Below are 57101 nucleotides of genomic sequence, written 5' to 3'. Positions count from 1 at the left end.
CAAACCCTGCAACCGCTGGGCATCAATGTGTATGAGCTGACCGAGTCCTGCGCGTTCGTGATGAAGCGCCCGGCGGCGACGCTGGACGACACCTATAACGACCTGCGCAACCTCGGCAAAATCTTCGACGTGCAGGATCGCGCCAATGCGCTGATCGCCCGGATGCAGGCGCAAGTCGCCGACGTGCGCAAAGGCCTGCCCGCCGACAAGCCGCGAGTGTTCCTCTACGACAGCGGCGAAGACCGCGCCATGACGTCCGGCCGTCTCGGCATGCCGCAAGCGCTGATTGATGCCGCCGGCGGGCGCAACATTCTCGATGACGTCGAAGCGAGCTGGACGCGGGTCAACTGGGAGACCGTGGTCGAGCACAATCCGCAGGTCATCGTGATCGTCGACTACAGCGAAATCACCGCCGATCAAAAGATCGCATTCCTGCTGAAGAACAAGGCCCTGCAATCGGTGGACGCGATCAAGAACCAGCGCTTTATCGTCATTCCGTATGTGCAGGCCACACCGGGAATCGACAACGTGCTGGCTGTTGAAACACTGGCCAAAGGTTTCCACGGCGAATGATCAACCGTCGCTACGCCCTGTTGCTGATGGCCTTCGGCGCCCTGTTGCTGGTGTCGTGTGTGGTGTCGCTCGGCTTCGGCCCGGCGCGGGTGCCGGTGGACGTGGTGTGGCGGATTATCCTGCACAAGACGCTCGGTTTCGGCGAGCTGAACTGGAGCGCCGGGCAGGAACATATCGTCTGGCTGATCCGCGTGCCGCGCATGTTGCTCGGGGCGCTGGTCGGTGCCGGCCTCGCACTGATCGGCGCGGTGCTGCAAGCGGTGACGCGCAACCCTCTGGCCGATCCGCATCTGCTCGGTGTGACATCCGGAGCGACGTTGGGCGCAGTGATTGTGGTGCTGCACGTCGGTGAAATCATCGGCCTGCTGACCTTGCCGATTGCGGCGTTCATTGGCGCGTTGCTGAGCATGCTCGTGGTGGTGGCGATTGCCAGTCGCCATGGCCGGCTCGACAGCGATCGCTTGCTGCTGTGCGGTGTGGCGGTGTCGTTCGTGATGATGGCGATCGCCAATCTGCTGCTGTTCATGGGCGATCACCGCGCCAGTTCAGCGGTGATGTTCTGGATGCTCGGCGGACTCGGGCTGGCGCGCTGGGAGTTGCTCGCGGTGCCCGCGGCCAGCGTATTGCTCGGATTGTTTTTGCTGCTGGGCATGGCGCGGCCATTGAACGCGTTGATGGCGGGCGAGCAGACCGCCGTGACCCTCGGCCTGAATGCTCGCTCGGTACGCTTGCGGGTGTTTGTCATCGCCTCGTTGATGACCGGGGTGCTGGTGTCGATCAGCGGCTCCATCGGGTTTGTCGGGCTGATGGTGCCGCACATTGCGCGGCGTCTGGTCGGCGCCGAACATCGGCGCTTGCTGCCGGTGTGCATGTTGCTCGGCAGTGTGTTTCTGATCTGGGTCGATGTGGCCGCGCGCACAATGATCGCCCCCGAAGACCTGCCCATCGGCGTCGCGACCGCTGCCATTGGCGGGCTGTTCTTCATCGGTCTGATGCGCCGTCGCTGACTCTCCACCTTTCAAAACTGTGGGAGCGGACTTGCTCGCGAAGGCGTCGTGCCAGTCACCTTATGCATTGACTGACAGACCGCTTTCGCGAGCAAGCCGCTCCCACATTTGATTTTTGTTTACCACCAGATCGCGCCCCAATCTGGCGCGGCCGCCTGCACCAACGCTCCACGAGCGTTCCTTCATGGTGCACCCAACCCACGCGCAAGCGCTCTAAACCGACATTTTCCTGCCCATCCCCGACCGGGCACAGCCCTTGCAAAACACCCTTCAGTCGTCCGCATCTGCCAACCATAAAAAACTTTAACGTTCATGGAGATCGCACAATGAAGCGTCGCAGTTTGATCAAGGCTTTCACACTCACGGCATCCATTGCCGCGATGGGCATGACCTGGACTGTCCAGGCCGCCGAGACCATCAAGGTCGGGATTCTGCATTCGTTGTCCGGCACCATGGCGATCTCCGAAACATCGCTCAAAGACATGGCGCTGATGACCATCGACGAGATCAACGCCAAGGGCGGCGTCAATGGCAAGATGCTCGAGCCCGTTGTCGTCGACCCGGCGTCGAACTGGCCGTTGTTCGCCGAAAAGGGCCGGCAGTTGCTGACCCAGGACAAGGTTGCCGTGGTGTTCGGCTGCTGGACCTCGGTGTCGCGTAAATCGGTGCTGCCGGTGTTCGAAGAACTCAACGGTCTGCTGTTCTACCCGGTGCAATACGAAGGCGAAGAGATGTCGCCGAACGTGTTCTACACCGGCGCTGCGCCCAACCAGCAAGCGATCCCGGCGGTTGAATACCTGATGAGCGAAGAAGGCGGCAGCGCCAAGCGTTTCTTCCTGCTTGGCACCGACTACGTCTACCCGCGCACCACCAACAAGATCCTGCGTTCGTTCCTGCATTCCAAAGGCGTGGCCGACAAGGACATCGAAGAGGTCTACACGCCGTTCGGTCATAGCGACTATCAAACCATCGTTGCCAACATCAAAAAATTCTCGGCCGGTGGCAAGACTGCGGTGATTTCCACGGTCAACGGCGACTCCAACGTGCCGTTCTATAAAGAGCTGGCCAACCAGGGCCTGAAAGCCACCGACGTACCGGTGGTGGCTTTCTCGGTGGGCGAAGAAGAGTTGCGCGGCATCGACACCAAACCGTTGGTGGGCAACCTCGCGGCATGGAACTACTTCGAGTCGGTGGAGAACCCGGTGAACAAGAAGTTCGTCGCGGACTGGAAAGCCTACGCGAAGAAACACAACCTGCCGGGCGCCGACAAAGCGGTGACCAATGACCCGATGGAAGCCACCTACGTCGGCATCCACATGTGGGCTCAGGCCGTGGAGAAAGCCAAGTCCACCGACGTCGACAAAGTCCGCGAAGCCCTCGCCGGCCAGACTTTTGCCGCACCGTCGGGCTACACCCTGACCATGGACAAGACCAATCACCACCTGCACAAACCGGTGATGATCGGCGAGATCCAGAGCGACGGTCAGTTCAACGTGGTCTGGCAGACCGAAGGCCCGATCCGTGCGCAGCCGTGGAGCCCGTTTATCGAGGGCAACGACAAGAAGCCGGATTATGCGGTGAAGAGCAACTGAGCCACTGGGTGTCAGGGCCCGAGTACAAAACCCGGACCTGATGCAATTCCCTGTGGGAGCGGGCTTGCTCGCGAAGACGGCGGCACATCCAACATCAATGTGACTGACCCATCGTATTCGCGAGCAAGCCCGCTCCCACATTGTCCGCGTAAGGCCAATGACATGCTGACTGCCCTTTACCGTCTATTGCTCGCCATCGCGCTCCTGCTGCCGATGGCCGCCCATGCCGGCGACGCCGAAGACTTCGTCGCCGCCAACCCCATGCAACAGGCCAAACTGCTGCAAGAATGGGCCGCGCAGCCCGAACCGGCCCGTATCGAGCTGATCAACGCCCTGCAACAAGGCGAACTGACCGTCGACGGCCAAGCCAAAACCCTGCGCCTGAACAACCGCCTGCGGGGGCTGATCGACACCGCTCTGGCCAGCCACCAATTGCTCGCCGCCGACGCCAAAATCCGTCTGGCTGGCGCGCAGCAATTGCAGAAAAGCGCTAAACCCGCGCAGCTCAAATTCCTCGACCAGCAACTGGCTGGCGAAACAGATGAAAGCGTCCACGCCGCCCTGAGTCTGGCCCTGGCCAATCTGCAACTGGTCGACACTGACCCGGCCGTGCGGCTGGCCGCCGTGCGCTTGCTCGGTAAAACCGGCGATCCGCTGGCTCGCACTCGTCTTGAAGGCTTGCTTGAACCCGGTGTCGAAACCGATGCCGGCGTGCGCACTGCCGCCCAAACCAGCCTCGCTCAGGTGAAACGCAAACTGTTGATCGGCGAAATACTCGGCCAGGCGTTCAGCGGCATGTCACTCGGCTCGATCCTGCTGCTCGCGGCACTGGGCCTGGCGATTACCTTCGGTCTGCTGGGCGTGATCAACATGGCCCACGGCGAAATGCTGATGCTGGGCGCCTACTCGACCTACGTGGTGCAACTGATGTTCCAGCGCTACGCCCCACAGGCCATCGAGTTCTATCCGCTGATCGCCCTGCCGGTGGCGTTCTTCGTCACCGCCGCCATCGGCATGGCGCTGGAGCGCACGGTGATTCGCCACTTGTATGGCCGACCGCTGGAAACCCTGCTCGCCACCTGGGGCATCAGCCTGATGCTGATTCAGCTTGTGCGTTTACTGTTCGGCGCACAAAACGTTGAAGTGGCCAACCCGGCATGGCTGTCTGGTGGCATTCAGGTGCTGCCGAATCTGGTGCTGCCGTACAACCGCATCGTCATCATCGCCTTCGCGCTGTTTGTGGTGGTGCTGACTTGGCTGCTGCTGAACAAGACGCGCCTGGGCCTCAACGTGCGCGCGGTCACCCAGAACCGCAACATGGCCGCCTGCTGCGGCGTGCCGACCGGACGCGTCGACATGCTCGCTTTCGGTCTCGGTTCCGGTATCGCCGGCCTCGGCGGTGTGGCGCTGAGCCAGATTGGCAACGTCGGCCCGGACCTCGGCCAAAGCTACATCATCGACTCATTTCTGGTGGTGGTGCTCGGCGGCGTCGGCCAATTGGCCGGTAGCGTGCTGGCGGCGTTCGGCCTCGGTATCACCAACAAGATTCTCGAACCGCAGATCGGTGCGGTGCTCGGCAAGATCCTGATCCTCGCGCTGATCATTCTGTTCATTCAGAAACGTCCGCAAGGCCTCTTCGCACTCAAAGGACGGGTGATCGACTGATGAACCAGCCTCTATTAGTCACGGCCACGCAAAAGGCTGGCCCGAAAATCACGATTGCCGTTGGCGCGGTGATCCTCGCGCTACTGATCGCAATGCCTTTGCTGTCGCTGTTGTCGCCGGAAAACGCGCTGCATGTCTCGGCGTACACCCTGACGCTGGTCGGCAAAATCCTCTGCTACGCCATCGTCGCGCTGGCGCTGGATCTGGTCTGGGGTTACGCCGGTCTGCTGTCCCTCGGCCACGGCTTGTTCTTCGCCCTCGGCGGTTATGCGATGGGCATGTACCTGATGCGTCAGGCCGCCGGTGATGATTTGCCAGCGTTCATGACCTTCCTGTCGTGGACCGAATTGCCGTGGTACTGGGCCGGCACCAGCAGCTTTGTCTGGGCCCTGTGCCTGGTGGTGCTGGCGCCGGGGTTGCTGGCACTGGTGTTCGGCTTCTTCGCCTTCCGTTCGCGGATCAAGGGCGTGTATTTCTCGATCATGACCCAGGCCCTGACCTTCGCCGGCATGCTCCTGTTTTTCCGTAACGAGACCGGGTTTGGCGGCAACAACGGCTTCACCAATTTCCGCACGATTCTCGGTTTCGGCATCACGGAACCGGGCACACGTGCGGTGCTGTTTCTGGCGACGGTGTTGCTGCTGGTGGCGAGTCTGTTTATCGGCTGGCGTCTGGCGCAAAGCAAGTTCGGCCGAGTGCTGACGGCGCTGCGCGATGCGGAAAACCGTCTGATGTTCTGCGGTTACGACCCGCGTGGCTTCAAGCTGTTTGTCTGGGTGTTGAGCGCGGTGTTGTGTGGCTTGGCCGGTGCGCTCTACGTGCCACAGGTGGGGATCATCAACCCAAGCGAAATGTCGCCGACCAACTCCATCGAAGCGGCGGTCTGGGTCGCCCTCGGCGGGCGCGGCACGTTGATCGGGCCGTTGCTTGGCGCCGGCGTGGTCAACGGCATGAAGAGCTGGTTCACCGTGGCGTTCCCCGAGTACTGGCTGTTCTTCCTCGGTGCGCTGTTCATCATCGTGACCCTGTATTTGCCCAAAGGCGTGATTGGTCTGCTGAAGAAACGAGGTGAACAATGAGAGTCACGGCAAGTGCTGAATTCATGCTCGAACCGGCCTTTTTTCCCGTGGAGCCCAACAAGGATGAGGGCACCAGCCGCGACTCGATCGGCCTTGGCCAGCGCGTTGGCCCAGGGCTCGACACGCGTCACGGGACGATCCTGACCCTGGAAGAGATCAGCGTCAGCTTCGATGGCTTCCGGGCGCTGAACAACCTCAACCTGTACATCGGCGTCGGCGAATTACGCTGCATTATCGGCCCCAACGGCGCGGGCAAGACCACGCTGATGGACGTGATCACCGGCAAGACGCGCCCCAGCCACGGCAAGGCCTGGTTCGGCGAAACCCTGGACCTGACGCAGATGAGCGAAGTGCAGATCGCCCAGGCCGGCATCGGCCGCAAGTTCCAGAAGCCGACGGTGTTCGAAGCGCTGAGCGTGTTCGAAAACCTCGAACTGGCGCAAAAAACCGACAAGTCGGTGTGGGCCAGTTTGCGTGCGCGCCTCAGTGGCGAGCAGAAGGATCGCATCAGCGAAGTGCTGGAGACCATTCGCCTGACCGCCTCGGTCAATCGCCCTGCGGGCTTGCTCTCTCATGGCCAGAAGCAGTTTCTGGAAATCGGCATGTTGCTGATGCAGGACCCGCAATTGCTGCTGCTCGACGAACCGGTCGCGGGCATGACCGACGCTGAAACCGAATTCACCGCCGAGCTGTTCAAGTCGCTGGCAGGCAAGCATTCGCTGATGGTGGTGGAACACGACATGGGCTTTGTCGGCTCGATTGCCGATCACGTCACGGTGTTGCACCAGGGCAGCGTGCTGGCCGAAGGGTCGCTTGAGCAGGTGCAGGAAAACGAGCGAGTGATCGAGGTCTACCTGGGCCGCTGAACTGCAAACACCCGCTCCCACAAGGGGATTTGAGGAGACTCTGAACATGCTGCAAGTCGACAAGCTGCACCAGTACTACGGCGGTAGCCACATCCTGCGCGGCCTGAGCTTTGACGTGAAGGTCGGGGAAGTCACCTGCCTGCTCGGGCGCAACGGCGTGGGCAAGACCACCCTGCTCAAATGCCTGATGGGTCTGTTGCCGGCCAAGGAAGGCGCAGTGAATTGGGAAGGCAAACCGATCACCACGTTCAAGCCGCATCAGCGGGTGCACGCCGGGATCGCTTATGTGCCGCAGGGCCGGGAAATCTTCGGCCGCCTGACGGTGGAAGAAAACCTGCTGATGGGGCTGTCGCGATTTCCCGGCAGCGAAGCCAAAGAGGTGCCAGGTTTCATCTACGAATTGTTCCCGGTGCTGCTACAAATGAAGCAGCGGCGCGGCGGCGACTTGTCCGGTGGTCAGCAACAACAGTTGGCCATTGGTCGAGCCCTGGCCAGCCGCCCGCGTTTGCTGATCCTCGACGAGCCCACCGAAGGTATTCAGCCGTCGGTGATCAAGGAGATTGGCGCGGTGATCAAAAAGCTCGCCGCCCGAGGCGACATGGCGATTCTGCTGGTGGAGCAGTTCTACGATTTCGCCGCTGAACTGGCCGATCAGTACCTGGTGATGTCCCGGGGCGAAATTGTCCAGCAGGGACGCGGAGAAAACATGGAAGCCGAGGGTGTGCGCGGACTGGTTACGATCTAACCTGTAGCGTCCTGACGATAATCAGAAAACATGAATTTACCTTTAACGACTGCCCTGTTTACCCCGAGCTGGCATGCCGAGCTGGAGTTGGCGTACGCCCGCTTCGGCGACTGCACGCGCCCGGTTCAGCGCCGGCACCTCGGCCCGCTGCGGGTGCAGAAGCATCTGTATGCAGAAGGCCCCGAGGTCTGCCAGCACATCATCGTCCATCCGCCGGGTGGCATTGCCGGCGGTGATCGGCTGGACATCAGCGCCCGCGTCGAACCACACGCCTGGGCGCAGATCACCAGCCCCGGCGCGGCCAAGTGGTATCGCGCCGCGGGCCCGGCCTTTCAAAAGCTCGACTTGAAAGTCGCTGCCGGAGCAACGCTGGAATGGCTGCCACAGGAAACCATCGTCTACAGCGCAGCACAGGCCGAGCTGACCACCTCGATTGAGCTTGAGGGGGATGCGCGGCTGTTCTACTGGGACGTGGTGGCGCTGGGTCGTCCGGCCAGCGGCGAGCGTTTCGACCTCGGGCATTTTCAATCGCACCTGGATATTCGTCGCGACGGTCGATTGCTCTGGCATGAGCGCCAGCGCATTGTCGGCGATGACGGTTTGCTCGATTCGCCGATAGGGCTGGACGGCCAACCGGTGTTTGCCACGTTGCTGGTGACCGGTGAGATTGATGCCGAACGGCTGGAACACTGCCGCTCGCTGGGCCATGACGTGCGCGGGGATCTGACGCAGTTGCCGGGATTGCTGGTTGCCCGTTGCCTGGCGAGCGAGGCACTGCTGGCCCGCGCCTGGCTGATCGACTTGTGGCGCTTGCTGCGCCCCGCCCTGCTAGGCCGCGACGCCCTGCCCCCAAGAATCTGGAACACCTGAAATGCATGACAACTTTTCAATCTGCCCTGATGGATATCCACAATGGACCTGACCCCACGCGAAAAAGACAAGCTGTTGATCTTCACCGCCGGCCTCGTCGCCGAGCGGCGTTTGGCGCGCGGTGTGAAGCTCAACTACCCCGAAGCCATGGCCTACATCTGCGCCGCGCTGCTCGAAGGCGCCCGTGACGGCCAGACCGTGGCCGAGCTGATGCACTACGGCACCACCCTGCTGACCCGCGAACAAGTGATGGAAGGCATCCCGGAGATGATCCCCGAGATCCAGGTCGAAGCGACGTTCCCCGACGGCACCAAACTGGTCACTGTTCACCAACCGATCGTCTGAGGCCGGGCCATGACTTACAGCATTCGCGATGCGCTGCATGCCGACCTGCCGGCGATCCGCGACATTTACAACGACGCGGTGCTCAACACCGCGGCGATCTGGAACGACGCGCCCGTCGACCTCGGCAACCGTCAGGCATGGTTCAGCGCCCGTCAGGCCCAGGCTTATCCGATTCTGGTGATCGTCGACGCCGACAACGCGGTGCTCGGCTACGCTTCTTTTGGTGACTGGCGGCCATTCGACGGTTTTCGTCATACCGTCGAGCACTCGGTTTATGTGCGCAGCGACCAACGCGGCAACGGCCTCGGCCCGCAACTGATGAGCGTGCTGATCGAGCGGGCCCGGGCCTGTGGCAAACACGTCATGGTCGCCGCCATCGAAACTGGCAACGCTGCCTCGATTGCTCTGCATGAACGCGCCGGTTTCATCACCACAGGCCAGATGCCGCAAGTCGGCACCAAGTTCGGTCGCTGGCTCGACCTGACTTTCATGCAGCTCACCCTCAACCCTGGCGCGCAGCCGCCTGACGCCAACAAGGAGTGACATCGATGAACGCCGCCCAACTGCGCCGCGTCAATGCTGAAAGCTTTGCCCACTATCGTCAGGGCCTGATCGATCTGCTGCTCGATGCAGTGGGTTATGGCGCCAGTGTCGGATTCATGGCCGACCTCGATGCGGCTCAGGCTCGCGCCTATTTCGATGAGGTTCAGGACAACATCAACAAAGGCAGCGTGTTGCTCTGGGTGGTGGTCAAGGACGAGCAAGTGCAGGCCAGCGTGCAACTGGGACTGTGCCAGAAGGCCAACGGCCTCAATCGCGCCGAAGTGCAGAAGCTGCTCGTGCGCGAACACGCCCGTCGGCGTGGCCTTGGCCAGCAATTGATGAGCGCCCTGGAGCTTGAAGCCCCAAGACACAAACGCGGCATGCTTTACCTCGACACCGAAGCCGGCTCTCCAGCCGAAGACTTCTACAGGGCGCTTGGCTACATCCGCGCAGGTGAAATCCCCGACTACGCCTGTGACCCGCACGGCACCTACCGGCCAACCGCCCTCTACTACAAGATTCTGCAAGGAGCCCAGTGATGATTCCCGGTGAATACCAGATCCAGCCCGGCGACATCGAACTCAACGTCGGCCGCCGCACGGTCAGCCTGAAAGTCGCCAACAGCGGCGACCGGCCGATTCAGGTCGGCTCGCACTATCACTTTTTCGAAACCAATGACGCCCTGACCTTTGATCGAGCGGCCAGCCGTGGCATGCGCCTGAATATTCCGGCCGGCACGGCGGTGCGCTTCGAGCCGGGACAGAGTCGCGAGGTTGAGCTGGTGGATTACGCCGGGCATCGCCGGGTGTTCGGTTTTGCCGGACGGGTGATGGGTGATCTCTAAGTAATGCGGTGTCTGCTCTGGCCCCTTCGCGAGCAAGCCCGCTCCCACATTTGGACCGCGTTCCCTTGTGGGAGCGGGCTCGCTCGCGAATCTGTGAGCGCAGCGAACAGTCTCAAACTCAACTGAATTTCAAGGCGAACGAATGAAGATCTCCCGTCAAGCCTACGCCGACATGTTCGGCCCCACCGTCGGCGACAAGGTGCGCCTGGCCGACACCGAGCTGTGGATCGAGGTCGAAAAAGACTTCACCACCTACGGCGAAGAAGTGAAATTCGGCGGCGGCAAAGTCATCCGCGACGGCCAGGGACAGAGCCAGTTGCTGGCCGCCGAGGTGGTCGACACCGTGATCACCAACGCACTGATCGTTGATCACTGGGGCATCGTCAAAGCCGACGTCGGCCTCAAGGACGGCCGCATCGCCGCCATCGGCAAGGCCGGCAACCAGGACGTGCAACCCAACGTGACCATGGCCATTGGCGCCGGCACCGAAGTGATCGCTGGCGAAGGCATGATCCTCACCGCCGGCGGCATTGACACGCACATCCACTTCATCTGCCCGCAGCAGATCGAAGAGGCGCTGATGAGCGGCGTCACCACCATGATCGGCGGCGGCACGGGACCGGCCACCGGCACCAACGCGACGACCTGCACTTCCGGCCCGTGGCATCTGGCGCGCATGCTCCAGGCCGCCGACGCCTTCGCGATGAACATCGGACTCACCGGCAAGGGCAACGCCAGCCTGCCGGAGCCGTTGATCGAACAGGTCAAGGCCGGCGCCATTGGCCTCAAGCTGCACGAAGACTGGGGCACCACCCCGGCGAGCATCGACAACTGCCTGAGCGTTGCCGATCAATACGATGTGCAGGTGGCGATCCACACCGACACCCTCAACGAATCCGGCTTCGTCGAAACCACCCTCGGCGCGTTCAAGGGCCGCACCATCCACACCTATCACACCGAGGGTGCCGGTGGCGGCCACGCGCCGGACATCATCAAGGCCTGCGGGTTTGCCAACGTGCTGCCGAGTTCGACCAACCCGACCCGGCCGTTCACCCGCAACACCATCGACGAACACCTGGACATGCTGATGGTCTGCCACCACCTCGACCCGAGCATCGCCGAAGACGTCGCGTTCGCTGAAAGCCGCATCCGCCGCGAGACGATTGCCGCCGAAGACATCCTCCACGACCTCGGCGCCTTCTCGATGATCAGCTCCGACAGCCAGGCCATGGGCCGTGTTGGCGAAGTCATCACCCGCACCTGGCAAACCGCCGACAAGATGAAAAAGCAGCGCGGCCCGTTGCCGCAGGATGGCGAAGGCAACGACAACTTCCGCGCCAAACGCTACATCGCCAAATACACCATCAACCCGGCGATCACCCATGGCATCAGCCATGAAGTCGGTTCGATCGAAGTCGGCAAGTGGGCCGATCTGGTGCTTTGGCGTCCGGCGTTTTTTGGTGTCAAACCGACGCTGATTCTCAAGGGCGGCGCGATTGCTGCCAGCCTGATGGGCGATGCCAACGCCTCGATCCCGACCCCGCAACCGGTGCACTACCGCCCGATGTTTGCCAGTTATGGTGGCTCGCTGCACGCCACCAGCCTGACCTTCATCAGCCAGGCCGCGCAGGAGGCCGGTTTGCCCCAAGCATTGGGTTTGAAGAAGAAGATCGCCGTGGTCAAAGGTTGCCGCGAGGTGCAGAAAACCGACCTGATCCACAACGATTACCTGCCGAACATCGATGTCGATCCGCAGACGTATCAAGTCAAGGCTGACGGTGTGCTGCTGTGGTGTGAACCGGCGGAAACGCTGCCGATGGCTCAACGCTACTTTCTGTTTTAGAGCCCGCGTCCCGAGTACGGACACTCGTGTCCGTACTCGAGATCCCTGCATAGGTGACGGTGTCCCGATTTACGGCGGGACTGATGACTCACCCACAGATCAGCCACGCTCTTGAATCCGCCCCGCTCAGTGTTGTATCGGCAATGAGATTACAAACATTCCATCATGGAGCCGGAAACAACAAAGCGACCATCTCGCGAGAGTAGTGATAATTCAACCTTAGTTCCTTACCCGCCGGAATATCCGTGGTTGCAAAAACAGTACTCAGCTCTAATCCTCTGCGAACCACCTCTCCCCCGGATCGGTCTTCGGCGTCAACGCGAAAAGCAACGGTTTCAACGTTATACCCTCCCGGCGATTGTCGCAGTGGCCGGCCGGCCGCGTTAAATACGAAGTTGGTGTTGATTCTGGAAACAATATTGTCGCCCACCACAACGATTGAAAATTCCCGTGGCCTGCCATCCTCTATAAAAGTGCCGGTAGTTGCGTACATGGCAAATGTTTGTTCGGCCAGTGACAGGCGAGCGGCAGGTACAAGATCTCCACCATATACCCCAATGATTTCCCCTTTGCTGATGCGCCGGTTCGCCACCACCATCGATTGTCCGATCAGAGCCTTTTCGCCGGGAACGATAATGTCTGCTTCAGTAAAGGTCCGTAACTGCAGTTTTTCCTCATACAACCTGGCAACCTGTTCAAAACCACCCGCCTTCAGGTAGGGCAGAACCTGCTCCGAGGTGTATCTGTTTCCACTGGCCATGGACGCTTCTGGCTCAATGCTTCTGACATACATCGGTTTGCCATCAATTCCCCTGATCGGATATTTACCATTGTTGGCACGGTTGTATGAGCCCAGCTTGTTGTTCTCGCCCGAATAACGCACGTAGTGGCGCATGCTGCTGAGTTCTTCAGGGGTATAAGGCTTGATCGGCATCGACTCCGACGCCAGTTCAAAAACATCATCGGGAGAATCCGATCGCGTCGGCAATGATTCCAGCGCCAATTCGAACTCTTCATCGGAATGCCCGGCCTTCATTCCGCCCTTGCGACCTCGACGATGCCAGGTACCCGCCGCATCGGGAGTGGCAATGATCCCGCTGCTGAGCAGCTCGGACGGTTTTTGAGGGTCGCGTACCCGCAGCAGGTAATGCTGCCCGTCTCCCGCGTCAGGTGACCGGGCGGCGAAGTATTTGGCGCCGTTGAATTCCACTTCGTGCGCGGCCGACAGTTTCAGTTGCACGGTTTTGTCAGATGCGAATATCCGAGGGCTGGCGGATCGGCTGGCACCCGATCCGAATTCACTCAGCTCGGCCCATTGCCCACTGACAGGATCACGCTCCAGCGCAGGCCCCGACGCAAACCGTTCGCTTTCCAGTCGTGCCCGGTACAGACCGGTTTGCGGATCCGTTGCGACAGGCACGATATCTCCGCCCGACACTTCGGCATAACCACGTCCCTTGACTGACCGTAAACCGTGCGCGTCGGCCTCCGGCAGTTGGACCGACGCCCTGAGCGCGTAATCTGGCAAAGTGTTTCGAGTCACCGCCCGAGCGAAGTCGGGAGGGGGGGTGACCGCGCTGATCGTGACCGTGGATGCTGGCAAAGATGTATCAGGCGTCACGCCGGCGGCGGTGCCGTCACCGCGCAGATTTCGCGCTGGCGCGATGTCAGGAGAAAGGAAATCGAAGCGGTGTAGCGTATCGCGAGGCGGCGAGACAGCGCCCGACGGTGGCGTGGGCCCTGTGTGCCCATCGACAGAGGCAGGGCCTTTGGAAGGCGGTTTTCGTACCATGAATTATTCGTCCTTGAATAGGTTTTATCAGTGACCGACATCGGTAACCGAGTAGCGTGCTGCATGATTGCTTGTTGACTGTGTAACTGCCGCGCCCGGTATCAGACAAGTACATATCCTTATGTACGACGCTATATAAACAACACAACCAAAACATCTTATAAAACGGAAAGCATGCACTTAAGATCATCTGCAACTCTTTCATGCACGATAAAAATACCAGATACCTCGCAGATAAAAACAACTAAAAATCATCAAGAAACCGCTCACAAAGAGCAGCCAATCATTCACAATTTCGAAGTTTAAATTTATGAATCAATACCAAACAGTACTATCAGTACAATAGAAACTTTCCGATACGTATCAACGGTACTGTGGCAGGGGCTACAAAGAGGTTAATATCCCGAAACAATCCAGAAGGGAACCTGCCATGCGCCTATCCGAATTCATCAGGCAACACGTTGATCGTATCGTCGATGAATGGGAGGAGTTCGCAGGCACCATTACGCCCGCCGCCGATTATCTGGACTCGACCGCGTTGCGTGATCACGCCAAGGCCATCCTGCTGGCCGCCGCACGGGACATGAACAAACCGCAGAGCCCCGACGAGCAAGCGGCCAAAGCCAAGGGTGAAGGCCTGGAAGTAACCCCCAGCCTCAATCAGGCCGGCTCCAGCCATGGCGAACTGCGCCACACCGTCGGTTTTGATCTGGTGCAGATGACCTCGGAGTTTCGCCACTTGCGCGCCTGCGTGATCCGCCGCTGGGTCGAAAGTCTGGGGACGCCGGAGATGGTGTACTTCCAGGACATGATCCGTTTCAACGAAGCCATCGACCAAGCGTTGGCCGAGTCGACTGCGGCATACGCCGAGCAGGTCGAGCGTTCGCGGGACATTTTTCTCGCCATCCTGGGGCACGATTTGCGCGTGCCGCTGCAAGCGGTGAGCATGTCCAGCGAATTGCTCTTGCGCAAAACCAGTCTGGAGGGAGATGCGCTGACCTGTGCCCTGAACATCAAGCGTGGCGCCCGGCACATGGCGTCGATGGTCAGCGACTTACTCGAACTGGTGCGCTGTCGTCTGGGAAAGAGCCTGCCGATCGAGTCAGTGCCAATGGACATGGCCGACGCTGCAAGGGCAGCGATTGCCGAGGCCCGCGCCGGCAATCCGCAGTGCCATCCAACGTTGAAAATCAGCGGCGACACTCACGGAACGTGGGACGCGGGGCGGATCGATCAGTTGCTGCAAAATCTGATCGGCAATGCCTTGCAGCATGGTTCGAATCAACGCGACGTAGCGATCGACCTCAGGGGCGAAGGCGACAGCGTGCTTGTGTCAGTGCATAACCACGGTACGCCGATTCCCGAAGAGGCGATTGGCACGATTTTCGACCCGTTGGTGCGCAGCGCCGACGAGCAACTCGGTCAGCCGTCAACCAGCCTGGGGTTGGGTTTGTTCATCGTCAAGGAAGTGGTCAGCGCCCATGGCGGGACGATTGAAGTCAGCTCGAACGAGGCTGACGGGACGCGCTTCAGCGTGGTGTTGCCCAGAAACGTTTAGTCAGGATTAGCGCGTTATCGTTCTTCGCGAGCAAGCCCGCTCCCACAGAAGTCCGCATTTCACTGCGCACCGAAGTCCGCATGCCAATTGTGGGAGCGGGCTTGCTCGCGAAGGGCCATGCCCAAACAACCGATCGACATCAGACAAGCTATTCGACCACCAAGCGCCCCAACCGCTGCTTGAGCATGCGGTTCTCGGCCCGCAGTTGGCGAACCTCCTCAAGCAGATCGAGCGCCAGCGCCACCCCTTCCCACTCCAGCTCCAGATCGCGCCGCAACTTGGCGGCGCGTTTGGCCAGGGCCAGTTCGTAGTCGGTGAAACGCCAGTCCCGGGGCTGTGCGCCCTGAGGTTCGAGGATGCCGTGTTCGACGATTTCGATCACGTAGACGTCCGATAAATCGGCTGCCTCACAGAATTCTGCCATGTCCAGTTGAACGATCAGGGGGCTGCTCATGTTGGGCTACTCCGTCGCTGGGTTCAGAAGTTCTCTCGCGGATTGAAGGCGGCTTTCTTCGCCAGTTCCTGCCACAACGCGATGACCTCATCGTCTGCGGTTTTCGGCATGACGGCCTTGAGCTGCACGAACAGGTAACCGCGCTCGCCCGCCTTGTTTTTCAGACCATGACCCTTGGCCCGCATGCGCTGACCGTTCTGGCTGCCGGCCGGCACTTTGAGGTTGATCTTGCCGGTCAGGGTCGGCACGGCCACTTCAGCCCCCAGCACCAGCTCCCACGGCGCCAGTGGCAGCGTGATGATCAGGTTGTCGCCTTCGACATCGAACTTGGGGTGCGGCGCAAAACGAATCGTCAGGTACAGATCGCCATTCGCCCCGCCACCGATGCCCGGTGCGCCCTGGCCTTTGAGGCGGATGCGCTCGCCGTCGGCCACGCCTGCCGGGATCTTCACGTTCAGGCTCTTGGTGGTGTTGCTGACGTGCTGGCCGTTAGCGTTGTATTGCGGCACCTGGAAGGTGACTTTCTTGGATTCGTTCGAAAGCGTCTCTTCAAGGAAAACCGGCAGTTCCATTTCCACGTCTTGCCCTCGGCGTCCCGTACTGCGTTGTTGCCGACCTTCGCCGCCACCGAAACCGGGGCCGCGATTGCCGAAGATCGAACTGAAGAAGTCCGAGAAGTCGCCGGTGTCCTGACCGCCGCCAAAGCCGCCACGGCTCTGCCAGCCCGGTGGCCCCTGGAACGGTTGTCCGTGCTGGCCATAGCGGCGCAGTTCGTCGTATTCGGCGCGTTTGTCCGCGCTTTTCAGCGCTTCATAGGCTTCCGAGGCATCCTTGAACTTGGCCTCGGCGTCTTTTTCCTTGCTGACATCGGGGTGGTATTTGCGCGCCAGCTTGCGATAGGCCGCCTTGATGGCCTTGTCGTCTGCTGTCGGCTCCACGCCGAGTATCTTGTAATAGTCTTTGAAGTCCATTGAAGGAGTCACCATCCGTTATCGATTTCGCGCCGATGCCAGCATGCGCCTATTTGCGCGTGCCGGGTTGACCGATCTCAAACTTGTGACCGGGTGGCGCAACAGAAGTTTATCGGCAGTGGGCGGCGGTTCTTGCGACCGCCGGTATGTCTGCCTGCCCATGCCAGCAAGTTTGGGGCAAAGCTGAGACTTTCAACCCAGCGTGCTCGTGAAATAGCTGATGACCGGCCTTCGAATCTGCCGCGCACTGACATACACTGCGCGGCCGTTTTTTGACCGGAACCCGAAAGACATGAACAACGCCTCTCCAGCCCGTGCCTGCGGCATCGACTTCGGCACGTCCAACTCCACCGTCGGCTGGCTGCGCCCCGGCATGGAAACGATGATCGCGCTGGAAGACGACAAGATCACCCTGCCGTCAGTGGTCTTCTTCAACATTGAGGAGCGCCGTCCGGTGTACGGTCGCCTGGCGCTGCACGAGTACCTGGAAGGCTACGAAGGCCGGCTGATGCGCTCGCTCAAGAGCCTGCTCGGCTCCAAGTTGATCAAGCACGACACCAGCGTCCTGGGCACCGCGATGCCGTTCAAGGACTTGCTCGGTCTGTTCATCGGTCAGCTCAAGAGCCGTGCCGAAACCGCCGCCGGTCGGGAATTCGAGCAAGTGGTGCTGGGCCGTCCGGTGTTTTTCGTCGATGACGATCCGCTGGCCGACCAGGAAGCCGAAGACACGTTGGTAGAAGTCGCGCGCAAGATCGGCTTCAAGGACGTGTCATTCCAGTACGAACCCATTGCCGCGGCCTTCGACTACGAGTCGACCATCGAGAAAGAAGAGCTGGTACTGATCGTCGACATCGGCGGTGGTACGTCCGACTTCTCGCTGGTGCGTCTGTCGCCCGAGCGTCGCGGTGTGGATAACCGTCACGACGACATCCTCGCCACGGGTGGCGTGCACATCGGCGGTACCGACTTCGACAAACAACTGAGCCTGCAAGGCCTGATGCCGCTGTTCGGCTACGGCAGCCGTATGAAGAGCGGCGCCTACATGCCGACCAGCCACCACATGAACCTGGCGACCTGGCACACGATCAACTCGGTGTACTCGCAAAAATCCAGCCTGGCGCTGGGCAGCATGCGCTACGACATCGAAGACACCGGCGGCATCGATCGCCTGTTCAAACTGATCGAACAACGCGCCGGGCACTGGCTGGCGATGGAAGTGGAAGAGACCAAGATTCAGCTCACGCATACCGACAGCCGGCATGTGCCGCTGGATCGCATCGAAGCCGGGCTGAGCGTGGAACTGACCCGTGCCCTGTTCGAATCAGCCATCGACGCGCAACTGGAACGGGTTCGCGGCAGCGTCACGCAACTGTTGAACGACGCCAATGTATCGGTAGGTCAGGTGGATACGGTGTTCTTCACCGGTGGTTCCAGCGGCATTCCGGCGCTGCGCAACAGCGTCTCGGCGATGCTGCCGAATGCGCGACATGTCGAAGGCAATATCTTTGGCAGCATCGGCAGCGGTCTGGCGATTGAAGCCATGAAGCGTTATGGCGCCATGGCCTGATCCGAAATCGGCGGTGCGCCCTTCGCGAGCAAGCCCGCTCCCACACTGGATTGCATTCTAGCTGAAGGAATGCGGTCAAATGTGGGAGCGGGCCTGCTCGCGAAGAGGCCCGCTCAAACACTACAAAATCTGAATCAAACCATCCCGCCCAGCTTCAACTCACTCTTGAGATACGCGTAGTAAATCGGCCCCGCCACCACCCCCGGCAGGCCGAACGCGGCCTCGAACACCAGCATCGCCAGCAGCAACTCCCACGACTTGGCACTGATCTGCCCGCCGACAATGCGCGCGTTGAGAAAGTATTCGAGCTTGTGGATAAAAATCAGGTAGCCCAGCGCCGCCAGCGCCACCCAGATCGACAGCGACAGACCGACAATGGTAATCAGGGTGTTCGACATCAGGTTGCCGATCACCGGCAGCAGGCCGAGCAGGAAGGTCAGCACGATCAGGGTTTTGGTCAGCGGCAGTTTGATGCCGAACATCGGCAGGATCACCGCCAGGAAGATGCCGGTGAAGAAGGTGTTGAGCAGGGAAATCTTGATCTGCGCGAAGACGATGTTGCGAAACGCCTGCACCAGCAGGTGCAAGCGGTCGAACAGTGCGGCGGCCAGCGGCTTGCGCTTGGTCACGTCCGGTATGCGCTGCAGCGCGATGATTGCGCCAAGCACCATGCCGATCAGCAGCGTGACGAACATGTGCGCTGCGTCCTTGCCCACCAGTTGCAGATCGGCCAGGTGTTTGCCGGCCCATTCGCCGATCGCCACGCGAAATTCCGCCGCACTGCCCGGCAGGTAGGCGTCGATGAACGGCGGCAACTGACCGCGCGCGCGATCAATCACGCCCATGAATTTGTCGAGCGACGCCCCGGGATTTTCCGCTTCGTGCAGCAGGAAACTGATGGCGCCGGCGAAGAGCAGCGCCAGCACACTGACCACCAGCGTACCGAGCAACGCCACCGCCAGCCAACGTGCGCGGCGGCCTTCAATCAGCCGTTGCAGTTGCGGGGTGAGCATGTTGACCAATTCGAACACCAACAATCCGGCCAACAGACTGGGCAGCAAGCGCAGCGGCAACACCAGCAGCAAACCGCCGAAAATGATGATGCAACTGACCCAGAACACAACATGACGCTGAGAAAACGTTGGCATACAGCCTCAAAACGAACGGCGTAAAAGGATGGGCAGTCTGCCAGCGATCCGGGGGGAGCACTAGGAATATGCAGGGGCGAAGGGTGTGGGTGCGCTCAATGGCCCCATCGCGAGCAGGCTAGCTCCCACTGGGGTACGCATTTCAATGGGGGAGCGAGCCTGCTCGCGAAGAGGCCGGCCCGTTCGCCGCATATCCCTGCTGATTACTTTTTCTTCAGGCAATCACTCATGAAAGTCTTGCGTGCATCGCCGGTCAACGCCTTGGTTTTCGCATCAGCGTTGCAGGTTTTCATTTTCTGCTGCTGGGGCGTCATCGCCTTGCCATCGTTGGCTGCTGGCGCGGCTTTGAGGCAGGTGCTCATGAACGTTTTGCGCGCATAGCCTTTCAGGCTCTTGGCGGTCGCATCGGCATTGCAGGTGGTCATTTTGTTCTGTTGCGCGGTGGCGGCAAAACCCTGGAAGCACAGCAGCAGACCGATCATCAACAAAGGGACACGCAACATCTTCATGGAGTTTTCTCCTTGTCGCCGCACCGATGGATGCGGCCTACGCAGAAGTGTAGCCAAATCTTGTTACACCTTCCTGCCTTCCAGGTGGCTGCGCCGGTACTGCTCCGGCGTACATCCGGCCTGACGGGCGAACATGGCGATAAACGCCGAGCCACTGCTGTAACCCAGGTCGAAGGCGATTTCCTGCACGCTGCGCGACGTTTCCAGTGCATCGATCGCGGCGAGATAGCGCAGGCGCTGGCGCCACTCACCGAAACTCATCCCCAGTTCGCGCACGAACTGCCGAGCCAGCGTGCGTTCGCTGACATGCACTTGCGCCGCCCACTGTGCCAACGGCTGGTTGTTGCCCGGATAGGCCTGCAACGCGTCGAGGATCGATAGCAAACCGGGACTACTGGCATACGGCAGGTAACACTCATGCACCGGCGCCTGTTGCAGTTGATCGACCAGCACCTGGGCCAGACGCTGATCGGCATCGTGTTCGGGGATCTTCACGTCGCGGGCGGCGAAGTCCTTGAGGATCGCCTTGAGAATGTCGCTGATCGCCAGCGTGCAAGCCCGCGCCGGCAACTCGGCACAGACCTTGGGCGCGAGACACACCGCCCGATAATTGACCGGTTGATGGCTGTAGAAACTGTGCTCGACCTGCGGCGGCACCCACACCGCGTATTGCGGCGGCGACATGAAACGGCTGCCGTCGACGTCCATGTGCAGCACGCCATGAGCCGCATACTCCAGCGTGCCCCACGGATGGCGGTGCGGCGCGGCGAATTCGTGGGCGTTGAAGTCGGCGTAACGGAAGTACACCGTCGACGGCAGTTCGCTGAAATCCAGCAGATCGATGTGTTTGCTGTTCATGCTGTCCGGTTTCAGAGGCAGGTTGTCCGGTTCGAAGTATAGGGCTGTATCCAGACAGAGGATAATCACGCTTCATTAACGTTCTGGTTTCAACGCATGCAATACGCTTTTCCCCTGCTGGCGATTTTTATCTGGGCCGGCAACACCGTGATCAACAAGCTCGCCGTCGGCGCGATCTTCCCGGCCGAAATCGGTTTCTACCGCTGGCTGCTCGCCGGCTTGCTGTTCACCCCGTTCATGCTCAAACCGGTGATTGCCCACTGGTCGAAGATCCGCCCGAACCTGGGCAAAATCTTTGTGCTCGGGGTGCTCGGCATGGCGGTGTACCAAAGCCTCGCCTATTTCGCAGCGACCCTGACCACAGCGACCAACATGGGCATCATCCTGTCGCTGATGCCCTTGATGTCGCTGGCCATGGCGATCATCAGCCTGGGCCAGCGCCTGACCGCCGGTGCATTGGTCGGTGCCGTGCTGTCGTTTGCCGGTGTGCTGGTGGTGGTGTCGTCCGGCAGCCTCGGCGCGCTGCTGCAACACGGGGTGAATCTGGGGGACGCGATGATGCTGATCGCCACCCTGGCGTACGCGGTTTACAGCACGTTGCTGAAGAAATGGCAGCTGCGTTTGCCGCCGCTGGTGTTGCTGTATTTGCAGGTGCTGGTGGCGATTGTGGTGTTGTTTCCGCTGTTTGCTGTTTCGCCGAAAACCGGCCTGACCCTGCAGAACATTCCGTTGGTGTTGTACGCGTGTCTGTTGGCTTCGATGCTGGCGCCATTGGCGTGGATGCAGGCGGTGCAGCGCCTGGGGCCGAGCCGCACCACACTGTTCTTTAACCTGCTGCCGTTGATCACGGCGCTGATTGCGGCGCTGGTGCTAAAGGAGCAATTGGCGATGTATCACTTGGTCGGCGGGTTGTTGACCTTGGGAGGGGTGATTCTTTCCGAGCGCTGGACCACCGTGCTGGGCCATAAACGCCGCGTTGCCTGATCCGGCCTCTTCGCGAGCAAGCCCACTGCCCCATTTGGCCTGCATTTTCCTGTGGGGGCGGGCTTGCTCGCGAAGAACGCTCACTTGGGCTGACCGCTAGACCCCGGCAGCCTTGAGCCGCGCCGCATGCTCGACAAACAGCCGCACCGGATCAGCCCCCTTCCCGACCAGCCCCAGCGACTGGTTGACGATGTCGAAATGATCCAGAGGAAAGTCATCGCCAATCACCGTGCCCAGATGCGAGCTGTAACGCCCGACCATGCCGTCACACTGCCCCGCTTCACGTTCGAACGTCGTGGCAAACAGCCGACAGCTGCGATGGGTGCCGTCAAACAGATTACCGCCGCGATCGGTCTTGCCCGGCTGTAACGTCCCCGACCACGAGTAATAACGCACGCCATTGACCACTTCCGGCCCGTGCCCGCCCCAGGTGTCGGGCAGCCCCTGTGGATAACGCTGATTGAACAGCGCCACGCCTGCTGTCGTCAGCGAGTGATGCGAGGCATGGATATCCACCGGCAGTTTCGGCCCGTGATAACCGGTGTCGAGTAACGCCATCATCCAGCCGATAGCGCGTAGCAACGCATCAAGAACGCGCCCTTTGGCACTGTCCGCGGGGTAGTGCTTGAGCAGGTAATCGGCCAGCTCCGAACCGTGATTGGGCCCGGCGACCGAGGTCACCGAAGCCACCAGATCCGGACGTTTGGCCGCCGCATAACGCGCCGTCAGCGAGCCTTGGCTGTGACCGAACAGGTTGACCTTGGCCGCGCCGGTCTCGCGCAAAATCTCCTCGATGCGCCGCAGCAACTGCTCACCGCGCACCTCGGTCGAGTTGAGCGGCGACACCTGCACGGCAATCACCGTCGCACCACCACGGCGCAACGCCTTGATGATCCCGAACCAATACGGATAAAACACCAGCCGGATAAACCCGAGCATGCCCGGCACCAGCACCAGTGGATAACGCGTCGACATGGGCAAACATCCTTGTGGTCGGTGAGTGGATGCAAGGCGTGCAAAACGCCCGCCAAGCATCCGCCCTGAACATGACAACTCGATGAGCAGCCTGCCCCCCCCGCCACCATCAGCCCCACCGGTAAGCATTTGGATGACGGGCGTCAAGACCGCAAAAAATCCCATAAAACTTTTTGCGTCGCTCAAGACTCACAACCTGGGTAGGCGATCACGACTGTAGAACGTGGCGCCAATCGGATTAGCCTCCAGGAGACTGAAATGAGCGACCTGCATTTGTCTGATGTTCAAACCCTGCGCGAGCGCGCACGGCAACACGTTGAAAACGGTGCCGTCACCGAAAGCTACAGCGCCAACCGTGAAGAGGTGCTGCGCTTGCTCAACGAATCGCTGGCCACCGAACTGGTCTGCGTCTTGCGCTACAAGCGCCACTACTTCATGGCCAACGGTTTGAAAGCCAGCGTGGCCGCCGACGAATTCCTCGAACACGCCATTCAGGAAGCGCAGCACGCTGACCGCCTGGCTGAACGCATTGTGCAATTGGGCGGCGAGCCTGAGTTCAACCCCGACCTGTTGTCCAAGATGTCCCACGCCCAGTACGTGGCCGGCAACACCTTGAAGGAAATGGTCTACGAAGACCTCGTGGCCGAACGGATCGCTATCGACAGCTACCGCGAGATCATTCAGTACATCGGTGATAAAGACCCGACCACCCGGCGTATCTTCGAAGATATTCTGGCTCAGGAAGAAGAACATGCCGATGACATGGCGGACATTCTGAACGACCTCTAAACCTTCGAAATTGCCATCGCGGGCAAACCCGCGATGGCGTCCTGACAGGCGCTGTAGATTTACTTGCTTGGCTTGACGGTCACCGGCGCCTTGCCCGCCTTCATCTGCTCAAGCAGCGGCGCACACTGATTCGGCTCTGCGCCACTGGGCGCCACCAACGCCAGCAGCCCTGCCGCCGGTGCAGCAATCACCCCCAACGCCACCATCCCCGCCCCGCGCAGCAACAGCGGCACCGCTTTGACCCCGGCATCGGGCTTGATGAACTTGCCACGCACATACAGCGGCGAGCGCAGCGAGATCAGACGCCAGCCCTTGGATTCGGGGGTCACCGTCAGGTCCAGTTGCTCGGTGGCCATGTTCGCTGTGCCGTCGACGTAAATGATCGCGTTCTCGGTATCAAAGACAAACAGTCGCGTGGTCGCCAAACCGGTCTTGATGTCGAAGTCCGCCGCCGCGCAGTTGATCTTCACTTCCTTGTCGCCAAAGATCTTGCCGACCACGTAGTTGCCGACGTTGAGACCGGCCAGCTCCATCAACTCACGACTGATCGCGCCGTCGTTGATCAGCATCTTCAGGCTGCCGTTGGCGCCGCCCAGCAACTTGGCAACCGAGTTGCCGCGACCACTGATATCGGCATCGCCATTGAGCTCACCAAAACTGGTCTTCATGGGCTCAAACGTCGGGAACAGTTCCTTGAGTTTGAACTTGCGCGCAGTCAATCTGGCCCGGCCTTCCAAAGGTTCGGTGCGCCCGTTGAGGCGGATCTGTGCGTCGAGATTGCCGCCCGCGACGCCGAAGCGCAGCGGTTCCAGGCTGAGCTCACCGTCATCGAGTTTCAGATGGGTATAGAGGTCGGTGAGCGGCAGTTTTTCACTGTGGACGATGCGCTTGCCGGTGAATTCAACATCCGCGTCCATCGCCCGCCAGCGGTCGGTCTTGAATGCCTCGACCGGCAGCACTTTATCGGCCGGTTGCTTGCTCTCGCCGCCCCGGGCCTTTTGCTTGTCATTGGCGTCAGCACCGATCAACGGCGCGAGGTCAGCGAACAGCAATTGATTGGATACCAGCGCGCCGCTGAGTTTTGGCCGTGGCTGGCTGGCGATGTAGGTCAGGTCGCCATGGATGTCGCTGCCGCCGATCTTGCCGTTGAATTGCTCATAGGTGAATGTCGCGCCCGCCGCGTCATGCAGCTTGGCGATCAGATGGCCGTCGGTTGCATACGGGGGCGTATCCGGCAGGGTCACGCCGGTCAGCGGGTAGAGGTTGCCGAGGCTGGCACCGGCCAGTTTCAGGCGCAGGTCGAGGGCGCCGAGGTTGAGCGGGTCGGTCAGGGTGCCGGCCAATTCAATGCGGGTGTCGCCGATTTTCGCCTGGGCTTGCAGCGGGAACGGTTTGCTCGCGTCCTGCAACGCCAACAACCCGCCGATCTTGCCTTGGCCGGTGAGGTTCTGGCCGTGATATTGGCCTTTGACCTTCAACGCGAACGCGTAGTCTTGTGGCGCGCCGCCCTTGTCCTGTGCGGTTTTGGCGGCTTTATCACCGACGATTTCGCTGAACGGAATCGGCTTGCCCAGCGGATCGATCAGCACATCCAGCTTGGTCTTGAGGGTTTGATCATCAAGCGTCACATGACCCTTGTCGAAACCGATGGCGCCGATATCGACCACCCAGTTCGACGGTTCGGCATTCGGGTCCTTGGGATCAAACGTGAACGTCCAGTTGGCCCGGCCATCGGCCAGGCGTTGCAGCTCAGCGTTGGGCTCGGTCAGGTCGATGCGCGGGATGACCACACGTTGCGCCAACAACGCCAGAGGCGAGATGCGCAGCTCAACGCGCTTGAGCGTGACCATCTGCGGCGTCTTCGACCAGCCCGGATTGCCCAGGCTCAAGTCCTCGGCGACCACATGCGGCCAGGGTATCCAGGCACGCCAGCCCCCTTCATCCGGTTCACGCTGCCAGATCACCGCCAGGTTGCCGTTAATGGCAAATGGTCGATGCAGTTCTTGCGAGACTTTGGCATTGAGCGGCGGTTTGATCCGGTTCCAGTCGAAGAACACGATGATCAGGACCAGCACGGCCAAGAGCAGCACAAGGGTGGCGAAGGTCCAACTGAAGATTTTTCCGGTGCGCGTCATGCACAAAGCTCCTGATGACGACCGCACGCCCACATCACGGCGAACGGCTGAAACGGCGGGCCAAAGCGGCCCTCATGAATTCTGTGACTGGCAAAAGGCCCGCAGGTTTAATCGAAAGCCGGATCTGGGCGGAAAAAGCCACGCAAATCTGACCGATTGGTCGAACAGCGTTACCGCCCCCCGCACTTTTGTGAGGCGCGAGTGGGTCGAAAATACCCACCAAGGTGCAAAACCGTCACCCTGAAAGGCCCGTTCTAGAGCCTCCCGTCAGAACAATCAATTCTGTTGATTATTACCATTGCGTTTATGAACTTTTATATCGACTTATCGAGAGTAGCATTGCCCTCGTACCCACTTTATCGCCCTCCCAAGGAGCAACCCATCATGAAACGCCAATTACTGCTCAGCCTTACCCTGTCGATGCTAGCCAGCACTGCTTTCGCCCTGCCCGCTGCCGAACAGGCGACTCCACAAGTCAAAACCAGCTACTCCGTGTTCAGCCAGACCGTTGCTGCTGACGGTTCCGACCGCACGCCACAAGGCCAGACCCTGGCTGAAGATGGCTACGACAAAACTCCACAAGGCCAGGCGCTCGCCGAAAACGGTCGCAACCGCCTCGAACAAAAAGGCCTGGTTGAAGACGGTTACGACAAAACCCCACAAGGCCAGGCGCTCGCCGAAGGTGGTGGTGACCGTGTGATCGAACGCAACGCCGCTTTAAGCTAAGCCCGTGGTGGCCTGGAAAAAAAGCCCAATTCCCCGATTGGGCTTTTGACTTTTCAGCCACAGCGTTAAAGAAGTCGCGATTTCCCTCCGTTGCATCCCCGCTGCCGTTCGACGCCGATAAAGCCGATTTGCTAGAGTGCGGCGCTTGTCCTGCCAAAGAACACGTCCTGCGATGCTGCCCCGCGCCGAACAGAAACAACAGACCCGCAACGCCCTGATGGACGCTGCCCGCCACTTGATGGAAAGCGGCCGAGGATTCGGCAGCCTGAGCCTGCGCGAAGTGACGAAAACCGCCGGAATCGTGCCCACCGGTTTCTATCGGCATTTTGCCGATATGGACGAATTGGGCTTGGTGCTGGTGAGTGAAGTCGGCCAGACCTTCCGCGAGACCATCCGCTTGGTGCGCCACAACGAATTCGTCATGGGCGGCATTATCGATGCGTCGGTGCGCATCTTTCTTGATGTGGTCAGCGCCAACCGTTCGCAATTTCTGTTTCTGGCCCGTGAGCAGTACGGCGGCTCGCAACCGGTGCGACAGGCGATTGGCCGCTTGCGCGAAAACATCAGCGCAGACCTGGCGGCTGACCTTGGGCTGATGCCCAAGCTTCAGCACCTGGACGCAGCCGGCCTGAGCGTGATGGCCGACCTGATCGTCAAATCCGTTTTCGCCACCCTGCCGGACATCATCGACCCGCCCGCCGAAGCCTTGCCGGAGCATCTGACGCCTCAGGCGAAGATCACCCAGCAATTGCGCTTCATCTTTATCGGTCTCAAGCACTGGCAAGGGCTGGGCAGTACCGAATAACCCTCCTCCCTCCAAATAGTCATACATCTCCTGTGGGAGGGGGCTTGCTCCCGAATGCAGTGTGCCCGTCGAAACATGCCTGCCTGACACACCGCTTTCGGGAGCAAGCCCCCTCCCACAATTGGATCAGCGTCTCGGCCTCCATTTGGTGCATGTAAAAATCTTCATGCACCAAAACCTCTCAAATTCCCGCAACATCTTGAAACATCCACTACGCTCCGACAGGGATTTCCTACATCTCGTCCGATTGGCAAGCCCCTTGCTCTAGCCTGAGTATTGTCCACTGCTGGAAGCTTTCCGATGCTGGTGATTCATCGCAGAATCGACCCTCAACCCCTCTGGGCCGCCGAGTTGCACCTGACCTTCGAAGCACGGAGCAAAAGCCGTTTGCGCTGTTTCAGTGCCGAAGGTGAAGACGTCGGGTTGTTTTTGGAGCGCGGTCAGGCACCGCTGTATGACGGCGAATGCCTACAGGCTGAAGACGGACGCATCGTTCGAGTTTGCGCCCGCCCCGAACAACTGCTGCACGTCACCTGCGCCAATGCCTTTGAACTGACCCGCGCCGCTTACCACTTGGGCAATCGCCACGTTGCCCTGCAAGTCGGCGAGGGCTGGCTGCGTTTGCTCGATGATTACGTGCTCAAGGCGATGCTCGAGCAACTCGGCGCGCAGGTCGAAGCCATCGAAGCGCCGTTCCAGCCGGAGCACGGTGCCTACGGCGGCGGCCATCACCATTCGCGCCACGGCGACGAAGACTTCAACTACGCGCCCAAACTCCACCAGTTCGGCGTGCGTCTGTGAATCCGGCCTGGGCGCTGTTGCGCCTGGCCAGTCCGCAATTGCCGATTGGCGGCTACAGCTATTCGCAAGGCCTGGAAATGGCGGTGGATAACGGCCGGGTCAACAACCCGGACAGCGCTCGCCGCTGGATCAGTGATCAGTTGCTGCTCAACCTCGCCCGATTCGAAGCGCCGCTGCTGCTCGCCCATTGTCAGGCCGCGGCGGATGAAAACTGGGGCGAACTGCTGCAGATCTGCGAAACCCACCGCGCCAGCCGTGAGACCCGCGAGTTGCATCTGGAGAGCCGGCAGATGGGTTACTCGTTGCAGCAACTGCTCAACGGCTTGCCGGAACTGGACGCACCCGCACGCGATTTTCTTGAGCAGTGCACCGAACCGCATCTGGCCCTCGGCTGGGCGCTGGCCGCCCGTGCCTGGGGCATCAGCCCGCAGGACGCCCTCGCCGCGTGGCTGTGGAGCTGGCTGGAAAACCAGCTGGCCGTTCTGATGAAAACCCTGCCGCTGGGCCAGCAAGCCGCCCAGCGCCTGACCAGCGAACTGCTGCCGCTGCTGCAACAGGCACAGCAGGACGCCACCCGAATCAACCCCGAACACATCGGCAGCGCCGCGTTCGGTCTGTCCTTGGCGTGCATGGCCCATGAGCGCCAGTACAGCCGCCTGTTCCGTTCCTAGGGCCCGTTATTTTGGAGAAGCATATGAACACACAACCTCTGCGCGTCGGTATCGGCGGCCCGGTCGGTTCCGGCAAAACCGCATTGACCCTGGCCCTGTGTCTGGCACTGCGCGAGCGCTACAACCTCGCCGTGGTCACCAATGACATCTATACCCGCGAAGACGCCGATTTTCTGGTGCGCAATGAAGCCCTGGCACCGGAGCGGATCATCGGCGTGGAAACCGGTGGCTGCCCGCACACGGCGATCCGCGAGGACGCCTCGATCAACCTCGAAGCGGTCGATCAACTGAACCGACGCTTCCCGGGGCTGGATCTGATTCTGGTGGAGTCCGGCGGCGACAATCTTTCGGCGACGTTCAGCCCGGAACTGTCCGACCTGACGATCTACGTGATCGATGTTTCGGCCGGCGACAAGCTGCCGCGCAAGGGCGGGCCGGGTATTTGCAAGTCCGACCTGCTGGTGATCAACAAGATCGATCTCGCCCCGCTGGTCGGCGCCTCGCTGGACATGATGGACAGCGACACAAAACGCATGCGCAACGGCAAGCCGTTTGTGTTCAGCAACCAGAAAACCGGTCAGGGCCTGGAAGCGATCATCGCCTTCATCGAACGCCAGGGCCTGCTGACCGCAGCCTGATTCACTTATCAACAAGGAAGCTTATCCATGACATTCAAACGTATTCTGGGCGCCCTGGCGCTGCTGCTGACCCCCGCGCTGGCCTTTGCTCACCCAGGGCATGGCGACAGTGGCTTGATCGCGGGTATCAGCCATCCGATGGGCGGCCTCGATCATTTGCTGGCGATGATTGCCGTCGGTTTGTGGGCGGCTCAGCAGCAAGGCGCGGCGCGTTGGGCGCTGCCGTGCACCTTCGTCGGCACCATGTTGATCGGCGGCATGCTCGGTTTTGAAGGGCTGGAGTTGCCGGCACTGGAAAGCGGGATTGCGGCGTCGGTGCTGGCGCTGGGCCTGGCGGTTGCGCTGGCGGTGCGTCCGCCATTGGTGATGGCGGTGGCGGCGACGGCGTTGTTTGCGCTGTTCCATGGTGTCGCGCATGGCCTGGAGTTGCCGGACATGTCGAGTCCCTGGGCGTATGCGACGGGATTTGTGGCGGCGACCGCTGCGCTGCATGCCGCTGGTTATGCGGTGGTTCGTTTTCTGCCTCAGGCTGCTGCGCCGCTGGTGCGCCTGGCGGGTGCTGCTTCGGCGGTGACGGGTGCGTGGTTGCTGGCCGGTTGATTTCTATCGCCTGAGCAGGCCCCTTCGCGAGCAAGCCCACAGGTTTTGTGTTTACCCTAAATCCATGGTGGGAGCGGGCTTGCTCGCGAAGACGGCCGATCAGACACCGCATCGCTCCCCCCATGCTGTCTGCTACCATGTCGCGCAATCGCCCCAGCCGTGACGACGTCCGCCCATGCCCCTCGCTTCCCGCTCCAAGTCCCTGCCTGAATTGACCGCCCTGTTCAGCGACGTGCAACAGCATTTCGTCAACGTGATCGTGCCCCTCTGGCAAGGCCCGGGCTGGAACGCCGACATGGCGCTGCCTTACGAGGCGCTGGACGCCGCGCATCAGCCGCTGCCACCGCAACGCTATCGGGCGATGGCCTGCGCGCGACAGCTATATCTGTTTTCCAGCCTGATCGGGGTTGTGGATAACGCCGAAGATCGCGCGGCCGCGCTGTTTCGCTCGCTGCAACGACACTTCCACGATGGCGAACATGGCGGCTGGTTCTACAGCATTGATCCACAGGGCAAACCGCTGGATCAGCGCAAGGATCTCTATACCCACGCCTTTATCCTGTTCGCCTGCGCACATTACTGGGACAAGTCCCGTGAGCCGCTGGTGGAGTCGACGCTCAATGCCGCACTGGAAATCATCGGCCGCCGTTTTGCGACCGGTGACGGCTTGTACGAAGCGTGCCTTGAGCGCGACTGGATCACCCTGCAAACCGGCCCGTTGCAGAACCCGCTGATGCACTTGGCCGAAGCCTTTCTCGCGACCTTGTCAGTGCGTGAAGACGCGGCAACGCAACAAGCGCTCGTTGAGTTATGCACAGCCATGCACAAGCGGTTCATCGATCCACAACATGGCGTGTTGATGGAGAAACCGCTCGGGGCTGTGGATAACTGGTACGAGCCGGGGCACCAGTTCGAGTGGTACTTCCTGCTGCAATCCTCGGCGCTGTTGCGCGGCTCGAAACTGCATTCGGCGCTGGACAAGGCGTTCGCGTTTACCGAGCAATTCGGTGTGCAGCAGCCGTGCGGCGCCGTGCGGGCGATGCTTGATCTGGAACTGGACGGACGCCCGAAAGATTCGACTCAACGGATCTGGGCGCAGGCCGAATATCTGCGGGCGCTGACCTTACGCCCCGACAGCGAGGCTGTGGTGCTGCATCAATTGCAAGCATTGCAACAGCGCTTTCTGCATGCCGGTGGCTGGCATGAGTGCCGCGATGAACAAGGTGACGTCAGCCGCAAGGACATGCCTTCGACCACGCCCTATCACCTTGCGACCTGCTACAGCGGACTGGCGGCCTATCTTCGTTGATGGGCTGCCTGTGACCTGTGCCAAGCGTGCTCGCTCGGCACAGGCTGCTGGCTCTAAACCTTGTTGCGCTCGATGGCAAAACCCGCCCAGGTCTGGCTCACCGGCATCAGCTCAAGGCTGTTGATGTTGATGTGCGCCGGCGCATTCATGACCCAGAAAATCGTCTCGGCGATGTCCTGCGGCTGGATCGGCTCGGCACCGGCGTAGGTCGCGTTGTAACGCTCCTGATCGCCGGCAAAACGCACCAGCGAAAACTCGCTTTCACACAGCCCCGGCTCAATGTTGCTGACCCGCACACCCGTGCCCTGCAAGTCGCAACGCAGGTTCAGCGAGAACTGCTTAACGAACGCCTTGGTCGCGCCGTACACATGGCTGCCCGGATACGGATAGTTGCCGGCGATAGAACCAAGATTGACGATGCCAGCGCCACGACCGTGGGCGATCAGGCGCGGCAGCAGCAAACGCGTGGCGTACATCAGGCCTTTGACGTTGGTGTCGACCATCGTGTCCCAGTCATCCAGATCGCATTTCGGCGCAGGGTCGACGCCCAGCGCCAGACCGGCGTTGTTGATCAGGCCACGCAGCTTGGCGAACGATGGCGGCAGGTTGGCAATCGCCGCCTCCATCGCCTTGCGATCACGCACATCGAGCACCAGGCCATGCACTTCGGTTTGCCTGGACAGTTCGGCGCACAGGGCATTGAGGCGTTCTTCACGACGGCCGGTCAGCACCAGTTTCCAGCCAGCCTCGGCAAAACGGCGGGCACAGGCTTCACCAAAACCGGACGTCGCGCCAGTGATAAACAGGGTGTTGGACATCGTGTTCTCCTTGCTTCGGCCGCCAAGGCAGCCCTTGAAATAGAAAATCAGGTGGCAGCATGCCCGGCCTCGCAATCACGAGCAACACTCGCGAACTGTGCAAAAAACAACCAGCAGCGCCAACGCTATAGCGAACGTGGCTTGTAGCCATGTGCACGCACCTTATCCACAGGCCCTTCCACAGTTTCCGGGGGCAAGTGGAAACGCGTAAAGCCTCGCCACACAAGGCTTTGCGGGACGAATAGAAAGTTTTTTGCTTGACCCTGAAGCGGCAGATGTGCGGGACATGGCATTTTGCACGACCGAGCAGTCACCGCGATGATTGCGCGAAGCCAGTCATTACGCCGCTTAGCGGAGTCTTTCCAGAGTTTAATCACAGACTTATCCACAGCCTGACCAACCTCGGGTCGACGGCAATACACGCCCCATAAAAAGGTTGACAACGGCGTCTGTCACTCACGCAAAAAAGCCTGATCAAAAAACAATCACACGCCTGAAAGCCACGGTTTCAAAGGCTCGCAGCCAGCTACTACCACGTTATTCACAGCCGGCTCCACAGCAAACGGGGACAAGTCAAAACTGTGGAAAAACAGCCAATTGCAGCGTCTATATGTCGCGCTTTGGCAGGTTGGGGAATTTGTTTTCCACAATTCTGGAACTTGCGCATATCAACTGCGGGAGCGAGCTTGCGCCCACAAGGGGCTGTGGTGGTTCGAGGAATGAAAAAGCCCCGGGACTTGCGTCGCCGGGGCTGTGTGTATCTGGGGATAACTCAGTGCCCGCCCAGATAGGCGTTACGCACCTCCTCGTTCACCAGCAACTCTTTCCCCGTACCCGTGAGGCGAATCTCGCCGTTGACCATCACATACGCCCGATCCGACAGCTTCAGCGCATGGTTGGCGTTCTGCTCGACGAGGAAAATGGTCATGCCGGTTTTCGCCAGCTCGCGCAGAGTGGCGAAAATCTGCTTCACCACAATCGGCGCCAGGCCCAGGCTCGGCTCATCGAGCAGCAACAACTTCGGCCGGCTCATCAACGCGCGGGCGATGGCGAGCATCTGCTGTTCGCCGCCAGACATGGTCATCGCTCGCTGATTGCGCCGTTCTTCAAGCCGTGGAAACAGCGTGAACATGCGCTGCATATCCTCTTTGGCGTGTTTGTCGCCAATCGGGATGGTGCCCATCAACAGGTTTTCCTCGACGGTCATGTCGGGGAACACCCGTCGTCCTTCTGGCGACTGCGCGATGCCGTTGGAGGCGATGTAGTGCGAAGACTTGTGGGTAATGTCGACGCCTTGATAGAGGATCTGCCCGCTCGCCGCTCGCGGCTGGCCGAAGATCGACATCAGCAACGTCGACTTGCCCGCGCCGTTGGAGCCAATCAGGCTGACGGTTTCGCCTTCATTGATCTGCAGCGAAACACCCTTGAGTGCCTGGATCGGACCGTAGAACACGTCGAGGTCTTTGAGTTCGAGGATCGGTTGAGTCATACCAGCTCCTCTTCGTCGGCGCCCAGATAGGCGGCAATCACTTTTGGATCATTACGGATGGCTTCGGGCCCGCCCTCGGCGATAACGATACCGTGGTCCAGCACCACAATGTGGTCGGAAATGCTCATGACCATGCCCATGTCGTGTTCGATCAGCACCACGGTCAGATCGTGCTCGTCGCGCAGCAGCCGGATCATCGCGCTCAGCGCTTCGGTTTCCTGAGGGTTGAGGCCGGCGGCCGGTTCGTCGAGACAGATGATCTGCGGCCGTGTGCACATGGCCCGGGCGATCTCCAGTCGGCGTTGCTGGCCGTAGGAGAGCTCACCGGCCAGACGGTTGGCGCAGTCCACCAGATCGACCACTTCCAGCCAATAGAACGCACAATCGAGCGCGTCGCTTTCGGATTTGCGATAGCCCTTGGTGTTGAGGATGCCGGCCAGCATGTTGCGGTTGACCCACATGTGCTGGGCCACCAGCAGGTTTTCCAGTACCGACATTTCCTTGAACAGGCGAATGTTCTGGAACGTGCGGGCCAGGCCTGCGCGGTTCACCAGATGGGTGCCACCGAACATCTTGTAGTACAGACGGCTGAGGAAGCTTTTCGGCGAAACGAAATCGGTCGGTTTGAACGACTCGCCCAGCAATTGAATGACGTTGGTCTTCTGGCCGCGCACATTGAGTTCGATCTTGCCACCGGAGGCTTTGTAGAACCCGGTCAGGCAGTTGAACACCGTGGTCTTGCCGGCGCCATTGGGGCCGATCAGCGCGAAGATCGAATTGCGTTTGACCTTCAGGCTGACATCGCTCAACGCCTTGATGCCACCAAAATGCATCATCAGTTTTTCAACAGAGAGTACGACTTCACTCATGGCGCAGTCCTCTCGTAGTGAATGGCACCTTTGCGTGGAGTGACCCCGGAACGGCTGATGCGGATCAGCCCTCGTGGTCGCCAGATCATCATCAACACCATCAGGATGCCGAACAGCAGCACGCGATATTCGGCGAAGCCGCGCAGCAGTTCCGGGGCCACCGTGAGCACGAACGCCGCAATCACCACACCGATGGTCGAGCCCATGCCGCCGAGCACGACAATGGCCAGGATCAGCGCCGACTCGAAGAAGGTAAACGAGGTCGGGTTGACGAAACCTTGGTAGGTCGCGAAAAACACACCGGCCAGACCGGCCGTCGACGCACCGATGGTGAACGCCGACAGTTTGACCAGTACGTGGTTCAGGCCCATCGCACGGCAAGCGATTTCATCTTCACGCAAAGCTTCCCAGGCGCGGCCGACCGGCATCTTCACCAGACGATGCTTGATGTACAGCACGGCCAGCACCACCAGGAACAACACCGCGTAAATGAAGTAATACTTCACGTCAGAGTTGTAGGCGATGCCGAAGAACTCGTGAAACGGTATCCCACCCTCCTTCGCCCGTTTGCCGAACTCCAGACCGAAAAAGGTCGGCAGCGGTGCCGACATGCCATTCGGGCCGCCCGTCAGGGACAACCAGTTGTTGAGGATCAGACGAATGATTTCACCGAAGCCCAGGGTCACGATTGCCAGATAGTCGCCATGCAGGCGCAAGACCGGGAAACCGAGGATACAGCCGGCAAGGCCAGCCGTGATCGCCGCCAGCGGCAGCACGGTCCAGAAGCCCAGACCGAGATACTGGTAACCCAGCGCCAGCCCGTAGGCACCGATGGCGTAGAACGCCACGTAACCCAGATCGAGCAAACCGGCCAGGCCCACCACGATGTTCAGGCCCAAGCCCAGCAACACGTAAATCAACCCGAGGATGACCACGCCAAGCAGGTAGGAGTTAGAGAAGAACGGCACGGCCACGGCCAGCAGAATCAGTAACGGGATGATCCAGCGCAGGCTTGATTTGTGATCGGCTGGCAGCACATGCACGCCGGAACTGGTGCTCTCGAATCCGTCGAGAATCTTCAGCCCCTTGGGCGTTTGCAGGAACAGGCTGAGGGCAAATCGGCCAACCATGACGATGGCGATAATCCACGCCACACGGGTCGATTCGAGGTTGAAACTGTAGCCGTCGAGTACGACGCCGACAATCGGGCCAAACACGACCAAGGCAATGAGGCCGGCAAGAATCGACTCAACCAGGCTTTTTTTGATATCGATGTTTTTTTGAGTGGTTGAAGACATCGCTTACACCTTCGACACAAGAGGACGGCCCAACAGGCCCTGCGGCCGGAAGACCAGAACAAGTACGAGCAGCGAGAAGCTGAACACGTCTTTGTAGTCGGAGTTGACCAGGCCGGAGAACAGCGACTCGGAGATCCCGAGGATGATCCCGCCGAGCATCGCACCGGGCAATGAACCGATCCCGCCAAGCACCGCGGCGGTGAACGCCTTGATGCCGATGATGAAACCGGCATAGAAGTCGAACGTGCCGTAGTTCATGGTGATCAGTACGCCCGCCAGCGCCGCCATGGCCGCACCGATGATGAACACGTAGGAAATCACCCGGTCGGTGTTGATCCCCAGGATCGAAGCCATCTTGCGGTCTTGTTGGGTCGCGCGGCACATACGACCGAGTTTGGTGTACTTGATCACGTAGGTCAGCAGGCCCATGCCCACGAACGCCGCGACCAGAATGAAGATCTTGGTGTAAGTCAGTTGCACGAAGCCGGTGCCGATGTCGACACGCAAGGCACCGGTCAGCAGGGTCGGCACGCCTTGTTGCTTCGCGCCTTGGGCGATCTGTGCATAGTTTTGCAGGATCAGGGAAATACCGATGGCGCTGATCAGCGGTGCCAGTCGGGTGGAGTTACGCAGGGGTTTGTAGGCTACACGCTCGATGACCCAGCCATAGACCGCCGTGACGACGATGGTGAAGATCAGCGTGCCGAGCATCAGCAGTGGGAAGGATTCGATACCGAAGTAAGCCAGCAGAGCCAGACTGATTGCCGCCAGGTAAGCGGAAATCATGTAAACCTCGCCGTGGGCGAAGTTGATCATGCCAATGATGCCGTAGACCATTGTGTAGCCGATGGCGATCAGGCCATAGACCGACCCGAGGGTCAGGCCGTTGACCAGTTGCTGCAGGAAAATACCATCCATAACGCAATCTCACGCAGTGAGAACCTGCACACCTGAGGCGTGCGGCTCTTCTAGGGAAAATACAGATTTACGTCGGAGCAATGTCAGAGCGCGATTTACCTATCGCCACCGCCTCCTGTGGGAGCGGGCTTGCCCGCTCCCACAGGGGTTTATGGCGTTCAGGTGATCGCGTCAGCCCTTACTTCTGTTTTTCCAGCTGGTGGTATTTGCCGTCCTTGTCCCATTCGTAAACCACGTAGTCGGAGACTTTCAGGTCGCCCTTGGCGTCCCAGGATTTCTCGCCCATGACGGTCTTGACCGGGTTTTTCTTCAGCCATACAGCCGCTTTTTCGCCGTCGTTGGACTTGGCGCCGTTGAAGGCTGCAGCCAGGGCTTGTACAGAGGCGTAAGCGTAGAGGGTGTAGCCTTCAGGCTCGGTGCCGGCCTTGCGGAACGCATCGACGACCGCCTTGCTGTCTGGCAGCAGACGCGGGTCGGCGCCGAAAGTCATCAGGACGCCATCGACGAATTGCGGGCCACCGGCGGTGGTCACCAGTTCGTCGGTCACAATGCCGTCGTCGGACATGAACTTGACGTCTTTCAAGCCCTGTTCACGCAGTTGGCGAACCAGAGGACCGGCTTCCGGGTGCAGACCACCGAAATAGACGACGTCGGCGCCAGCGCCACGGATTTTGGTCACGATGGTGCTGAAGTCTTTTTCGCCCCGGGTCAGGCCCTCGTAAAGAACCGGAGTCACGCCGCGCTTGATCAGCTGAGCCTTGGTGGCGTCAGCCAGACCTTGGCCGTAGGTGTCCTTGTCGTGCAGAACAACAACTTTTTTGCCCTTGAGCACGTCGACAATGTAGTCGCCGGCGACGATGCCCTGCTGGTCGTCACGTCCGCACATACGGAACATGGCGCTCAGGCCGCGCTCGGTCACTTGCGGGTTGGTGGAGCCCGGGGTGATCGCAATAATGCCGGCTTCGTCGTAGATTTCCGACGCTGGAATGGTCGAAGAGGAGCAGAAGTGACCGACCACGCCGGCGACTTTCTGGTTGGTGAGGTCCTTGGCGACCGTCACAGCCTGCTTCGGTTCGCAGGCGTCATCGCCCTTGACCAGAACGATTTTCTCCCCGTTGACGCCACCGGCCGCGTTGACCGCATCGGCTGCCGCCTGGGCGCCCTTCATGTACTGCTCGCCAAATGCCGCGTTGGCGCCCGTCATTGGACCCGCTACGCCGATTTTGATGTCAGCCTGAGCAAACGCAGAAACACCCAACGCAGTAGCCACTGCGAGGGCCAGAAAGCCTTTCTTGTAAAACGTCTGGGACATGAGGTGGTGCTCCAAGGTTTTTTTTAGTTGGCACTGCGACTTCATTTCACTGAATGCTCAGAGCAAGGGCCGTGCCATCGGTTTTTTATTCTTCAAAAAGTCGCTGCTTTCTTGTTATTTCGACTGTTTCGTTCCCATTTTCATTGGGCGTGCAACCGTCTAAACCGCGGAAGGTGAAACCTTTTAAAATTTCAGGCGCAACCCGCGTGCGCCATCATTGCAACCGCGGCACCAAACGACGTGCAACCAGCCTGTAACCGCTCGCGTCACCGAACTGCACACTGCTGGTGCGGGACTGCTACAACCCGCACCATTACAGGCTAGTCGCTACGCGCAAAAGCGCCGCGTTACGCAACATCTTTCAACATTCAAATGACAATGCGCAGGCACTGGCCCGCGTGATACAGCGAGAATCCGGCCTCGTACAGGCAACTACGCAACCCCGCGCCAGACAGGGGCTGCATCGGTGCAAAGGGAATCGGCAGGGCTTGAGGATTACCGTTACACAGATAGTCGGCGAAGGCTTTGCCGACCACCGTGCCCGTGGTCACACCCCGGCCGTTGTAACCGGTGACTGCCACCAGTCCCGGTGCCGGCTCGAACAGACGCATCAAGTGATCGGGCGTAAAAGCGATGCGCCCGGTCCAGGTGCACTCCCACTCGACCGGCTTCAGATTGGGGAAGTAATGCTGCTGCACCCGGTCGGCCCAGGCCTTGAGGAACCAGGTCGGTTTCTGATTGCCATTACCGAGACTGCCAAGCAATAACCGCCCGTCTTTGTCGCGGCGGATGCTGCTGAGCACTTGCCGGGTATCCCACGAGCCCTGCCCGCCCGGAAGGATCTGCTGTGCGGCGTCTTCGCTCAAAGGCACCGAGGCAACCTGATAGTAAAAACCGGGAAAGAAATTGCGCTTGAGCTCGGTCCAGTCGCCTTCGGTGTAGGCGTTGGAGGCAATGACAACCTGCTCGGCCAGCACCGAACCCTGTTCGGTCTGTACCGACCATTTCGGGCCCACACGCTCGAGACGAGTGACCGGGGAGTGATCGAACATCTGCCCGCCGAGCCCCATCACCGCATTCGCCAGCCCGGTGACATAGGCCATCGGATTAAGCGTCCCCGCGCGACGGTCGAGCAACGCAGCAGCAATTTTCTGTGTGCCGGTGGCTTGCTCGCAAGCCTTGCCGGTCAGCAATTCGACGGGGGCACCACGGCGTTTCCATTGTTGCTCACGACTGCGCAGATCCGCCTCCCCCTTGGCGTTGTGTGCCATGTGCAGGGTGCCTTCGCGGCGCAACTGGCAATCGATGTTGTACTTATCCACAAGGCTGAACACCAGCGCCGGCGCCGCACCGAGCATGCGGTTTAGCTGGCTGCCAACGGCTTCGCCGAACCCGGCTTCGATCTCGTCCGGCGGGATCCACATACCGGCGTTGACCAATCCGACGTTGCGACCGGAACCGCCGTGACCGGCGCGATGGGCTTCCAGCACGCAAACGCTCTTGCCTTTCTCCAACAGATGCAGCGCCGCCGACAACCCGGTAAACCCGGCACCGATCACGCAGACATCGACGTTGACCTCACCCTTGAGCGCGGTGTTATCGGGCCTTTGCGGCGTGAGTTTTTCCCACAGACATTCTTCGCGTAACGGCATTGCCAGACTCCAACAGAAACCTAACAAACACACTGTTCAACAATGTGGGAGCGGGCTTGCTCGCGAAAGCGGTATATCAGACAACGTCTAAGTCGACTGACCCGACACCTTCGCGAGCAAGCCCGCTCCCACAAGGGGTTATCCATCTGACTGAAGGTATCAGTCGAAGGTGATGCCCTGCGCCAACGGCAATTCCAGCGAGTAGTTCACGGTATTAGTCTGACGACGCATGTAGGCGCGCCACGCATCCGAGCCCGACTCACGACCACCGCCGGTCTCTTTCTCGCCACCAAACGCGCCGCCGATTTCCGCGCCGCTGGGGCCGATGTTGACGTTGGCGATGCCGCAGTCACTGCCGACTGCCGACATGAACTGCTCGGCCTCACGCACGTCCGTGGTGAAAATGCACGACGACAGACCTTGTGGCACCGCGTTGTTCAAACGCAGCGCTTCCTGGAAATCGCTGTAGCCAACCACATACAAGATCGGCGCGAAGGTTTCGCTGCACACCACATCACTCTGCTCCGGCATTTCAACGATGGCCGGCGAAACGTAGTAGGCGTTGGGGAATTGATCCTCCAGTTGACGCTTGCCGCCAAACACGCGACCGCCCTCGCTCAATGCCTGCTCCAGCGCATCCTGCATGTTCTCGAAACTGTGCTTGTCGATCAGCGGGCCCACCAGATTGCCTTCCAGCGGATGACCGATGCGCACTTTGGCGTAAGCCGCCTTGAGGCGGGTGACGATTTCTTCTTTGACCGATTCGTGGGCGATCAAGCGACGCAGCGTGGTGCAACGCTGACCGGCAGTGCCGACCGCGCTGAACAGAATCGCGCGCACCGCCATGTCCAGATCAGCGCTTGGGCCGAGGATCATCGCGTTGTTGCCGCCCAGCTCAAGGATGCTGCGGGCGAATCGTGCAGCGACTTTCGGCGCCACTTCGCGGCCCATGCGCGTGCTACCGGTGGCGCTGATCAGCGCCACACGCGGGTCGTCGACAAGGGCTTCACCGGCGTCACGGCCACCGATGATCACCTGGCAGAGGTTCGCCGGGGCGTCAGTGAAATTCTTCACCACGCGATCAAACAGGGCCTGGCACGCCAGTGCCGTCAGCGGGGTTTTCTCCGACGGTTTCCACACCACCGGGTTACCGCAAACCAGCGCCAGCGTGGTGTTCCACGCCCACACCGCGACCGGGAAGTTGAACGCACTGATCACCCCGACCACGCCCAGCGGATGCCAGGTCTCACGCATGTGGTGGCCCGGGCGCTCGGAAGCAATGGTCAAACCGTATAACTGGCGCGACAGACCGACGGCGAAGTCGCAGATGTCGATCATCTCCTGCACTTCACCCAGGCCTTCCTGAGTAATCTTGCCGGCTTCCCACGACACCAGTTCGCCGAGATCGGTTTTGTATTCACGCAGCACTTCGCCGAATTGACGCACCAGTTCCCCGCGACGCGGCGCCGGCACCTTGCGCCACGCCTCGAACGCATGATCTGCGCGACTGATGTGCTGCTCGACTTCAGCCGCGCCTTCCCAGTTCACGGCGGCAATCCGGCTGCCGTCGATCGGCGAATGCACCGGCACTTTGCCGTTCTGATAAAGGGCCGGGTTTACACCAAGACGATCAAGCAATGCGGCAACCATGGGTCACTCCTCAAGCAAAAAACTGAATGTGTGCGGCCGCTTTTTCACGACCGGGCAGGCCTTTAGTTGTAGCGTCCCAACGGCAAGGCAACAAACGACCTTTACGCGAGATATCATTCCGTTTATTCATGCTGAGCATAGAAAGACAAGAAAAGGATCCGCCATGCTGAACAAACGCCACTTGCCATCGATCACCGCGTTGCAGTGCTTCGAGGCCGTGACCCGGCACTTGAGTTTCACCCGCGCCGCCGAGGAGCTGAACCTGACGCAGAGCGCTGTCAGCAAACAGGTCGCGCAGCTTGAGGAATTGTTGCAGCACTTGTTGTTTCGTCGCGTGCGTCGCCGTTTGCAGATGACGCCCGCCGGGGATTTGTACTTGGTCGAAGTCAGAAAAATCCTCACACAGGTAGAGATGTCGACCCATTACCTGCGCTCCTACGGCGGTGAGACCGAAGTCCTGCGCGTCTCGACGCCATCGACCTTCGGCGCTCGCTGGCTGGTGCCGCGCCTGAAGGGCTGGCGTTTGCGCCATCCGTCGATTCATCTGGATCTGTGCAACGAGCAGGAAGCCGATGATTTGCTGCAAGGGCGCAGTGATCTGGCGTTCTATTTCGGCCAGAGTTCGCGGCCCGGCACTGAATCCCTGAAGCTGTTCGGCGAAGAGCTTGTGCCGGTCTGCGCGCCGGGCAGCCTGCCGCAAACACCGTTCACTGACCCGACGCAACTCACCGATCTGGTGCTGCTGCAAAATGCGTCGCGCCCACAGGCCTGGCACGACTGGTTCGACAATCAGGGTTACCAGACCGAGCACAGCTACCACGGGCCGCGTTTCGAAACCTTTTATATGTGCATCCGCGCCGCACAAGTCGGCTGCGGTGTAGCGCTATTGCCGAGGTTTCTGGTGGAAGAGGAATTGGCCGACGGCAAACTGGTCATTCCCTGGCAGCATGCAATGCCCAGCACCGACGCCTATTACCTGGCCTACCCGGAACACTCGGCGGAAGTGCCCAAGGTGCGCGATTTTGTGAAGTGGATGCTGGAACAGATCGATAGCCCCTGATCCCATTCCCTGCGCCAGCTCCTACACGGACGGGGTCAGGCAATAACAAACAGACCGTCCACAACCTGAGCTTGAGCAAGGCGTGCGCGCAGATCGGCGTCGATAGCGCAATCATTGGCCTTGTACAACCTTACGCGCCGATAGGCATCGGCCCGATTGATTTCCTGCCCGAGATACTCCCAGACAACCCTTGAACATGAAGGAGCACGATGATCGGCTGCAGAAACCCCAAGCTTCAAACCATTGAGCCGAGTGATACAGCTTTTGAAACTTGGGATGAGGATGGTTTGGCTGATCTCGTTTGACGTCAGCGATTCATAATCGACGAAAAACAAGCGATCGCGCAGGTAATAGGCAACACCCAAATATCGATACGTCTCGAAATCATCGCCAACCCCGGCGATCTGTAAGCGCTCGTTTCGCTCATAGACAACGTCGTCACCCTCCTCCCGTACATGCACAAGCGAACACAGAATAGAGCCGGGCTCAGTCATTGCGTTGTAATACTCGTAGTAATAACCGCTGTGGGCTTTCAGCTCAGGTGAGGACTGTTCGCGCAGGTGTTCATGCATGATCCGTGATGCTCTCACCTCCCCCGAGGCCTGATTTTTATTGGCCCTAACGTCAATCAAGGCAACGAATTGCTCCGATGGCAGCGCTATTTCAAACGCTTCCACGCCAAAAAAGTCGCAGATTCGCTTGAGGTTGAAAGGTGTGGGGATGCTTTTCCCACATAGATACTTATTGAATTGCCCACGATTAATTCGAAGTTTCCTACAAACTTCCGCGACAGATCTGTAGTGACTACACAGCAGCCTCAAGTTAGCAGAAAAAAACTCGCACATAGACCGACTCAACAAAAATCAAGAGACAGCAACCATAGCAGCAACTCGCATCACATTTAAGCAACTTGCGAAATTGCATCAATTGAAATACGGCTGGATATTACGAGTCCTGAAAGGCTTCAGGACTGACAACACCATTAATTCGCCAGCACTCTAAATAGCAAGGAGCTTCGAATGCTAGACGTCATCAACGACTTTCTGTCGAGCAAGGTATTGATACCTTTGGTTCTTGGACTGGGAGTCTATTTCACTGTCCGCTCAGGATTTGTCCAGCTCAGATACTTCCCCCATGTGTTCGGTATTTTGCGGGGCAGTTGGCATACCGACAGCCATCAATTGAGTTCATTTCAGGCGCTGACACTCAGCCTTGCCGGACGTGTCGGTACCGGCAATATCGTCGGGGTGGGGATTGCAGTGAGCATGGGTGGACCCGGTGCAGTGTTCTGGATGTGGATGACCGCTCTTCTGGGCATGTCGAGCAGCTTCTTCGAATGCACGTTGGGACAACTCTATAAACGTAGCGATGGCAAAGGCCTGTATCGAGGTGGGCCGTCCTGGTACATCCAGCACGGTCTGGACAAGCGCTGGCTCGGGTTGGTCGCGGCCGTGTTATTGCTGGTGACCTTTGGTTTTGCAATCAATGGTCTCGAGTCCCATGCCGTATCACACTCGCTAAAAAATGCGTTTGGCCTGCCGCCTATGTGGTCGGGGCTCGCAATTTCTTTCATGCTGGGAGCTGTCTTCGTAGGCGGGATAAAACGTATCGCGGCAGTAGCCGACCTTCTGGTTCCTATAAAGGTTCTCGCCTACGTCGGCGTAACAGCCTATGTGATCGTTCTGCAGTTCGATCAGGTTCCGGCAATGCTGATGACCATCATCAAAAGCGCATTCGGTCTGGATCAGGCGTTTGGTGGATTGGTGGGCAGCGCAATCATCATGGGTGTCAGACGCGGTGTTTTTTCCAACGAGGCAGGACTGGGCAGTGCTCCCAATGTCGCCTCAGTCGCGAAGATCGACCACCCGGTTGCACAAGGCGCGGTACAAGCACTGAGTGTGTTCATCGATACATTCGTAATCTGCACCTGTACTGCGCTCCTGATTTTGCTATCAGGGTTCTACACACCGGGATTTGAAGGTGACGGGATTGCTCTGGCACAAAACTCGCTGGCAGCCATCGTCGGGGAATGGGGACGGATGTTTATCAGCGTGGTGCTTGCCTTATTCGTATTCACGGCAATGCTTTACAACTATTACTTGGGAGAAAACAGCCTGCGGTTCATGTTGGATGAACCTCGAAAAATGCTGATTTTCTATCGTGTGCTTGTGTTGATATTGGTGTTCTGGGGCTCCGTCGAAGATCTGTCGACTGTTCTGGCTTTTGCAGACATCACCATGACGCTGCTGGCGCTTGTCAACCTGGTAGCCATGTTTCTGCTCTTCAACATCAGCATGCGTGTTCTGCGCGACTACGACGAACAACGCCGTGCTGGCATCAAGACGCCTGTGTTCGACCCAAGCAAATTCCTTGATCTGGATCTTGATCCTTTAGCGTGGCCGCCGCAGCACGACGGCTCAGGCACAATGATTCGTAGCGAACCCGCTCTTTCCTCAAGCGTAAGCAAACAGCCCATACAGGCTTAGACCGGGCAGGTGCAAAGCCATTAAAACAATTAATGGCTTTGCAGCAACTACACCAACACACTGCAAACATCATATCTAAAGAACTATAAACCCTTCGATCTGTCACGCCTAAAACAAACGGAAGGACTTTACCTCATGAATCGTTTTTGCCCCCTAAAAGCAAATGCAACCAATAACCCTACATACTTCATAGATTCACACGCCACGCCCAACCAATTATTTGAAGATGCCTGTTTCAGAATTCGCGCCGCCACCGGACTCTTGGAGTCATTCACTTTAGTTACCATTAAAGGCACCAATGATTCTGACTTTTATAGACTGATACTTCCGGCTTACGTATTACTTCAGGACGGCGTCGACACGCTGGAACAGATCACCTTCAAAGGCGGTGTCATTCATGTATAAAATCGTCACCCACGAAATGCTCAGAGCCGCTTTGATTAAAGCAGTTGAAATCAATTTAATACCAAAACACTCTCTATTGGCTGACTACTTAAAAAGCGGTGACCGACTTGAACAGGTCATTCAAGCCGCGCTGGAGGTGCAACCGAAAACGTATAAGTTCTGTGGGCTGAGATGTATACCATCAGAGGATCTTTCCCCTGAAAGCAAAAAAGCACTGGCAATCCCCACCGCTGATATGCGCCACTAGCGCCACTGATTGAGCCCGCGCAACGGCGCGGCGTACCTGGAGACCCGTTATGAGCGAGAGTGTGTTTGCCGATCGCATCGTGCAGAACCTGCTCGACACCGACTTCTACAAACTGACCATGATGCAGGCGGTGCTGCACAACTACCCCAACGTCGAAGTCGAATGGGAGTTTCGTTGCCGTAACAGCGAAGATTTGCGCCCGTATCTGGCGGAGATTCGCTATCAGATCGAGCGTTTGGCCGAGCTGAGCCTGAGCGCCGATCAACTGAGTTTTCTTGAGCGCATCTCCTTCCTTAAACCGGATTTCCTGCGTTTTCTCGGGCTGTTCCGCTTCAACCTGCGTTATGTGCACACCGGCATCGAGAACGGCGAGCTGTTCATCCGCCTGCGTGGGCCGTGGCTGCATGTGATCCTTTACGAAGTGCCCCTGCTGGCCATCGTCAGCGAAGTGCGCAACCGCTATCGCTACCGCGAAACCGTGCTCGAACAAGCGCGTGAGCAGCTCTACCGCAAGTTCGACTGGCTGACCGCCAACGCCTCGGCAGACGAACTGGCGCAATTGCAGGTGGCGGATTTCGGCACCCGTCGCCGGTTCTCCTACCGCGTGCAGGAAGAAGTGGTGAACGTGCTCAAGCACGATTTCCCCGGGCGTTTCGTCGGCACCAGCAACGTGCACCTGTCCCGCGAACTGGACATGAAGCCGCTAGGCACCATGGCCCACGAATGGATCATGGCGCACCAGCAACTCGGCCCGCGGCTGATCGACAGCCAGATTGCCGCGCTCGACTGTTGGGTGCGCGAGTACCGTGGTCTGCTGGGGATCGCCCTCACCGACTGCATCACCACCGATGCCTTCCTCGGTGACTTCGACCTGTTCTTCGCCAAGCTTTTCGACGGTTTGCGCCATGATTCCGGAGATCCTGTGGTGTGGGGCGAAAAGTGCATCGCCCATTACCACAAGCTCGGTATCGACCCGATGAGCAAGACGCTGGTGTTCTCCGACAGCCTGACACTGCCCAAGTCGCTGGAGATATTCCGGGCGCTGCACGGTCGGATCAACGTGAGCTTCGGCATCGGTACCAACCTGACCTGTGACATTCCGGGTGTCGAACCGATGAGCATCGTGCTTAAAATGACCGCCTGCAACGGCCAACCGGTGGCGAAGATCTCCGACGAGCCAGGCAAGTCGCAATGCAAAGACCCGAATTTCGTCGCCTATTTGCGACATGTTTTCCAGGTTCCTGCCGATTCCAGTCCATCTAGCAAGGAGTGAATTCATGCAAGCCGTACAGCGTGAGATTGCTGAACAGCTCAAGGTCCAGCCGCCGTTCGCCAACCACCAGGCCCTTGAGGCCGAAGTTGCCCGGCGCATCACCTTTATCCAGGATTGTCTGACCCATTCCGGACTCAAGACCCTGGTGCTGGGCATCAGCGGCGGTGTCGACTCGTTGACCGCCGGTTTGATGGCACAGCGCGCCATGCGCGAGCTGCGTGAGCGCAGTGGCGACAACCGCTACAAGTTCATCGCCGTGCGCCTGCCGTACGAAACCCAGTTCGACGAACACGATGCCCAGGCCTCGGTGGATTTCATCGCCCCGGACGAGCGCCACACGGTCAATATCGGTCCGGCAGTAAAGTCGCTGGCCAGTGAAGTCGCGGCGTTTGAAGGCAAACACGCGGTGTCGGTGGATTTCGTCCTCGGCAACACCAAAGCGCGGATGAGGATGGTGGCTCAGTACACCATCGCTGGCGCGGCGCAGGGGCTGGTGATCGGCACTGACCATGCGGCGGAAGCAGTAATGGGTTTCTTCACCAAGTTCGGCGACGGTGCCTGCGACCTGGCACCGCTCAGCGGTTTGGTAAAAAACCAGGTGCGCGCGATTGCCCGCCACTTTGGTGCACCGGAGTCGCTGGTTGAGAAGGTTCCAACTGCGGATCTGGAGGACCTGTCGCCGGGCAAGCCGGACGAAGCGTCCCACGGCGTGACGTATGCCGAGATCGATGCCTTCCTGCATGGCGAGGCGGTGCGTGAAGAAGCCTTCGACATCATCGTCGCGACCTACAACAAGACCCATCACAAGCGCGTGATGCCGTTTGCGCCGTGATGTCTTGATGTCTTGATGTCTTGATGTCTTGAGTATCAGTGAGGCGCTTTTTAAGAGCGCCTCACCTAGTAAAGGATAGAAAGCTCGCTTCGATGACAAAAGCCATCACTGAACGCTGTCACACGATATATAAAATCCAGCTCTGCGAACGCTTTCCGTCAACCACCGCTTCAAGGTAACGCTCGCCCACCGGCAGTTTTTTAAGCGTAGCCCCCCATCCCCCTGTAGGATCCGTGGTCACTTTCTCACGGAAGAGAAAATCATCTTCAATGGTTACCTCCGCTTGACGATAGGCTTTCCCATAGACAATCAATGTCCGATCAGAGGTTTTACCCCCCCGCTCAATCAGATTGCCCTTCGAATCCGTGACTTTGGTAATTTCCAGCTGATTGACTTCAACGTTATCTGTCATGGCCTTCTCCTTCTTTCTCATGTCGCACGACAAGCGCGACGCCTGGAGATTTGAACCTCGAAGTAAAACTGCGTCTACTGTCAGAACTTACAGGTTCAGTGCAGAACCCGACAAACGGTTCAGACATAAAAAAGCCGCTGTAGCGAACTACAGCGGCTCTTTGCTGACAGGTATCTCTGCAATTTACTTCAGGGTCAGGGTGCCTTTCATCATCGAGATGTGGCCCGGGAACGAGCAGAAGAAGCCGTAATCGGTGCCGGCAGCCAGTTTCGATACATCGAAGGTCAGCGAGTCTTTCTCGCCAGCGCCAATGATCTTGGTGTGCGCAATCACGCGATCATCACCTTCTTTCAGGTAGTTTTTGTCGATGCCAGCCGCCAGGCCGTCGGTAGCGATCGGCTGCATGTCGGCCACTTTGCTGATGACCAGGTTATGGCCCATCACGTTCTTCGGCAGGTTGCCGGAGTGAGTCAGTTCGACGGTGAACGTCTTGCAGCTCTTGTCGATCACGATTTCCTTGGTGTTGAAGGACATTTGATCGGTGGAGTCAACGGTGGTTTTGCACTCGGCAGCCATCAATTGGCTGCTGGCCAGCGCCAGCAGGGATACCGCAACAACTTTGGAAAACATGGTGAATCTCCAAGGCAGGGTTAACAAAAACACTAATGGTTGGAAGACTGCCTGAAATCTTCGCAAGTTCCTATGACTTGAGTCAAAAATTGTATACAACTTTCAGGCTATGAGACTCATCGAGACAATCTAACGGCCAGATCAGCCGGCAGAACCTATGATCGGCGCATCTCATTGATACGGAGTGCCAGTCATGATCTTTAACAGCCTGTTGTGCAGCCTGCTTGCCGCGTATGCCTGTGGTGCCAGCGGCACCTGCGAAACACCCCAGCGCGAAGTTTAGACCTTGGAGCGCGGCGTGCCAGCCATTACCCTGTGCGACTGATCGCCCCAGGAGAAAGGCATGTCCCTGAAATCCGTTTGTGTGTTTTGCGGTGCCAATGCTGGCACTGATCCGGCTTACACCGAAGCCGCCCAGGCCCTTGGCAGAGCCCTCGCCGAGCGAAAGTTGACGCTGGTTTATGGCGGTGGCGCCGTGGGCCTGATGGGCCTGGTGGCGGACGCCGCGCTGGCCGCCGGCGGCGAAGTCATCGGGATCATTCCGCAAAGCCTGATGGACAAGGAGATCGGCCACAAAAGCCTGACTCGCCTTGAAGTCGTCGATGGCATGCACGCCCGCAAGGCACGCATGGCTGAACTGAGCGACGCGTTTATCGCCCTGCCCGGCGGCCTCGGCACGCTGGAAGAGCTGTTTGAAGTCTGGACTTGGGGCCAACTCGGCTACCACGGCAAACCGCTGGGCCTGCTGGAAGTGAACGGCTTTTACAGCAAACTCACTGCATTTCTCGACCACATCGTCGGCGAAGGCTTCGTTCGCGGGCCACACCGTGACATGCTGCAAGTGAGCGAATCGCCACAAACGCTGCTCGATGCCCTCGATCAATGGAGGCCGACCGTCACGCCAAAGTGGGTCGACCAAAAACCCGGCTAACCGTCAGGCATCGATACAGGGCAGAATACGCGCCGCTCAACCTCACCTTCGACCCCAGAGGATCGCCCATGGCCAAACCCAATTACTCCTTCGCCAAACGTCAAAGAGACCTGGAAAAGGAAAAGAAGAAAGAGGAAAAGCTTCTGCGCAAGAAACAAATGGCTGAAGAAGCAGCACTGAACCCTGACGGTGAAGTGGCGACAGATGATGATGTTGATGCACCGAAAGATCTGGCGCCAGACGCCTGAGCCGTTTGCGCAATTGTTGAACAGAGTTCCTGTGGGAGCGGGCTTGCTCGCGAAAGCGTCGTGACATTCACCCCTGAATGTCACTGGGAAATGGCCTTCGCGAGCAAGCCCGCTCGTACATTTGATGGTTATGACTCCAGTGGCATGACCGTGACCCGTACATCCGGATCATGACTCCCGCCGCCCAGAATCACTCCCCGCAACGGCGACACATCGGAAAAATCCCGGCCCCACGCCAACGTGATGTGCTCCAGCGCAGGCTGCACGTTGTTGGTCGGATCGAAATCCACCCACCCCAGCACCGGACAAAACACCGAAACCCAGGCATGCGACGCATCGGCGCCGATCAACCGTGGCTGCCCTGGAGGCGGCTGGGTCAACAGGTACCCGCTGACGTAACGCGCCGCCAATCCGCGTGATCGCACGCACGCCAGCATCAGATGAGCGAAGTCCTGACAAACCCCACGTCGACGCTCCAGAACCTCCACCAGCGGCGTCGCTACCTGCGTCGCCTCGGCATCGAAGGTGAACTCGCTGAAAATCTTCTGCATCAGGTCCTGCACGCCCAGCAGCAAAGGCCTGCCTGGGGGGAAACAACTTTGCGAGAACTCGACGAAGCTGCGCTTGAGATGCACATACGGTGACTGGAATCGATAACGGCACGCCTCAAGCAGGTCGGCGGGCAGCGGCTGGCTGCTGTAGGTCAGCGCATTGCGCGTCAGTTCCCACGCCGGGGATTGATTGAAATCCAGTACTGGCCGCGCCAGCACTTCAACCGTGAGCCGGGCATTGACCTGCAATTCATCGTGGGGCCGCTCGAACGCCAGTCGGGTCAATGGATTGCCGAACACATCCTGTTCATCACGACGCGCGGTCGGCTCTGGACTGATCAGCAATTGCTGTTCGGTGCAGCGTTGCCAGGCGCACTCACGCGGCCACAGGTGCGCCAGTTGTTGCGCAAGGGACACCGGGCTGTCGTAGTGATAACAGGTGTCGTGGAAGATCTGGTAATGCGCGTTCATCAGACGGACACCGTGCGCTGGCTGACATCATCGACATGGGCGAAATGGCGCAGGGCCAGACGATCCGATACTTGCCCGCTGGCGTCGGCGACCTCCTGCAGCAGATCCGCCAGCCCCTCAAGCGCCGACCGCACGCTGGATTCACCAAACAACGGATTCTCCAGACACCCCAGATCAAAACGCCCCAGTCGCTCGACCAGTTGCGCCAGCCCGGCCTCCCTTGGCACACCGAAATCATCGTTCAAACGCTTCAACGTGCGGGTCACCAGTTTCAACTGGAACAACACCGCGTGCGGGTTCTGCTCATCAAGCAGTAACAGGTCGAGCACAGGAATCAACTGCGCCACCGCCAGGTAGCGCGAGCGGTAAGTGATGCTGCTGTTACCCAACTCCAGCAACCATTCAAGCCCCGCCTGATCGAACGCCCCTGCGCCACGCAGAAACGCCGCCAGGCTGCTGCTCAGAAATTGCAGACGCTCGATGCGCCGGCCGATCATCAGAAAGCGCCAGCCTTCATCGCGGGTCATGTCGTCCAGCGCGAACCCGGACAGCGCAGCGAGCGACATCACCAGACGATTGAGGAAATCCAGCAACTCGCCGAAGTCCGGCTCGTCGGTATCCAGTTGCGTGGCTTCACGCTGCAATTCCACCAGCGCCTGCCAGTTTTCCCGCGAGAGCTTGCCGCGCACCTGCGAAGCGGCCCACTGCAGGCGTTGCAAGTTGGAACGCAGGCTGAACGACCAGTCCTCGCCGAGCAACGCAGCCAGCAAGCGCTCTGGCAGCTCACCTTCGTCCGGCAACAGCGCCAGCCGTTCACCAAGATCGACCGCGGCCAGCAAGGCTTGCGGGTCATCGCCGTCGACGTAACGCGCCAGCATGATCCGCAGCAGTCGCGCACTGTCGTCGCAACGCTCGCAGTAACGGCCAAACCAGAACAGGTTTTCCACCACCCGCGACGGCAGGTAAGGGTCGCGTCGCACCAGATCGTGTACACCGACGTTGCGTTGAGTCTTCCATTGCTCGCCGCTTGGCGCTCGATCACCCAGCACCCAGGTGTCCTTGCTCGCCCCGCCGCGCTGCATCGATACCACTTCGGCATCGGCGTCGGCCGCCACTCGGGTCAGACCACCCGGCAGCACCCGATACCCGTCACTACCGGCCACGGCGTACATGCGCATCCCGATGGCGCGGGGCTGCAACTGGCCGTCTTCGGCTTGCCAGATCGGTGCCTGGGACAGCTGGGCCAATTCTTGCGCTACATAGGCGTAAGGCCGTGCCTGCATGCGCTCGGACAAGCTCTTGCGCTGCTTATCACTCAGATCACGGCCAAATACCGGTGCAAAACTTTGCGAGGGAAAGGCCGGTTTGATCAACAATTCCGGCAGTTTTTCCAAAGCCTGGGCCAACACCGGCGCTTCACCGCACCACCAGGTCGCGATGGAGGGCAGGATCAGTTCTTCGCCAAACAGGTATTGGTTGATCTTCGGCAAAAACCCCAGCAACCCCGGGGACTCCAGCACGCCGCTGCCAAGCGCATTGGCGACCAGCACCCGGCCCTGACGCACCGCCTCCAGCAGCCCCGGCACACCGAGTGCAGAATCCGTGCGCAGCTCCAATGGATCGCAGAAGTCATCATCGAGCCGACGCATGATCGCGTGCACCCGGCGCAAACCACTGAGGGTTTTCAGGTACACCGTGGCATCGCGCACCGTCAGGTCGCCGCCCTCGACCAAGGGATAGCCAAGCTGGCGGGCCAGATACAAATGTTCGAAATAGCTTTCGTTGAAGCGCCCCGGCGTGAGCAACACCACCAGCGGTGCGTCGTCATCGCAAGGCGCCTGACGAGCCAGGGTTTCTTGCAGGGTGCGGAAGAAACCGGCCAGATGCCGCACCTTGAGATCGCGGTACAACTCGGGAAACGCCCGCGACACGATGGTGCGGTTTTCCAGCGCATAACCGGCGCCGGACGGCGCCTGAGTGCGATCCGCCGTGACCCACCAGCGCCCGTCCGGGGTGCGCGCCAGATCCACGGCGTACAGATGCACAAAGGCTTGCTCCGGCAGCGCGATGCCCTGACACGGCCAGAGAAAATTGTTGTGCCCGAACACCAGTTCCGCCGGCAGCAGGCCTTCCCTGATCAGCCGTTGCGGGCCGTACAGATCCGCCAGCACCGCATTGAGCAGTCGCGCACGCTGAGCGATCCCCGCCGACAATTGCTGCCACTCATCCGCAGCGATCACGTTCGGCAGCAGATCCAGCTCCCACGGGCGATCGGCCCCTTTGGGGTCGGCATAGACGTTGTAAGTCACACCGTTTTCCTGAATCTGCCGGGCCAGCAACGCCTGACGCTGCAGCAGTAGCGCCGGACTGCTGCGCTGCAATTGGTCGAACAGGCGTTGCCAGTGCGGGCGCACCGCACCACTGCCATTGAGCAGTTCGTGGTAGGTGCCCGCCGTCAGCGGGTAGCGGTCTAGCAGGTCAGGCATGGAAAGCTCGGCAGACAGCAAGGAACGGTCAGACTAACGCAGGCACATGACGCCCGGATATACGAAAAATCCGGGCGTCGCGCACGATCTAGAAACGTCGTAAATCGAGCGTCATCGGTAGCTCGTCGGAGATTGTCAGATCAGGTATGGGAAGTTTCCCCGGTGTGTGTCCGATACGGAAGAAACGCGCCATGCGCCGACTCTCCGCTTCGTTGGCGTTGACCGGCAGCGTCTCGTAATTACGCCCGCCGGGGTGGGCGACGTGGTACTGGCAGCCACCCAGCGAGCGTTGCATCCAGGTGTCGAGCAGGTCGAACACCAGCGGCGCGTGTACCGGGATGGTCGGTTGCAGGCAGTTGGCCGGCTGCCAGGCCCGATAGCGCACACCCGCGACGAATTCGCCCAAACGCCCGGTCGGGTGCAACGGCACGGCAATGCCGTTGCAGGTCAGCAGATACCGCTGCGGCGGCAAGCCCTTGAGCTTGACCTGCAAACGTTCAAGCGATGAATCGACGTACCGTACCGTGCCACCCGCCGTACCCTCCTCGCCCAACACATGCCACGGTTCAAGCGCTTGATGCAGTTCCAACTCGATGCCATTGACGGCGTAGTCACCGACCTTGGGAAAACGAAACGCCAGATGCGCCGCGAACCACTCGGCGCGCAACGGATAACCGGCGCTGTTGAGTTCGACGATGACGTCGGCGAAATCCTGTTCGATAAAGTGCGGCAACAGGAAACGATCGTGCAGTTCAGTGCCCCACCGCGCCAGTTTCGGCGGCGCATAAGGCTCGCGCCAGAACCGTGCGACCAGCGCTCGCAACAACAGTTGCTGGGCCAGACTCATGCGGGCGTGCGGTGGCATTTCAAAGGCGCGCAATTCCAGCAATCCGAGGCGCCCGGTGGCGCCATCCGGTGAATAGAGTTTGTCGATGCAGAATTCGGCACGGTGAGTATTGCCGGTGACGTCGATCAGCAGATTGCGCAGCAGTCGATCCACCTGCCACGGCGCGCATTCTTCACCCGGGGCCGGCATCTGCGCGAAGGCAATTTCCAGCTCGTACAAGGCGTCGTTGCGTGCCTCGTCGACCCGTGGCGCCTGGGACGTCGGGCCGATGAACAACCCGGAAAACAAATACGACAACGACGGGTGGTTGTGCCAGTAACTGATCAGGCTGCGCAGCAGATCCGGACGACGCAGGAACGGCGAATCCGCCGGTGTCGCGCCGCCGAGGACGAAATGGTTACCGCCCCCGGTGCCCGTGTGACGACCGTCGATCATGAACTTCTCGGTGGTCAGGCGGGTTTGCCGCGCTTCTTCATAGAGAAACTCGGTGCGTTCGACCAACTCGTCCCAGGTCGCAGAAGGCTGCACGTTCACTTCGATCACGCCCGGATCAGGGGTAATGCGCAAGTTGCTCAAACGCTGATCGCTCGGCGGTTCGTAGCCTTCCAGCAGCACCGGACAGTGCAGTTCTTCGGCGGTGGCCTCGATGGCCGCGACCAGTTCCAGATAGTCCTCGACCCGTTCCAGCGGCGGCATGAACAGGTACAACCGCCCTTCGCGGGCTTCGGCGCAGAACGCGGTGCGGGTCAGCCAATCGGCGGACTCGTCGATTTTCGGTGTGCGCTCGTCAACCGTGGCGGGCTCACCGTGACTGTTCAGTTGCGCGGCATCCGGCAGTTCGGGAAAGTCCTGATTCGGGTCCTGGGGATGGATGAACGGGTACTCCGCCGCCTTCACCCAGGGCTGCGAACCGAGCGGTAAGCGGTAGCCCAGCGGTGAATCTCCCGGCACCAGACGGCAATGTTCGTCGCGCAGATACCAGCGCCCGCTCTGCCATTGATCACCTTTAGCGGTGCGTGCGAGCGGCAGCACTTGGCCGATCACTTTATCCAGGCCCTGGCTGAAGACCTTGCGCAGGCGTGCGCGTTCTAAAGGCTCCTCCAGACGCGAATCTTCGGCGCTGACGTTGCTCGGCAACGAACCCTCGCGCCAGAGGTAATAGAAATTGTCCTCATAGGCAGGGAATACAAAATGTGTGGGCAGTTTCAGGCGTTCGGCGACACTCGCCAGAAAGCGTCCGGCCAGCTCGCCATCGGCGCCGTAATCCTGTTGCTCGTCGGCGATCAACGCGTCGTTGTGCCAGATCGGCGCACCATCGCGGCGCCAATAGCAGTTCAGCGACCAGCGCGGGAGTTGCTCGCCGGGGTACCACTTGCCCTGACCGAAGTGCACCAGCCCCTTCGGCGCGTAATGCTTGCGCAGGCGCTGAAACAGTTCGGCGCAGAGCCGACGTTTGTCCGCCCCCAACGCGGCGGTGTTCCATTCGGCGCCATCCGGGTCATCGATGGACACGAAGGTCGGTTCGCCGCCCATGGTCAGGCGCACATCGCCTTCCAGCAGGTCGGCATCGATCTGCCGGCCCAGTGCCTGAATCGCCAGCCACTGCTCATCGGTGTAAGGCTTGGTAACGCGTGGCGCCTCCCAGATTCGCTCCACGGACATTTCGTGGCTCAATTGCGTCTCGCAAGGTTCGACCATGCCGCTGATCGGTGCCGCCGAGGAGGGATCGGGGCTACAGGCCAGCGGGATATGCCCTTCGCCGGCGAACAGCCCGGACGTGGCGTCCAGGCCGATCCAGCCGGCACCTGGCAAATACACTTCGCACCAGGCGTGCAGGTCGGTGAAGTCGACGTCGGTGCCGCTGGGACCGTCGAGGCTCTTCACGTCGGCAGTGAGCTGAATCAGGTAACCGGAAACGAAACGCGCCGCCAGTCCGAGGTTGCGCAGCAGTTGCACCAGCAACCACGCCGAGTCGCGGCAGGAGCCGGAGGCGTGTTCGAGGGTGTGCTCCGGGGTTTGCACACCCGGCTCCATGCGGATCAAGTAGCCGATGTCTTCACTCAGACGCTGATTGAGCGCCACCAGAAAGTCCACGGCCGGCAACGGCGTGCGGTCGATCGCGTCCAGATAGGCTTCGAAAGTCGGCGTCAGCGGCAGGGTTTCAAGGTACGGCGCCAACTCTTTGCGCTCATCGGCGGCGTAAGCGAAGGGGATTTTCTCGGCATAGGGTTCGAGGAAGAAGTCGAACGGATTGAAAACGGCCATTTCGGCCAGCAGATCGACCTCGATGCGCAACTCATCGGTTTTCTCGGGGAACACCAATCGCGCCAGGTAATTGCCCTGTGGGTCCTGCTGCCAGTTGATGAAATGCTGCTCGGGCGAGACTTTCAGCGCATACGAGAGAATTCGCGTGCGGCTGTGGGCGGCCGGGCGCAGGCGAACAATCTGCGGGCCGAGTTCGACAGCGCGGTCGTAGCGATAATGCGTGACGTGATGCAATGCGACATGAATCGACACGGCGTGCCTCCTGCGAGCCTAAGCGTATTCGAAAGCGCGCAAGACTTATGCCATACAGAGGCTTGGGCGCTTTCCCGGAATGCTTTGGGCAGTACAGCACCAAAATCGGGCAATGCGGGGAAATGGTTTGGGGAGTTTGCTTCTATTTGTGGCAGGCATGTGATCAAGGTCGCCTGTTCTGGCCTCTTCTCGAGCAAACCCGCTCCCACATTGGATTGGTGTTGAATACACATATTGAAACCGACCACAAATCTCCTGTGTGGGCTTGCTCGCGAAGGCGTCAGTAGCCTCACCACATTTCCCGAGCCCTGAATCGAGTAGGAGACGGATTTACATCCGTCGTCCTCTCACACCACCGTACGTACGGCTCCGTATACGGCGGTTCAAATTATGCGATTAAGCCGAGTTATCGTATCCAGTATCGAGACCAGTCCGAG

General features: G+C 59.6%; 54 protein-coding genes (1 of these 54 running past the window's edge). 32 read left to right on the top strand and 22 right to left on the bottom strand.

Annotation, left to right across the window (positions count from 1 at the left end):
* The 13 genes from AACY02_RS10210 to ureC form a co-directional block, all read left to right on the top strand.
* Positions 1–573, top strand: the 3' portion of a protein-coding gene (locus AACY02_RS10210) for an ABC transporter substrate-binding protein (protein ID WP_339431823.1). It extends 375 nt beyond the left edge of the window; the window shows 573 of its 948 coding nt (coding positions 376–948); its start codon lies off the left edge, out of view; its stop codon occupies positions 571–573.
* Positions 570–1580, top strand: coding sequence for a FecCD family ABC transporter permease (locus tag AACY02_RS10205; RefSeq protein WP_339431822.1), 1011 nt, complete (start codon positions 570–572; stop codon positions 1578–1580). Before AACY02_RS10210 ends, AACY02_RS10205 begins: the two co-directional genes overlap by 4 nt.
* Positions 1581–1906: 326 nt before the next feature.
* The gene (urtA, locus tag AACY02_RS10200; protein ID WP_339431821.1) at positions 1907–3172 is read left to right on the top strand and encodes an urea ABC transporter substrate-binding protein; all 1266 of its coding nucleotides are present in this window, start codon (positions 1907–1909) and stop codon (positions 3170–3172) included.
* A gap of 162 nt (positions 3173–3334) precedes the next feature.
* Entirely contained in the window at positions 3335–4837 is a 1503-nt protein-coding gene (gene urtB, locus AACY02_RS10195; protein ID WP_339431820.1) for an urea ABC transporter permease subunit UrtB, read from the top strand.
* On the top strand, positions 4837–5916 hold the full coding sequence (urtC, locus tag AACY02_RS10190; RefSeq protein WP_339431819.1) for an urea ABC transporter permease subunit UrtC: 1080 nt from the start codon (positions 4837–4839) through the stop codon (positions 5914–5916). The genes urtB and urtC overlap by 1 nt, the downstream gene beginning before the upstream one ends.
* A complete protein-coding gene (gene urtD / locus AACY02_RS10185) occupies positions 5913–6782 on the top strand; it encodes an urea ABC transporter ATP-binding protein UrtD (RefSeq protein WP_401159194.1) in 870 nt (289 codons plus the stop codon). The genes urtC and urtD overlap by 4 nt, the downstream gene beginning before the upstream one ends.
* A 46-nt stretch (positions 6783–6828) precedes the next feature.
* Entirely contained in the window at positions 6829–7527 is a 699-nt protein-coding gene (urtE, locus tag AACY02_RS10180; RefSeq protein WP_103306101.1) for an urea ABC transporter ATP-binding subunit UrtE, read from the top strand.
* Between the two features lie 30 nt (positions 7528–7557).
* On the top strand, positions 7558–8397 hold the full coding sequence (locus tag AACY02_RS10175; RefSeq protein ID WP_339431818.1) for an urease accessory protein UreD: 840 nt from the start codon (positions 7558–7560) through the stop codon (positions 8395–8397).
* Between the two features lie 42 nt (positions 8398–8439).
* Complete coding sequence (gene ureA, locus AACY02_RS10170; protein WP_339431817.1) at positions 8440–8742, top strand: urease subunit gamma; 303 nt, start codon at positions 8440–8442, stop codon at positions 8740–8742.
* A gap of 9 nt (positions 8743–8751) precedes the next feature.
* Positions 8752–9285 carry a GNAT family N-acetyltransferase gene (locus AACY02_RS10165; protein ID WP_339431816.1) on the top strand — a complete coding sequence of 178 codons (534 nt, stop codon included), beginning with the start codon at positions 8752–8754 and terminating at the stop codon, positions 9283–9285.
* Positions 9286–9290: 5 nt separating this feature from the next.
* Complete coding sequence (locus tag AACY02_RS10160) at positions 9291–9824, top strand: GNAT family N-acetyltransferase (protein WP_339431815.1); 534 nt, start codon at positions 9291–9293, stop codon at positions 9822–9824.
* Entirely contained in the window at positions 9824–10129 is a 306-nt protein-coding gene (locus tag AACY02_RS10155) for an urease subunit beta (RefSeq protein ID WP_007915947.1), read from the top strand. Before AACY02_RS10160 ends, AACY02_RS10155 begins: the two co-directional genes overlap by 1 nt.
* Before the next feature lie 142 nt (positions 10130–10271).
* Entirely contained in the window at positions 10272–11972 is a 1701-nt protein-coding gene (gene ureC, locus AACY02_RS10150; protein ID WP_339431814.1) for an urease subunit alpha, read from the top strand.
* 163 nt (positions 11973–12135) lie between these two features.
* On the opposite strand, the gene AACY02_RS10145 is transcribed toward ureC, so the two are convergent.
* Positions 12136–13764 carry a hypothetical protein gene (locus AACY02_RS10145; protein ID WP_339431813.1) on the bottom strand — a complete coding sequence of 543 codons (1629 nt, stop codon included), beginning with the start codon at positions 13762–13764 and terminating at the stop codon, positions 12136–12138.
* A gap of 430 nt (positions 13765–14194) precedes the next feature.
* Between AACY02_RS10145 and AACY02_RS10140 the strand changes: the two genes are divergently transcribed.
* On the top strand, positions 14195–15322 hold the full coding sequence (locus AACY02_RS10140) for a sensor histidine kinase (protein WP_339431812.1): 1128 nt from the start codon (positions 14195–14197) through the stop codon (positions 15320–15322).
* A 148-nt stretch (positions 15323–15470) separates the two neighbouring features.
* Here AACY02_RS10140 and AACY02_RS10135 read toward each other — a convergent pair whose 3' ends face one another.
* Together AACY02_RS10135 and AACY02_RS10130 are read right to left on the bottom strand one after the other, a co-directional pair.
* The gene (locus AACY02_RS10135) at positions 15471–15776 is read right to left on the bottom strand and encodes a chaperone modulator CbpM (RefSeq protein ID WP_339431811.1); all 306 of its coding nucleotides are present in this window, start codon (positions 15774–15776) and stop codon (positions 15471–15473) included.
* Between the two features lie 23 nt (positions 15777–15799).
* On the bottom strand, positions 15800–16747 hold the full coding sequence (locus AACY02_RS10130) for a DnaJ C-terminal domain-containing protein (RefSeq protein WP_339431810.1): 948 nt from the start codon (positions 16745–16747) through the stop codon (positions 15800–15802).
* 292 nt (positions 16748–17039) lie between these two features.
* Here AACY02_RS10130 and AACY02_RS10125 point away from each other — a divergent pair, with 292 nt between their 5' ends.
* Positions 17040–18314 carry an Hsp70 family protein gene (locus AACY02_RS10125; RefSeq protein ID WP_339431809.1) on the top strand — a complete coding sequence of 425 codons (1275 nt, stop codon included), beginning with the start codon at positions 17040–17042 and terminating at the stop codon, positions 18312–18314.
* 134 nt (positions 18315–18448) lie between these two features.
* On the opposite strand, the gene AACY02_RS10120 is transcribed toward AACY02_RS10125, so the two are convergent.
* The 3 genes from AACY02_RS10120 to AACY02_RS10110 all read right to left on the bottom strand — a co-directional run bounded on the left by AACY02_RS10120 (position 18449) and on the right by AACY02_RS10110 (position 20829).
* Positions 18449–19462 carry an AI-2E family transporter gene (locus AACY02_RS10120; protein WP_339431808.1) on the bottom strand — a complete coding sequence of 338 codons (1014 nt, stop codon included), beginning with the start codon at positions 19460–19462 and terminating at the stop codon, positions 18449–18451.
* A 203-nt stretch (positions 19463–19665) separates the two neighbouring features.
* Positions 19666–19971: a PsiF family protein gene (locus tag AACY02_RS10115; RefSeq protein WP_339431807.1), complete on the bottom strand. Its 306-nt coding sequence runs from the start codon at positions 19969–19971 to the stop codon at positions 19666–19668.
* 63 nt (positions 19972–20034) lie between these two features.
* On the bottom strand, positions 20035–20829 hold the full coding sequence (locus tag AACY02_RS10110; RefSeq protein ID WP_339431806.1) for an AraC family transcriptional regulator: 795 nt from the start codon (positions 20827–20829) through the stop codon (positions 20035–20037).
* Positions 20830–20925: 96 nt separating this feature from the next.
* Between AACY02_RS10110 and AACY02_RS10105 the strand changes: the two genes are divergently transcribed.
* Positions 20926–21813: a DMT family transporter gene (locus AACY02_RS10105; RefSeq protein ID WP_339431805.1), complete on the top strand. Its 888-nt coding sequence runs from the start codon at positions 20926–20928 to the stop codon at positions 21811–21813.
* Positions 21814–21909: 96 nt separating this feature from the next.
* Here the strand turns inward: AACY02_RS10105 and AACY02_RS10100 are convergent, their stop codons facing one another.
* Complete coding sequence (locus tag AACY02_RS10100) at positions 21910–22788, bottom strand: triacylglycerol lipase (protein ID WP_339431804.1); 879 nt, start codon at positions 22786–22788, stop codon at positions 21910–21912.
* Positions 22789–23046: 258 nt separating this feature from the next.
* Here AACY02_RS10100 and AACY02_RS10095 point away from each other — a divergent pair, with 258 nt between their 5' ends.
* A complete protein-coding gene (locus AACY02_RS10095) occupies positions 23047–23577 on the top strand; it encodes a ferritin-like domain-containing protein (protein WP_221732851.1) in 531 nt (176 codons plus the stop codon).
* Positions 23578–23636: 59 nt separating this feature from the next.
* On the opposite strand, the gene AACY02_RS10090 is transcribed toward AACY02_RS10095, so the two are convergent.
* On the bottom strand, positions 23637–25712 hold the full coding sequence (locus tag AACY02_RS10090; protein WP_339431803.1) for an AsmA family protein: 2076 nt from the start codon (positions 25710–25712) through the stop codon (positions 23637–23639).
* Between the two features lie 384 nt (positions 25713–26096).
* Here AACY02_RS10090 and AACY02_RS10085 point away from each other — a divergent pair, with 384 nt between their 5' ends.
* From AACY02_RS10085 to AACY02_RS10055, 7 genes are all read left to right on the top strand, one after another.
* A complete protein-coding gene (locus AACY02_RS10085; RefSeq protein ID WP_339431802.1) occupies positions 26097–26438 on the top strand; it encodes a hypothetical protein in 342 nt (113 codons plus the stop codon).
* A 172-nt stretch (positions 26439–26610) separates the two neighbouring features.
* A complete protein-coding gene (locus AACY02_RS10080) occupies positions 26611–27243 on the top strand; it encodes a TetR family transcriptional regulator (RefSeq protein WP_339431801.1) in 633 nt (210 codons plus the stop codon).
* Positions 27244–27543: 300 nt separating this feature from the next.
* Positions 27544–28044 (top strand): urease accessory protein UreE, encoded by a 501-nt coding sequence (gene ureE, locus AACY02_RS10075; RefSeq protein WP_339431800.1) that lies wholly within the window; start codon positions 27544–27546, stop codon positions 28042–28044.
* Entirely contained in the window at positions 28041–28715 is a 675-nt protein-coding gene (locus tag AACY02_RS10070) for an urease accessory protein UreF (protein WP_339431799.1), read from the top strand. The genes ureE and AACY02_RS10070 overlap by 4 nt, the downstream gene beginning before the upstream one ends.
* Before the next feature lie 23 nt (positions 28716–28738).
* A complete protein-coding gene (ureG, locus tag AACY02_RS10065) occupies positions 28739–29353 on the top strand; it encodes an urease accessory protein UreG (RefSeq protein ID WP_339431798.1) in 615 nt (204 codons plus the stop codon).
* A gap of 27 nt (positions 29354–29380) precedes the next feature.
* Positions 29381–29953 carry a HupE/UreJ family protein gene (locus tag AACY02_RS10060; protein WP_339431797.1) on the top strand — a complete coding sequence of 191 codons (573 nt, stop codon included), beginning with the start codon at positions 29381–29383 and terminating at the stop codon, positions 29951–29953.
* 175 nt (positions 29954–30128) lie between these two features.
* A complete protein-coding gene (locus tag AACY02_RS10055; RefSeq protein ID WP_339431796.1) occupies positions 30129–31262 on the top strand; it encodes an AGE family epimerase/isomerase in 1134 nt (377 codons plus the stop codon).
* Positions 31263–31315: 53 nt separating this feature from the next.
* On the opposite strand, the gene AACY02_RS10050 is transcribed toward AACY02_RS10055, so the two are convergent.
* From AACY02_RS10050 to amaB, 8 genes are all read right to left on the bottom strand, one after another.
* The gene (locus AACY02_RS10050) at positions 31316–32080 is read right to left on the bottom strand and encodes an SDR family oxidoreductase (protein ID WP_339431795.1); all 765 of its coding nucleotides are present in this window, start codon (positions 32078–32080) and stop codon (positions 31316–31318) included.
* Positions 32081–32852: 772 nt separating this feature from the next.
* Positions 32853–33569, bottom strand: a complete 717-nt coding sequence (locus AACY02_RS10045) for an ABC transporter ATP-binding protein (RefSeq protein WP_339431794.1) — start codon at positions 33567–33569, stop codon at positions 32853–32855.
* Complete coding sequence (locus AACY02_RS10040; protein ID WP_339431793.1) at positions 33566–34438, bottom strand: ABC transporter ATP-binding protein; 873 nt, start codon at positions 34436–34438, stop codon at positions 33566–33568. Before AACY02_RS10040 ends, AACY02_RS10045 begins: the two co-directional genes overlap by 4 nt.
* Entirely contained in the window at positions 34435–35736 is a 1302-nt protein-coding gene (livM, locus tag AACY02_RS10035) for a high-affinity branched-chain amino acid ABC transporter permease LivM (protein WP_339431792.1), read from the bottom strand. Before livM ends, AACY02_RS10040 begins: the two co-directional genes overlap by 4 nt.
* 3 nt (positions 35737–35739) lie before the next feature.
* On the bottom strand, positions 35740–36654 hold the full coding sequence (locus tag AACY02_RS10030) for an ABC transporter permease subunit (protein ID WP_221733065.1): 915 nt from the start codon (positions 36652–36654) through the stop codon (positions 35740–35742).
* Positions 36655–36832: 178 nt separating this feature from the next.
* Positions 36833–37966 carry an ABC transporter substrate-binding protein gene (locus tag AACY02_RS10025; RefSeq protein ID WP_221733066.1) on the bottom strand — a complete coding sequence of 378 codons (1134 nt, stop codon included), beginning with the start codon at positions 37964–37966 and terminating at the stop codon, positions 36833–36835.
* A gap of 368 nt (positions 37967–38334) precedes the next feature.
* Positions 38335–39618, bottom strand: a complete 1284-nt coding sequence (gene amaA / locus AACY02_RS10020) for an L-pipecolate oxidase (protein WP_339431791.1) — start codon at positions 39616–39618, stop codon at positions 38335–38337.
* Positions 39619–39777: 159 nt separating this feature from the next.
* Complete coding sequence (gene amaB / locus AACY02_RS10015; RefSeq protein ID WP_339431790.1) at positions 39778–41268, bottom strand: L-piperidine-6-carboxylate dehydrogenase; 1491 nt, start codon at positions 41266–41268, stop codon at positions 39778–39780.
* 163 nt (positions 41269–41431) lie between these two features.
* Here amaB and AACY02_RS10010 point away from each other — a divergent pair, with 163 nt between their 5' ends.
* Positions 41432–42328: a LysR family transcriptional regulator gene (locus tag AACY02_RS10010; RefSeq protein ID WP_339431789.1), complete on the top strand. Its 897-nt coding sequence runs from the start codon at positions 41432–41434 to the stop codon at positions 42326–42328.
* A 35-nt stretch (positions 42329–42363) separates the two neighbouring features.
* On the opposite strand, the gene AACY02_RS10005 is transcribed toward AACY02_RS10010, so the two are convergent.
* On the bottom strand, positions 42364–43173 hold the full coding sequence (locus AACY02_RS10005) for a helix-turn-helix domain-containing protein (protein ID WP_339431788.1): 810 nt from the start codon (positions 43171–43173) through the stop codon (positions 42364–42366).
* A gap of 174 nt (positions 43174–43347) precedes the next feature.
* Here AACY02_RS10005 and AACY02_RS10000 point away from each other — a divergent pair, with 174 nt between their 5' ends.
* From AACY02_RS10000 to nadE, 5 genes are all read left to right on the top strand, one after another.
* Positions 43348–44814: an alanine/glycine:cation symporter family protein gene (locus AACY02_RS10000; RefSeq protein ID WP_339431787.1), complete on the top strand. Its 1467-nt coding sequence runs from the start codon at positions 43348–43350 to the stop codon at positions 44812–44814.
* A gap of 135 nt (positions 44815–44949) precedes the next feature.
* A complete protein-coding gene (locus AACY02_RS09995) occupies positions 44950–45219 on the top strand; it encodes a hypothetical protein (RefSeq protein ID WP_339431786.1) in 270 nt (89 codons plus the stop codon).
* The gene (locus tag AACY02_RS09990; RefSeq protein WP_339431785.1) at positions 45212–45466 is read left to right on the top strand and encodes a hypothetical protein; all 255 of its coding nucleotides are present in this window, start codon (positions 45212–45214) and stop codon (positions 45464–45466) included. Before AACY02_RS09995 ends, AACY02_RS09990 begins: the two co-directional genes overlap by 8 nt.
* A gap of 49 nt (positions 45467–45515) precedes the next feature.
* Positions 45516–46739 (top strand): nicotinate phosphoribosyltransferase, encoded by a 1224-nt coding sequence (gene pncB / locus AACY02_RS09985; RefSeq protein ID WP_221733073.1) that lies wholly within the window; start codon positions 45516–45518, stop codon positions 46737–46739.
* Positions 46740–46743: 4 nt separating this feature from the next.
* Positions 46744–47571, top strand: coding sequence for an ammonia-dependent NAD(+) synthetase (gene nadE, locus AACY02_RS09980; RefSeq protein ID WP_339431784.1), 828 nt, complete (start codon positions 46744–46746; stop codon positions 47569–47571).
* Positions 47572–47689: 118 nt separating this feature from the next.
* Here the strand turns inward: nadE and AACY02_RS09975 are convergent, their stop codons facing one another.
* The gene (locus AACY02_RS09975; protein WP_339431783.1) at positions 47690–47983 is read right to left on the bottom strand and encodes a hypothetical protein; all 294 of its coding nucleotides are present in this window, start codon (positions 47981–47983) and stop codon (positions 47690–47692) included.
* Positions 47984–48166: 183 nt separating this feature from the next.
* Positions 48167–48613 carry an azurin gene (gene azu / locus AACY02_RS09970; RefSeq protein WP_339431782.1) on the bottom strand — a complete coding sequence of 149 codons (447 nt, stop codon included), beginning with the start codon at positions 48611–48613 and terminating at the stop codon, positions 48167–48169.
* 343 nt (positions 48614–48956) lie between these two features.
* Between azu and AACY02_RS09965 the strand changes: the two genes are divergently transcribed.
* Together AACY02_RS09965 and AACY02_RS09960 are read left to right on the top strand one after the other, a co-directional pair.
* Positions 48957–49544 carry an LOG family protein gene (locus AACY02_RS09965; protein ID WP_339431781.1) on the top strand — a complete coding sequence of 196 codons (588 nt, stop codon included), beginning with the start codon at positions 48957–48959 and terminating at the stop codon, positions 49542–49544.
* Between the two features lie 68 nt (positions 49545–49612).
* Positions 49613–49792 (top strand): hypothetical protein, encoded by a 180-nt coding sequence (locus tag AACY02_RS09960; RefSeq protein WP_339431780.1) that lies wholly within the window; start codon positions 49613–49615, stop codon positions 49790–49792.
* Positions 49793–49920: 128 nt separating this feature from the next.
* On the opposite strand, the gene AACY02_RS09955 is transcribed toward AACY02_RS09960, so the two are convergent.
* The 3 genes from AACY02_RS09955 to AACY02_RS09945 all read right to left on the bottom strand — a co-directional run bounded on the left by AACY02_RS09955 (position 49921) and on the right by AACY02_RS09945 (position 56664).
* Entirely contained in the window at positions 49921–50814 is an 894-nt protein-coding gene (locus AACY02_RS09955) for a transglutaminase family protein (RefSeq protein ID WP_339431779.1), read from the bottom strand.
* Positions 50814–53300 carry a circularly permuted type 2 ATP-grasp protein gene (locus AACY02_RS09950; protein WP_339431778.1) on the bottom strand — a complete coding sequence of 829 codons (2487 nt, stop codon included), beginning with the start codon at positions 53298–53300 and terminating at the stop codon, positions 50814–50816. The genes AACY02_RS09955 and AACY02_RS09950 overlap by 1 nt, the downstream gene beginning before the upstream one ends.
* An 88-nt stretch (positions 53301–53388) precedes the next feature.
* A complete protein-coding gene (locus AACY02_RS09945; RefSeq protein WP_339431777.1) occupies positions 53389–56664 on the bottom strand; it encodes a transglutaminase family protein in 3276 nt (1091 codons plus the stop codon).
* Between the last annotated feature and the right edge of the window lie 437 nt (positions 56665–57101).

The organism is Pseudomonas sp. EA_65y_Pfl2_P78, assembly GCF_963970495.1.
GTDB classification, from domain to species: Bacteria; Pseudomonadota; Gammaproteobacteria; order Pseudomonadales; family Pseudomonadaceae; genus Aquipseudomonas; species Aquipseudomonas baetica_A.
This window is presented reverse-complemented; position numbering and strand designations above follow the sequence as displayed.

Bases quoted from the DNA above. Each gene is read 5' to 3' on its own strand.
- AACY02_RS10205 (WP_339431822.1), top strand. From the start codon at position 570: ATGATCAACCGTCGCTACGCCCTGTTGCTGATGGCCTTCGGCGCCCTG.
- urtA (WP_339431821.1), top strand. From the start codon at position 1,907: ATGAAGCGTCGCAGTTTGATCAAGGCTTTCACACTCACGGCATCCATT.
- urtB (WP_339431820.1), top strand. From the start codon at position 3,335: ATGCTGACTGCCCTTTACCGTCTATTGCTCGCCATCGCGCTCCTGCTG.
- urtC (WP_339431819.1), top strand. From the start codon at position 4,837: ATGAACCAGCCTCTATTAGTCACGGCCACGCAAAAGGCTGGCCCGAAA.
- urtD (WP_401159194.1), top strand. From the start codon at position 5,913: ATGAGAGTCACGGCAAGTGCTGAATTCATGCTCGAACCGGCCTTTTTT.
- urtE (WP_103306101.1), top strand. From the start codon at position 6,829: ATGCTGCAAGTCGACAAGCTGCACCAGTACTACGGCGGTAGCCACATC.
- AACY02_RS10175 (WP_339431818.1), top strand. From the start codon at position 7,558: ATGAATTTACCTTTAACGACTGCCCTGTTTACCCCGAGCTGGCATGCC.
- ureA (WP_339431817.1), top strand. From the start codon at position 8,440: ATGGACCTGACCCCACGCGAAAAAGACAAGCTGTTGATCTTCACCGCC.
- AACY02_RS10165 (WP_339431816.1), top strand. From the start codon at position 8,752: ATGACTTACAGCATTCGCGATGCGCTGCATGCCGACCTGCCGGCGATC.
- AACY02_RS10160 (WP_339431815.1), top strand. From the start codon at position 9,291: ATGAACGCCGCCCAACTGCGCCGCGTCAATGCTGAAAGCTTTGCCCAC.
- AACY02_RS10155 (WP_007915947.1), top strand. From the start codon at position 9,824: ATGATTCCCGGTGAATACCAGATCCAGCCCGGCGACATCGAACTCAAC.
- ureC (WP_339431814.1), top strand. From the start codon at position 10,272: ATGAAGATCTCCCGTCAAGCCTACGCCGACATGTTCGGCCCCACCGTC.
- AACY02_RS10145 (WP_339431813.1), bottom strand. From the start codon at position 13,764: ATGGTACGAAAACCGCCTTCCAAAGGCCCTGCCTCTGTCGATGGGCAC.
- AACY02_RS10140 (WP_339431812.1), top strand. From the start codon at position 14,195: ATGCGCCTATCCGAATTCATCAGGCAACACGTTGATCGTATCGTCGAT.
- AACY02_RS10135 (WP_339431811.1), bottom strand. From the start codon at position 15,776: ATGAGCAGCCCCCTGATCGTTCAACTGGACATGGCAGAATTCTGTGAG.
- AACY02_RS10130 (WP_339431810.1), bottom strand. From the start codon at position 16,747: ATGGACTTCAAAGACTATTACAAGATACTCGGCGTGGAGCCGACAGCA.
- AACY02_RS10125 (WP_339431809.1), top strand. From the start codon at position 17,040: ATGAACAACGCCTCTCCAGCCCGTGCCTGCGGCATCGACTTCGGCACG.
- AACY02_RS10120 (WP_339431808.1), bottom strand. From the start codon at position 19,462: ATGCCAACGTTTTCTCAGCGTCATGTTGTGTTCTGGGTCAGTTGCATC.
- AACY02_RS10115 (WP_339431807.1), bottom strand. From the start codon at position 19,971: ATGAAGATGTTGCGTGTCCCTTTGTTGATGATCGGTCTGCTGCTGTGC.
- AACY02_RS10110 (WP_339431806.1), bottom strand. From the start codon at position 20,829: ATGAACAGCAAACACATCGATCTGCTGGATTTCAGCGAACTGCCGTCG.
- AACY02_RS10105 (WP_339431805.1), top strand. From the start codon at position 20,926: ATGCAATACGCTTTTCCCCTGCTGGCGATTTTTATCTGGGCCGGCAAC.
- AACY02_RS10100 (WP_339431804.1), bottom strand. From the start codon at position 22,788: ATGTCGACGCGTTATCCACTGGTGCTGGTGCCGGGCATGCTCGGGTTT.
- AACY02_RS10095 (WP_221732851.1), top strand. From the start codon at position 23,047: ATGAGCGACCTGCATTTGTCTGATGTTCAAACCCTGCGCGAGCGCGCA.
- AACY02_RS10090 (WP_339431803.1), bottom strand. From the start codon at position 25,712: ATGACGCGCACCGGAAAAATCTTCAGTTGGACCTTCGCCACCCTTGTG.
- AACY02_RS10085 (WP_339431802.1), top strand. From the start codon at position 26,097: ATGAAACGCCAATTACTGCTCAGCCTTACCCTGTCGATGCTAGCCAGC.
- AACY02_RS10080 (WP_339431801.1), top strand. From the start codon at position 26,611: ATGCTGCCCCGCGCCGAACAGAAACAACAGACCCGCAACGCCCTGATG.
- ureE (WP_339431800.1), top strand. From the start codon at position 27,544: ATGCTGGTGATTCATCGCAGAATCGACCCTCAACCCCTCTGGGCCGCC.
- ureG (WP_339431798.1), top strand. From the start codon at position 28,739: ATGAACACACAACCTCTGCGCGTCGGTATCGGCGGCCCGGTCGGTTCC.
- AACY02_RS10060 (WP_339431797.1), top strand. From the start codon at position 29,381: ATGACATTCAAACGTATTCTGGGCGCCCTGGCGCTGCTGCTGACCCCC.
- AACY02_RS10055 (WP_339431796.1), top strand. From the start codon at position 30,129: ATGCCCCTCGCTTCCCGCTCCAAGTCCCTGCCTGAATTGACCGCCCTG.
- AACY02_RS10050 (WP_339431795.1), bottom strand. From the start codon at position 32,080: ATGTCCAACACCCTGTTTATCACTGGCGCGACGTCCGGTTTTGGTGAA.
- AACY02_RS10045 (WP_339431794.1), bottom strand. From the start codon at position 33,569: ATGACTCAACCGATCCTCGAACTCAAAGACCTCGACGTGTTCTACGGT.
- AACY02_RS10040 (WP_339431793.1), bottom strand. From the start codon at position 34,438: ATGAGTGAAGTCGTACTCTCTGTTGAAAAACTGATGATGCATTTTGGT.
- livM (WP_339431792.1), bottom strand. From the start codon at position 35,736: ATGTCTTCAACCACTCAAAAAAACATCGATATCAAAAAAAGCCTGGTT.
- AACY02_RS10030 (WP_221733065.1), bottom strand. From the start codon at position 36,654: ATGGATGGTATTTTCCTGCAGCAACTGGTCAACGGCCTGACCCTCGGG.
- AACY02_RS10025 (WP_221733066.1), bottom strand. From the start codon at position 37,966: ATGTCCCAGACGTTTTACAAGAAAGGCTTTCTGGCCCTCGCAGTGGCT.
- amaA (WP_339431791.1), bottom strand. From the start codon at position 39,618: ATGCCGTTACGCGAAGAATGTCTGTGGGAAAAACTCACGCCGCAAAGG.
- amaB (WP_339431790.1), bottom strand. From the start codon at position 41,268: ATGGTTGCCGCATTGCTTGATCGTCTTGGTGTAAACCCGGCCCTTTAT.
- AACY02_RS10010 (WP_339431789.1), top strand. From the start codon at position 41,432: ATGCTGAACAAACGCCACTTGCCATCGATCACCGCGTTGCAGTGCTTC.
- AACY02_RS10005 (WP_339431788.1), bottom strand. From the start codon at position 43,173: ATGTGCGAGTTTTTTTCTGCTAACTTGAGGCTGCTGTGTAGTCACTAC.
- AACY02_RS10000 (WP_339431787.1), top strand. From the start codon at position 43,348: ATGCTAGACGTCATCAACGACTTTCTGTCGAGCAAGGTATTGATACCT.
- AACY02_RS09995 (WP_339431786.1), top strand. From the start codon at position 44,950: ATGAATCGTTTTTGCCCCCTAAAAGCAAATGCAACCAATAACCCTACA.
- AACY02_RS09990 (WP_339431785.1), top strand. From the start codon at position 45,212: ATGTATAAAATCGTCACCCACGAAATGCTCAGAGCCGCTTTGATTAAA.
- pncB (WP_221733073.1), top strand. From the start codon at position 45,516: ATGAGCGAGAGTGTGTTTGCCGATCGCATCGTGCAGAACCTGCTCGAC.
- nadE (WP_339431784.1), top strand. From the start codon at position 46,744: ATGCAAGCCGTACAGCGTGAGATTGCTGAACAGCTCAAGGTCCAGCCG.
- AACY02_RS09975 (WP_339431783.1), bottom strand. From the start codon at position 47,983: ATGACAGATAACGTTGAAGTCAATCAGCTGGAAATTACCAAAGTCACG.
- azu (WP_339431782.1), bottom strand. From the start codon at position 48,613: ATGTTTTCCAAAGTTGTTGCGGTATCCCTGCTGGCGCTGGCCAGCAGC.
- AACY02_RS09965 (WP_339431781.1), top strand. From the start codon at position 48,957: ATGTCCCTGAAATCCGTTTGTGTGTTTTGCGGTGCCAATGCTGGCACT.
- AACY02_RS09960 (WP_339431780.1), top strand. From the start codon at position 49,613: ATGGCCAAACCCAATTACTCCTTCGCCAAACGTCAAAGAGACCTGGAA.
- AACY02_RS09955 (WP_339431779.1), bottom strand. From the start codon at position 50,814: ATGAACGCGCATTACCAGATCTTCCACGACACCTGTTATCACTACGAC.
- AACY02_RS09950 (WP_339431778.1), bottom strand. From the start codon at position 53,300: ATGCCTGACCTGCTAGACCGCTACCCGCTGACGGCGGGCACCTACCAC.